Below are 53,873 nucleotides of genomic sequence, written 5' to 3'. Positions count from 1 at the left end.
CGGACGCTTCTTCTGTGAAGGCACGACAGCCATCCTGTCCGGCGGAGGGATAAGAAATCCGCCGGACACCGACCTCCCCCAACTCCGACACACCGAAACTAAGCTGCGACGACCTACTAGTGCCGCGCCCGGCAATGTTTGCCCCATGAGGAGCGGTGGTCGGTGCGTGCGATCGCAAGGCGACCGGAAGTCCTTGTAGCGGAGCTACCAGGGCTTCTGGCCAACGCAGCGAGTGCGCGTGCCGACCACCGCGACGGGGCAAAGCTTGCCGGGCGCGGCACTGGCTTCAACTGCGGCTGCTACCCGCGAAACGTCTCCAGCAGCCGCAGCCACACCTCGCTGATGGTCGGGTACGAGGGGACGGCGTGCCAGAGGCGCGCGATGGGGACTTCCGCCGCCACGGCGACGGTGGCCGAGTGCAGGAGTTCGCCGACACCCGGGCCGACGAAGGTGACGCCGAGGAGAATCTCCCGGTCCAGGTCGACGATCATGCGGGCGCGACCCCGGTAGCCGGAGGCATAGAGGCTCGCGCCGGCGACCGAGCCGAGGTCGTAGTCGACGGCCCGGACCCGGAGGCCGGCGTGTTCGGCTTCGGCGAGGGTGAGGCCGACCGAGGCGGCCTCCGGGTCGGTGAAGACGACCTGGGGGACGGCGGCGTGGTCGGCGGTGGCCGCGTGGGCGCCCCAGCGGTCGGTCTCCAGCATCGCGACGCCCTGGGCGCGGGCGGCGATCGCCGCACCCGCGATCCGGGCCTGGTACTTGCCCTGGTGGGTGAGGAGGGCGCGGTGGTTGACGTCTCCGACCGCGTAGAGCCAGTCGCTGCCTTCCACCCGGCAGCTGTCGTCCACGGTCAGCCAGCCGCCGGGCTTCTGGCCCACCCTCTCCAGGCCGAGGTCGTCGGTACGGGGGGCGCGTCCAGTGGCGAAGAGGATCTCGTCGGCCTCGATCCGGTCGCCGTCGTCCAGCTCCACGGTGACCGGCCCGTCGTGGCCGGCCCGGTGGACGGCGGTGGCGGAGACGCCGTACCGGATGTCCGCGCCGCCCTCGGTGAGTGCCTCGGCGACCAGTTCGCCGGCGAAGGGTTCCATCTTGGGCAGCAGTCCGCCGCCCCGGATGAGCAGCGTCACCCGGGCGCCCAGTCCCTGCCACGCGGTGGCCATCTCGACGCCGACGACTCCGCCGCCGACGACGACGAGCCGGCCGGGCACACTCTTCGCGCTGGTCGCCTCGCGGCTGGTCCACGGGCGGGCCTCAGCAATTCCGGGCAGGTCGGGGACGACGGCGCGGCTTCCGGTGCAGACGGCCACGGCGTGGCGGGCGGTCAGGGTACGGACCGTCCCGTCCGGCGCGGTGACGGAGACCCGCTTCTCGCCGGTCAGCCGCCCCTGGCCGCGGTAGACGTCGGCACCGACGCTCTCCAGCCACTCCACCTGCCCGTCGTCCTTCCAGTGGGAGGTGAACCCGTCGCGGTTGGCGAGGACGGCGTCGGCGTCCAGGGGGCCCTGCACGGCGGCTTCGAGCCCCGGCACCCTGCGGGCTTCGGCACGGGCGACGACCGGGCGCAGCAGGGCCTTGCTGGGCATGCAGGCCCAGTACGAGCACTCGCCGCCGACGAGTTCGGTCTCCACGACGGCGGCGCTCAGGCCCGCCGCTCTGATCCGGTCGGCCACGTTCTCGCCCACCGGTCCCGCTCCGATGACCACGACGTCGTACTCGGCACTGCCCGTAGCTTCGTTCATGGTCACAGTCTGGCCGGGCATGTGCCGGACGGCCACAGGGCAGGCGGAATAGTGCACGGATGGTCACGGTTGTGCGGGACAGGTCCGAACCGGCACAGGAAGAGGTAGCAGAGAATGAGCACCGTAGAGCTCACCAAGGAAAACTTCGACCAGGTCGTGAGCGACAACGAGTTCGTCCTGATCGACTTCTGGGCTTCCTGGTGCGGTCCTTGCCGCCAGTTCGCCCCGGTCTACGACTCCGCGTCCGAGCGGCACCCCGATCTGGTCTTCGCCAAGGTCGATACCGAGGCGCAGCAGGAGCTGGCTGCGGCCTTCGAGATCCGGTCGATTCCCACGCTCATGATCGTCCGTGACAACGTGGCCGTGTTCGCGCAGCCGGGCGCGCTGCCGGAGGCCGCGTTGGAGGACGTCATCGGGCAGGCGCGGAACCTCGACATGGATGAGGTGCGCAAGTCGGTGGAGGAGCAGAAGAAGCAGGGGCAGGGGCAGGAACAGGCGTAGCGGTCCTCGTCCGGCCCACCCTCCGCGGCTCTCCCGTCGGGGCCCCGGCCCCGGAGTGCGTCAAGCACTCGGACCGGGGCTCCGCACGTGCCGCCGGGCCTCGCGCGTGCTTGCAGGGGCACGGCGGACCGGGCGGGCGGGTCTCTCTACGGTGGGGGCCTCAGCCCTCGGCCGGGTCGTCTCCCGGGGCCGTGTCGCGGTCCGCCACGCGTACCGAGAGGCCGTAGTCGATTTCGGAACCGTCGATCAGCAGTGCCTCCACCGTCCGCGTGACCGGGTCGATGTCCGCCTCGATGCCGTCTCCGGCGTAGCGGGGGTATCCGGACGCGCCGGTCGCGCCGGTGGCCTCCACGATCCCGGACCGGATGGCGTCGCCGGGCTTCGGCGGATCGTTCCCCTCGTCGTCCCCCTTCTTCACCGGCCCCGGCTTGTCGGCACCGGAGGTGTCGGCGTACTCGGGTACCAGCAGGATCTCGTAGCTCTGCGGATGGCTCATGGGCCGACGCTAAGGGCTGTCCGGTGGTCGCCGGTGGACCGGCGCGCGCCGTCAGGTCGAGTCGCGGGGCACCGCGACGGCCCGGAGCAGTTCGTGGTGCTCCGGTTCGCCGCCGGGGTTCTGGACCAGCCTGTCGATGAGTTCCGCGAGCGGCTGCCCGGTGGCGAGCGCCATCCGTACGGTGCTCAGCCGGGGGCGGAGCAGTTTTCCGAGCATGAGGTCGTCGGCGCCGATCACGGCGGCCTCCGCGGGGACCGAGATCCCGGCGTCCTGGAAGGCCCGCATCAGCAGCATCGCGTATTCGTCGTTGTAGGAGAAGACGGAGTCCAGGCCGAGGGTCCGCCATCGGGCGGCCAGGTCGGCGGCGTCCCCCTCCTCGTACGCCAGGGCGAGCTCCTCGGTCCGCGCTCCGGCCGGTCCGGCGGCCCTGCGTACGCCTTCGAGGCGCGGGTTCGCGAAGGGGGCCGCCGCCTTCTCCTTGGGCATGACCACGCCGATCCGGCGGTAGCCCCGCTCCAGCAGGTGGGATGCCGCGCGGCTGCCGACCTCGCGTTGGTCGAGCACCAGACCGTGCGCTCCCTCCACCGGGTGCGGACCGAGGGTGATGACGGCTTTGGCGCCGGAGCGGTGGAGGACGGCGATGCCGTAGGCGGTGAGTGCCAGCCCGGCCGGTGCGACGACGGCCACGGGGCGGAGTTCCGCCCAGGCCCGTGCGGCTTCGTCTGCGCCGAGACCGGCGCTGCCGTAGTGGACGACGGTGTAGTCGAGTCCGCGCAGGCCCGCCTGGAGTTCCTGCAGGAAGTGGCGGTAGAGGGGGCCCTCGGGGAGGTGCCCGGTGGGCAGCAGCACCATCCGGGTGTGTCCTGCGCGCAGGCTCCTCGCCGCGGCGTGCGGCACGTAGCCGAGGTCCCGGGCGGCTTCCCGCACCCGGCGACGGGTGGGTTCGCTGATCCGCATGGTGGGGTTGTTGTTGAGTACGTACGACACGGTGGCCCGGGAGACGCCCGCCAGCCGCGCCACGTCGGCGCTCGTGGGGACGGGAGATTCCGAGGGCTGCTTGGGTAACTGGCTCATGGCGACGGGCAGTCTTGCAGACGTGCCGGAGTGGGTCGTGTCCCGGGGCACCCCCAAACGCTCCGGCCGCGCGCGGGGGCGTTCCGGCACAGGCCGCCGGCGGCTGCCCTTGCTCCGCGCGCGCCCCACGTACGCGCCCACGCGCTGTCTCTCGCGAGCCGCCGGTCATGGGCAGCGACCGGTGCGGAGTCATCGAAGTGACTGTCTTACGGTGTGTTGATGACATATCAGAACAGCACTCCCGAGACCGAATATCCTTACGCCTTCCCCGGCCGCCTCGGCCCTTCCTCGACCGTCGAGGCAGATCCGCGCGAGGTGGGTGCGGTCCGTACCTCGTACGCACCCGACCGGGACGGCGACCCCGATCCGGGAGAGATCGTCTGGACCTGGGTGCCGTTCGAGGAGAACGACGGCCGGGGCAAGGACCGGCCGGTACTCGTCGTGGCGCGGGAAGAGACCGGCACCTTTCTCGTGGTCCAGCTCTCCAGCAGGCAGCACGACCTGGACCGCGAATGGGTGGCGCTCGGGGCAGGACCGTGGGACAGCTCGGGCCGCCCCTCGTGGGTCGACCTGGACCGGATACTGAGGGTGCACGAGGACGGAATGCGGCGCGAGGCCTGCGCCCTGGACTTCGAACGGTTCCAGCGCGTGGCGGAGCGACTGCGGGAACTGTACGGCTGGAGCTGAGCACGCTCCGCCCCTGCCCGGCTTCCCGCGGGCTTACGCCGGCGGGGAAGCCGGGGCCGGTGGCGCTACCCCGCGAAGCGGTCGGCGAACGCCGCGCGGGCGGCGGGGCCTGGTTCGCAGGGCCGGGTTTGGGGGCCGGGGTTTGGGGGCCGGCTCGCCGCCTCCCCCCGTTCACACGAAAGCCCTCGAGAGGCGCTGCGGTGTGCGCGGTGGTGCGCGCAGGACTCGGGGACGCGCAGGACTCGGGGGCGCGCAGCAGGGTCGCGCGGAGCGCGAGGGAGGCACCCCTTCCTGCGCCCGTGCGCCGTTCGCGGCCTCGCGCCCGGATTCGGGCCGCGGCACGGCTGCGCGTGGCGACCCGGCGGAGGCCACCGCCACCGGGCCCGGCCGTGCTGCTCGGTCCCGGCGAGCGCGGCAGCCGCCAAACTCCCCGCCAGGAACTCGTGCCCTCGGACGTGCGGTGCCGGCCCACGCGGACATCGGCCCCGATGTCGCCCGCCTTGGCGCGCATCCGTGCGCTCCCGAGCGCTCCCCCAAGCGGTGGAAGGCGCACCTGTTCGACGTCCGACGAGTTCAGCGCGATGCCTTTTCTCCGGGCCGGGGCGCCCTTGTGCGATCGCCCGGCAGGGGTTTGGGTGGAGGGGAGGCATCGGAAGAGGAGGCACGTATGCCCCCGAACGCGACCACCGGAAACGGCACCGTCACGCCCGGATCGCCCCTCGGCGAGAGCGAGGCGACGGATTTACTGCAGGCCATCTGCTTCAAGACCGGACCGCCCCGCACGGTCGGGGTGGAACTCGAATGGCTCATCCACGACGCCGTACGTCCTGACCTGCGGGTCACGCCCGAGCGGCTGGACGCGGCCTTCGCCGAGGTACGGGCGCTGAGGCTCGACTCGCTGCTGACCTTCGAACCAGGAGGGCAGCTGGAACTCAGTTCGCGGCCCGCCGGATCGCTGATGGCGTGCGTCGACGTGGTCGCCGCCGACCTGGCGGCCGTACGCGGCACCCTGGGCCGGTCGGGCCTGACCCCCACGGGGCTGGGCGTCGATCCGTGGCGGTCGCCCCGGCGGTGGCTCCAGGAGCCGCGTTACGACGCGATGGAGGCGGCCCTGGACCGCTCGGGTACGGCAGGCCGGGCCATGATGTGCACCTCCGCGTCGGTGCAGGTCTGCCTGGACGCGGGCGAGGAGGAGCCGGGTCCGCTCGGTCACGGCCGCCGCTGGCAGCTCGCGCATCTGCTGGGCGCCGTACTGGTGGCGGCGTTCGCCAACTCGCCCTTCCAGCAGCGGGCACGGACCGGTTGGCGGTCCACCCGGCAGGGGCTGTGGGCCGCGCTCGACCCGGAGCGCACGCTGGCCCCTCCGCAGCACCTTCCGCCACGCGAGGCGTGGGCCACGCACGTACTGGACACCAGCGTCATGTGCATCCGCACCGACACGGGCCCCTGGGAGGTGCCGGCCGGGCTCACCTTCCGCCAGTGGATCCGGGGCGGTGGCTCCCGACCGCCCACCCGGGCGGACCTGGAGTACCACATGACCACCTGTTTTCCGCCCGCACGGCCGCGCGGACACCTGGAACTGCGCATGATCGACGCCCAGTCGGGGGCGGACGGCTGGCTGGTGCCGCTCGCCGTCGCCACCGCGCTCTTCGACGATCCGGAAGCGGCGGAGACGGTGTACCGCACCGTGAAACCGCTGGCCGAGACGGCGGGAGCGAACGCGGCGCCGCGCAATCCGCTGTGGCGTGCGGCGGCCCGCGACGGGCTGACCGATCCCGAACTGCGGGCCGCGGCCTCCGTCTGTTTCGAGGCGGCGCTCGGCGCGCTCCCCCGGATCGGCGCGACCACCGCGGTGCTGGACACCGTGGCGGACTTCACCGAGCGGTACGTCGCCCGCGGGCGATGTCCCGCCGACGACCTGCCCGACCTCCTCTCCCCCTCGACGGCCGCCGCGTGGGCCGAGGCGTCGGCGGCCGGCACCCGGACGACCTCCTCCGGAAAGGGCTCCTCCGCATGATCAGCGTGTCCGACAGCAATTTCCACCTCGCGCCGGAGTCCGACGCCGAGGATCTCCGCAGCCGGGCCCTCGCCGCCCTGCTCGCCGCCAGGGTCCGCACCTCAGTACTGACGGACAGCGTCGACGAAGGGGAACTCACCGCCCAGCATTCACCGTTGATGTCCCCGCTGGTCTGGGACCTCGCCCACATCGGCAATCAGGAGGAGCAGTGGCTCCTGCGTGCCGTGGGCGGCCGGGAGGCGATCCGGCCGGAGATCGACAACCTCTACGACGCCTTCGAGCACCCTCGGGCCGCCCGTCCGTCCCTGCCGCTACTGGCCCCCGCCGAGGCCCGTGGTTACGCCTCGGACGTTCGCGGCCGGGTGCTGGAGATCTTGGAGCGCGCCCCACTGCACGGCGGGGGGCGCCCGCTGGAGCGCGCCGGATTCGCCTTCGGCATGATCGCTCAGCACGAACAGCAGCACGACGAAATCATGCTGATCACCCATCAGCTGCGTACCGGCCCGGCGGCGCTCACCGCTCCCGAGCCGCCCCGGGCGGAGGACTCGGTACGTCTTGCGCCCGAAGTCCTGGTGCCCGGCGGGCCGTTCACCATGGGCACGTCCACCGAGCCCTGGGCCCTGGACAACGAACGCCCGGCGCACCGCCGGGAGGTGGCCGCCTTCTTCCTGGACACCACCCCGGTCACCTGCGGGGCGTACCAGCGGTTCATCGGGGACGGCGGATACACGCAGGAGCGCTGGTGGCATCCGGCGGGCTGGGCGATGGTCCGCGCCCACGAGCTCACCGCGCCACTGTTCTGGCACCACGAGGGCGGGCAGTGGCTGCGGCGCCGGTTCGGGACGACCGAGCCCGTACCGGACGACGAGCCGGTGTTGCACGTCAGCTGGTACGAGGCCGACGCCTACGCCCGCTGGGCCGGTCGGCGGCTGCCGACCGAGGAAGAGTGGGAGAAGGCGGCCCGCCACGACGCGGCGGCCGGGCGCTCGCTGCGCTACCCCTGGGGCGACTCCGATCCCACGCCGGAACGGGCCAACCTCGGCCAGCGCCATCTGCGGCCCGCCGCCGTCGGCGCCTATCCCGCCGGGCAGTCACCCACCGGGGTACGGCAGTTGATCGGTGACGTGTGGGAGTGGACGGCCAGCGACTTCCTGCCGTATCCGGGGTTCGTCGCCTTTCCGTACCGCGAGTACTCGGAGGTCTTCTTCGGTCCGGAGCACAAGGTGCTGCGGGGCGGTTCGTTCGCGGTGGATGCGGTCGCCTGCCGGGGGACGTTCCGTAACTGGGACCTGCCGGTGCGGCGTCAGATCTTCTCCGGTTTTCGCACCGCCAGGGATGCCTGATGTGCCGTCATCTCGCGTATCTGGGACCCGCGATGCCGTTGGGCGAGGTCCTGCTGGCGCCGGAGTTCTCCCTCGTACGGCAGTCGTGGGCGCCGCGCCGGCAGCGCAACGGCACGGTCAACGCCGACGGGTTCGGCGTGGGCTGGTACGCCCCCGGGGACCCCGCGCCCGCGCGTTACCGGCGGGCCGTCCCGGTCTGGGGCGACGAGACCTTCGGGGAGCTCGCGCGGGTCGTCCGCGCCGGGGCGTTCCTCGCGGCCGTTCGGGACGCCACGGAGTCGGGCGCGGACGGGGAGGCCGCTGCGGCGCCGTTCAAGGCGGGTCCGCTGCTGTTCAGCCACAACGGCGCCGTGCTCGGATGGCCGGACTCCCTGGCGCGGCTCGCGTCCGCGCTGCCCGCGTCCGTCCTGCTGTCCCTGGACGCCCGCAGCGACTCGGCGCTGCTGTGGGCGATGATCCGGCACCGCGCCGGGGAGGGGGACGACCTCCCGCAGGCCGTCGCCGACACCGTCCTGGGGGTGGCCCGGTCCGCTCCGGGATCACGTCTCAATCTGCTGCTCACGGACGGGAGGACCGTCGTGGCGACCGCCTGGGGCGACAGCCTCTGGTACCTGCACCAGCCCGGCCTCCGCACCGTGGTGGCCTCGGAGCCGTACGACGACGATCCGGCCTGGCACGAGGTGCCGGACCGCACCCTGCTGGTGGCGACCGTCGACGATGTCCTGTCCACCCCGCTCAAGGAGACCCCCCGTTGAGTCCCTTTCTGCTGACCCGCACCCTGCCGGTGGACGCCACGGAGGCCGCACTCCGCGCCGACGTGCTCGCCGGCCTGTCCCGACGCCCCAAGACGCTGCCGCCGAAGTGGTTCTACGACGCGCGGGGCAGCGAGTTGTTCGAGGAGATCACTCGGCTCCCCGAGTACTACCCGACCCGTGCGGAGCGGGAGGTCCTGGTGGCGCACGCGGCGGACATCGCCGCCGCCTCGGGTGCCCGGACCCTGATCGAACTGGGCTCGGGTTCCTCGGAGAAGACCAGGCATCTGCTCGACGCCCTCCCCCTGCTGCACAGTTACGTCCCCGTGGACGTGAGCGAGAGCGCGCTGACCGGGGCCGCAGAGGCCCTGCTCGCCGAGCGGCCGGAGCTGAACGTGCACGCGCTCATCGCCGACTTCACCGGCGGACTGGCCCTGCCGGGCACCCCGGGCCCCCGGCTGGTGGCGTTCCTCGGCGGCACGATCGGCAATCTGCTCCCCGAGGAGCGGGCGGCCTTCCTGCGCTCGGTCCGCTCGATCCTCTCCCCCGGCGACGCGTTGCTGCTCGGGACGGACCTGGTGAAGGAGCCGGACACACTGGTCGCGGCGTACGACGACACGGCCGGGGTCACCGCGGCGTTCAACAAGAACGTCCTGGAGGTCGTCAACCGCGTGCTCGACGCCGACTTCGACCTCGCGTTGTTCGACCACGTCGCGCGCTGGGACGCGGAGGCCGAGTGGATCGAGATGCGGTTGCGGGCCCGCTCGGCGCTCACGGTGAAGATCCATGAGCTGGATCTCGTGGTCTCCTTCGAGGAGGGCGAGGAGCTCCGTACGGAGGTGTCGGCGAAGTTCCGCCGGGAGCGGGTGCGCGACGAGCTGGGCGCGGCGGGGATGCGGCTCGATCAGTGGTGGACGGACACGGCGGGCAGGTTCGCGGTGTCACTGGCCACGGCCGTCTGAGCGAGGCGGGCGAGCGTCCTGCGGTCGCCCGCCTCGTCCGCCCGGAGCGGTGGCAGGAGGGTGACCTCGGCGGTCATCCCGGCGGCCCGCACCACCCTCCAGAGCGAGGTGTGGAGCGGGTCGTCACCGACGAACGCGACCGCGCGGGCCGGGGAGCGGGCGCGGTCGCGGCCGTCGGCCCCGGCGAGGTGGTAGGAGATGCGGGCGGGCCGCACGGTGGCACCCGCGTCGAGGGCCGCCTGGAAGACCGCGTTGCGGAAGGTGCCCGACGGCCCGCCACCGCACCGGGTGGAGCCCTCCGGGAAGGCCACCACCCGGTCACCGGTGCGCAGCGCGTCGGCGAGGGCGCCCACCGATGCCGGGAGGGCCCGCAGGCTCTCCCGATCGATGAAGAGGGTGCCGCCCCGCGCGGCGAGGGTGCCGAGCAACGGCCACTGCCGTATCTCGGACTTTCCGAGCATCCGCGAGGGGAGGGCGGCCGCGAGGAGTGGTACGTCGAGCCAGGAGATGTGGTTGGCGACGACCAGTTCTCCGCCGCCCCTTGCATCCGGATCACCGGTGACCCGCGCGCGTACCCCGAAGGTGGTCAGGACGCCCCGGGACCAGCGGCGGACCAGCCGGTCGCGGGCCCGTTGAGTGAGCGCCGCCGCGAGGGGTGTGCACGCGGCGCCGCCCATCGCGAGCAGACAGCCCGCCACCAGCCGTGCCACCGCGGGCAGCACGGGGCGCACCGCTCCGTGGTGGCCGGCGCAGGCCTGCGGTGTGCAGGGGGAGACGGGGAACCAGGCGTTCACCGCAGAGGTGCCATGGAGAGGAAGTGCCGCAGGTAGCGGGGGTCGGTGCGGCGCATGGAGAGCAGTACGAAGAGGTCGGCGCAGTCGAAGTCCGGGTCGTGGGCGGGCGATCCGCACACCCAGGCACCGAGGCGGAGGTAGCCGCGGAGCAGCGGTGGCAGGTCGGCGCGGGCGCCGGCGGCCGGCCGGGGGCCGGTGGCGCCGGCCGTGCCGGACCAGAGGCGGTGCGGGGTGACCCGGTACTCCTCGGGGGCGAGGTGCTTGGTGCGTACGGTCTCCCAGCTGCGGGCTGCCTGGATGCCGCCGTCGCCCAGGGGGAGCGAGCAGCAGCCGGCCAGCCAGTTGTGGCCGGTGCGCTCCATGTAGCGGGCGAGGCCGGCCCAGATGAGGGCGATGACGGCGCCGTCGCGGTGGGCGGGGTGGACGCAGGAGCGGCCCACCTCGACGAGGTCGTCGCGCAGGGGTGCGAGCCGGGTGAGGTCGAACTCGCTCTCCGAGTAGAGGCGGCCGGCCGCGCGGGCGCGCTCGGGGGGCAGTACCCGGTAGGTGGCGACGACGTCGCCGGTGGCGGTCTCCCTCACCAGCAGGTGGTCGCAGAAGGCGTCGAACTCGTCGCCGTCGAGGCCGGGTTCGGGCCCGTCGAGCCTGGCGCCGAGTTCACCGGCGAACACCCGGTACCGCAGGCGCTGGGCGGCGCGTACGTCCTCCGGGCCGGCGGCGAGCGAGAGGCGGTAGGCGGGGGGCCGCGACTGGCCCGAGGGGGCGGCGGGCCGGGCGGGGGCCGGCACGGCAGAGACGGGGCGTACCGGTGGGGCGACGGGCAGCACGGTCATGGCAGTCTCCGGGGACGGATCAGCAAGGGCGGCCGTCGGACCGTCGCGCGGTGGCGAAGGTCCGGCCCCCTACTTCTTCCGTGGCCGGCTGGATTCGACGTGACCGCCACGGAGAGCCTGGATGTGCGACGGCTGAATCCCGGGGTGCGTGGCGCACCCACCTTTCCCGGCCCCGCCTGCCCTCGGTCCCGCCTGCCCTCGGTCCCGCTTTCCCACGGGCCCCCGCCCGTCCCTCCGTCCCCGGCCGGAGGGATGTGTCCGTCAGCTGCCCGCCAGGAGGGAACTGATGCGCTCCGAGGCGGTCTTCGCCACTTCCTCCGGGTCCCGGCCTTCCAGCACCGCGGTCATGTACGGCTTGATGGGGTTCGTCTCCTCCACCTCCGCCCACTGCGCGGAGTTGGGGGTGGCCCGTCCCTGTGCCGCTCCTTCCGCCATCGCGGCGGTGCCTTCCTGGCTCCCGATGGCGCTCGCCAGCTTCGGCTTGTTGGGGACGTAGCTCATGGCGAGGGCGAGTTCCCGCTGCCACTTCTCGCCCGCCAGCGCCTTGACCACGTCGATGCCGGCGCTGCGGTGGGCGGCCTTCTCCGGGACGATCAGGTCGGAGCCGCCGGTGAACACGGCGCCGGGCTTCTTCGTGGTCTTGCCGGGTATGGGGAAGTAGCCGAGTTTCCCCTTGAGTTCGGGGTTGGCCTGCTCGATGAGTGCGGCGCTGCCCGGCGTGGAGATGATCTGGGCGACGTCACCGCGGGCGAATACGTCGGTCTGCGGCGGGTTCTCCTCGTCGGCGTCCTTCGGGCCGGCTCCGAGGGCCTGGAGTTTCTTGTAGAACGCCATACCGCGGAGCGCTTCGGGGCTGTCCAGAGCGCCGGTCCACTCGCCGTCGTCCCCCTCGGCGAGTTCGCCGCCCTCGTCCCAGATGAACCCGGCGAGGACGTACCAGTTCTGGCCCGCGAGGTAGATGCCCTGGTTCCCGTCCGCGTCCAGGGTCTCGGTGTCGGCGATCCACTGCTCGCGGTTCTTCGGCGGGGTGTCGATCCCCGCCTGCGCGAAGAGGTCCTTGTTGTAGATGACCACCCGGTTGGCCGCGTACCAGGGGATCCCGTACTGCACTCCGTTGATACTGCCCGGTTCGGCGAGCCCCGGCAGCCAGTCCTCGCTGCCGAGGTCGCGCATGGACTCCAGGGTGAGATCGCGCAGACCGCCGCTCTCCGCGTACTGGGCCACCTGTGTGTTGCCGACCTCGATGACGTCCGGGGAGTCGCCGCCCTTGAGGGCGGACAGCACCTTGGGACCGATCCCGCCCCACTCCTGGAACTTGAACTCCAGTTCGACAGAGTGGTGCTCGGCCTCGTACGCCGTAGTGAACCTGTCCAGGAACTCGGGGGAGGCGCTCCCCTTCATCAGCCAGACCGTCACGGTCGTGTCCCCCGCGGCGGAGGGGGAGAGATAGCCGCACCCTCCGAGAGCGAGGGACGAGACGAGTGCGATGGCTCCGGCGAGAATCCGGTTCTTCACGAGCGTCACCTTCTGCGAAACAGCACGACGGAAACATGACCCGGTGTGGGGGGACGCGGGCGGTGCTCGCACGGGTGTGTGGTCTGGATTTTGGTATGGACCATTGAGCAGGTCAAGGCCGGCCCGGCGCCCCGGCGTGGCACGCCGTTCCCTCGCGCACCGCCCAGGAGTGAGGCACGGTGGAGACACGAAGGGAGACATACGATGTCCAATCACACCTATCGGGTCACCGAGATCGTAGGAACCTCCGAGGAGGGCATCGACGCGGCGATCCGCAACGGCATCGCCCGAGCGTCGGAAACGTTGCACAATCTCGACTGGTTCGAGATCAAGGAAGCGCGCGGACACATCGAGGAGGGCCGGATCGGGCACTACCAGGTGACCCTCAAGGTCGGATTCCGGCTCGACGGATCGTCCTGAGTCCTGAGACCTCACTCCCCCCGGTCCTCAGTCGTCAGTCCGCAGTCCCCAGGCGCCAGTCCTCAGTCCGCAGCCCCATGTGGCCCGACCCGGTGCCCGGGCCGCACGGCGCGACCGGGAAGCGGGGCCCCGCATGCTCCGCACCCGCGGCCCCGACCGCCCGGAGTTGTCTCAGGTGCGTCCCTGGCGCTCCTGCGCGTCCTTGAGCGCCTCTGACGAGTCGGCCCACCGGGCCCTCACCACGGTGAAACCGGCCGCCTCCGCGTCGTCACAGACCAGTTCGTCGTCGTCCACCAGCATCCGGATCTCACGCCCCCGGCCCAGCCGCTCCAGCACCTCCAGTTTGGTGCGGCGGGCGGGCCGACGGTCGTCGTTGCGCCGCATGTGCAGCGGCCCGTCGGGGAGGCCGTGCCCGGAGATCCAGTCGAGGGTGTCCCGGCGGCAGCGTTCCGGTCGGCCCGTCAGGTAGACGACCTCGCACTCCTCGGTGCTCCGCATCGCGAGGCTGATCCCCTCGGCGAGCGGCGGGTCGTCGACGGCGGCGGCGAAGAACGCGGACCAGTCCCGGCGGGGGCCTTCGAGGAAGTGCTGCCGGTGGCCGCTGTCCGAGAGCGTGCCGTCCAGGTCGAATACGGCAAGGGGCCTGGCGTCGTCGGTCATCCCTCCACAGTAGGGCCTCCCGACCGGTTCGGTCCGGGCCGGCCCGCGCAGTGCCTCCCGCCCGACCGGCCGCCGCACCGCCCCGCCGGTACGGGTCCGCCCGCGCGATTTCCAGCCGGTACGGGCCCGCCGGGTGCCGTCGAGGCCTGTCGCCCGGTTTCCAGGGCATACGCCGATGGCCGGGCCGCACTCGCCGCCCGAATACGAGCGCACGAGCACGAACATGTGGGGGTTCCATGCCGACTGCCCTGCCGGCGAGACAGGCCGGAGCGGACGACGAGCGGCGCGCGGGCGTGTCCCGCCCGGGCCGCTCCCCTGCCCTGACCAGCGGTACCGGTCGCGCCGCCCTGCGCGTGGGCGCGCTGACGGTGTGCCAGGCCGGGTTGATGACGGGCTTCGGCCTGCTGATCACCGGGCCGGCCCGGGACTGGTGGCCGCTGACCGTCGAGGACGAGGTGAACGAGGGCTTCGAGCGCATACGCACGCACGCGCGCACCTCCGCCTCGCTCATCGGCTCCAGCGCGGGCAACACCTCCACGGTGGTCGGCATCACCCTGCTGGTCTGTCTGGGGCTCATCCTCATCCCCCGGCTGCCGAGGTGGCGTGAGGCCGTCTTCCTCTCGGTCGCCGTGTCCCTGCAGTCGCTGGTCTTCCTGGTCATCACGGAATCGGTCGACCGCACCCGTCCGGACGTGGACCGCCTGGACGCCTCACCGCCGACCTCCAGTTACACCTCCGGCCACACCGGGGCCGCCACCGCGCTCTACGGCGGACTCGCGGTCCTGGTTCTGTCCCGGGTGCGCGGCCCCTGGCGGAAGATCCTCGGCGCCGTGTTCCTGCTGATCCCGCTGCTGGTCGGGGTCGCCCGGCTCTACCGGGGCATGCACCACCCCACCGACGTGGCGGGCGGGCTGCTGAACGGCAGCCTCTCCCTGCTGATCGTGGGCCGCGCGGTCCTCGCGGACGACTACGCGGCGGCCCCCGTGCCCGCGAACGCCGCCAAGATCGCCGTGGCCGCGACGGAGGCCCGCGTCGACCAGCCGAAGAGCGGTCGCACCACGGTCATCGTCAACCCCACGGTCACCGGCCCCGCGGTGCGGGACACCCTGCGGCTCGTACTCGCCCAGCACGGGCGCGGCGCGCCGGTGTTCGTGGAGACGACGGCGGACGATCCGGGCGCCGGACAGGCGGCCGAGGCCGTCCGGGAGGGCTCCGACCTGGTCGTGGTCTGTGGCGGCGACGGCACCGTCCGTACCGTGGCCGACGCCCTCGCGGGTACGGGAGTCACGCTGGCGGTCGTCCCCTGCGGCACCGGCAATCTGCTGGCCCGCCACCTCGGTCTGCCGCTCGACCCCGCGAAGGCCCTGCACGCGGCCCTGAGCGGTACCCCGCAACGCCTCGACCTGGGTCGGCTGGAAGGCGACGGCGTCCCCGCGACCCACTTCACGGCCATGTCCGGGGCGGGTCTGGACGCGGCGATGCTGGAGCACACCTCGGACCGTGCCAAGTCGACGGTGGGCTGGCCCGCCTACGTGGCCGCCGGTCTGCGCGAACTGCGGACCCCCCGCACGCGGGTGACGATCTCGCTGGACGGCGGCCCGGTCCTGCACCGGAGCGTGCGCATGGTGCTGCTCGCCAACATCGGCACCGTGCAGGGCGGCGCCGCCCTCGTGCCCGACGCCCGCCCCGACGACGGCCTGCTGGATCTCGCCCTCTACGACCCGCACGGTCCCGGCGGCTGGCTGCGCGCCGTCGGGGTGCTGCTGCGCCGTTCCCCGGGCTCGGGCCGCCCCCGCACCGGAGAGGCGGGTCCCGTCGAGTTCTTCACCTTCCGCCGCGCCGAGCTGCGCTTCGCGTCGCCGCTGGACCGCGAGATGGACGGCGACCCGGTGGGCGCGGGTCACCTGCTCACCGCCGAGGTCGTGCCCGGGGCGCTGACCGTACTGGTTCCCTCCGGGGGCGCGTGATGGGTACCGCGACCCGGGTCCCGCAGACCCGCGACATGACGGGCGACGAACTCTCCGCCGACGAGGCGCTCGCCACCCTGCGCCGCTACGGCGGATGGCCGCTGGTCCGTGACTCCTTCGTCCGCTTCCGCTACTCGGACGGGTTCAGCCACTCCCGGGCCCTCGCCCTGCAGACGGTGCTCGCGGTGATACCGCTGGCCATCGCCTTCGTCGGGCTCTCCGCCGAGATGCACACCGACGACATCGGCAGGGTGGCCGAATTGACGATCCACCGGATCAGCGCCGGCCCCAGCGCCGATGTCGTCGACGAGGCGCTCGACCAGAGCCGCAACCAGACGGGCATCGGCGCCCGTCTCGCGCTCTGGCTCGGACTCGCCTTCTCCCTGGTCAACGTCACCACGGCGATGTGCCAGGTGGAGAGGGGCGCCAACCGGATCTACGGCGTCGAGCGCGACCGGGTCTTCCACCAGAAGTACCTGCGCGGGCTGGTCATGTCCCTCAGCGCGGGCATCCCGCTCGGTATCGGTTCGCTGCTGATGGTGGCCGGCGGGGACCTCGTCGCCGCCGTGACCTCCGTCTACCACCTGGGCGACGGCGCCCGGACCGCCTGGGACCTGCTGCGATGGCCGCTCGGGCTGCTGCTCGCCCTGATCTCCGCCAGTGCGATCTTCCGCCGGGCACCCCGGCGCAAGCAACCCGGTTACACCTGGCTGGCGTTCGGGGCGGCCGTCTACCTGGTGCTGTGGACCGCGCTGACCTGGCTGCTCAGCAAGTACCTCGCGTTCAGCGGGTCCTTCGACACCGTCTACGGTCCCCTCAGCGCCTTCATGTCGCTGCTGCTCTGGGCCTACCTGACCTCGATCGCCCTCTTCCTCGGGCTCTCCTTCGCCGCACAGCTCGAAGCCGAGCGGGCGCGGCTGCCCGGCCCGATCCAGCCCGACCCGGGAGCATGAGAGCCGGGCCCGCCACGAACCCGGCCGGCCCGCTCCGAATCCGACCGACCCGCTTCGAACCCGACCGACCCGGGAGCACGCATGCCCGTACGCACCACAGCCCGCCGTCTACGTGACCACCGCCGCGCCGACCGGAGATTCGGGGCCCGGCTGCTCGGGGCGGCCGCGGTCGCCGCGGTGGCCGCGGTGCCCTTCGCCCTGCTGCTCGTACTCGTGGAAGGGCAGTGGCAGCCGCTGCGCCGGCTCGACGCGTCGGCGGCCCTGCGACTGCACCGGACGGCCCTCGACCACGCTGCCTGGACCAGCACCCTGCGTTTCCTCTCCGACTGGGTGTGGGACCCGACCACCATGCGGACGCTGGTGGCACTGCTGACGGCCTGGCTGCTGTGGCGGCGGGCCTGGCGGCTCGCCTCGTGGGCCGCGGTCACAGCGGTCGCCGGCGGTCTGATCGGACTGCTCGTCAAGACCGTGGTGGAGCGCACCAGGCCGTCGCTGGAGGATCCGGTGGCGCAGGCTCCCGGCTTCTCCTTCCCGTCGGGGCACGCGATGACCGCGACCACCTCCTGTGCGGTCCTGCTGCTGGTCCTGCTGCCGATGGTGCCGCGCGCCTGGCGCCCGGTGTGCTGGGGCGTGGCGGTCCTGTCGGTGGTGGGGGTGGGCTTCACCCGGGTCGCGCTCGGCGTCCACTGGTTCAGTGACGTGGTCGGCGGCTGGCTGCTCGGGGCTGCGGTGGTCGCGCTCACCGGCTGGGCCTTCGAGGCGTGGCGTACCGATGTGGGGCGCCGGCGCACCGAGGTGGGCGAGGGACTGGAACCCGAGCTGACCGGCGCCGAACCGGAGCGCCAGGACGTCTGACGCCCGGCCCGTACCGCGGGAAGCCCGCCACCGGAGGTCTCGGTGGCGGGCTTCCCGCGGTACGGGCGGTGTTTCTCCGGCGCGGTACGGGCCGTCAGTCGGGCCAGGTACCCGTCAGTCGCCGTACGGTGACGGCTCCGCCGCGGCTCACCGCGGCTCGGACGGTGGAGAAGATCGCTCCTTGCAGGGCTGCCGCGGCGAGGATCTCCGGCCATCCCCGGTCACGGTCCATCGGGCTGGGGGCGTCGTCCTGGCGGGCGACCGTCTTCCAGACCTGCCGGAAGACAGCTCCCGCCAGGAGACCCCCGGCCATCCCGACCGCGAGGCCCACGGGCTTGTAGACGGCGGCGGAGGTCTTCATCCGCGCCGCCGGTGACGTGCGACGGCGACCACCGCGACGGCGGCCACTCCCCCGGCCACCAACAGCTTCTCCCTGCCCCGCGCCGCGTGGGCGACACGGTCCGCGCCCCGGCGCACGGGCTCGGGCGCGTGCTCCTGGAACTTCTCCCCCAGGGTCCGGACGGCCGCGCCGACCTGCTGCTGGGCCTGCGACGCCTTGTCCAGCACGGCGTCCGGGGTCTTCTCCCGGGCCTGCGCGCGCACCTCGGCGGCCTTCTCCAGGGCCTGCGTCCGGATCTCTCCGGCCTTCTCCGCGGACCGGTCCTTCGCCTCTCCGGCCTTCTCCGCGGCCCGGTCCTTCACTTCGCCGGCCTTCTCCTGCGCGCGCGCCGTCGCGTCCGACGTCTTCTCCCGTGCCTGGGAGGTCAGTTCGCCGGCCTTGGCGCGTGCGGTGCCCTCGGCCGCCGCCGCCGCTCCCTCGACCGTCCGGCCGAGTTCGTCGCGCGCCGCCAGCGCGTGCGCCCGGAGGTCCTCCGGCGTCGGTACGGAACCGTCCTCACGGGCGGTCTGGTCGTCCGTCATCGCTCAGCCCTCTCCTTCTCGTCCGTGCCGCCCGGGTGGTCGTCCACCCGGGCGGCACGGGATCATCGGCATGCTCCCCGCGTGCCCCGAGGTCGGCGGGCAATGCCTCGACCGGAAGGGCAAACCCTTAGAATGCGACTATTTGTCCCTTCGTGTTCGGAGTCCGCACCGATGTCCACCCCCCACGATCCGTACGTCCGGGTGCGCGGCGCCCGCGAGCACAACCTCCGCGACGTCGACGTGGACATCCCCCGCGACACGCTGACCGTGTTCACCGGGGTGTCCGGGTCCGGCAAGTCGTCGCTGGCTTTCGGCACGATCTACGCGGAGGCGCAGCGGCGGTACTTCGAGTCGGTGGCCCCGTACGCCCGCAGGCTGATCCATCAGGTCGGCGCTCCCGCGGTCGGCGAGATCACCGGGCTGCCGCCGGCCGTCTCGCTGGAGCAGCGGCGCTCCTCGGCGGGCGAGCGGTCCTCGGTGGGCACGGTGACCACGCTCTCCAACTCGCTGCGGATGCTGTTCTCCCGGGCCGGCGACTATCCGGAGGGGGCCGAGCGCCTCGACTCCGACTCCTTCTCGCCCAACACCGCGGCGGGGGCCTGCCCCGAGTGCCACGGCCTCGGCCGGATTCACCGCACGTCGGAAGAACTACTGGTCCCGGACGCCTCGTTGACGATCCGTGAGGGGGCGATCGCGGCCTGGCCGGGTGCGTGGCAGGGCAAGAACCTGCGGGACGTGCTCGACGCCCTCGGGTACGACGTCGACCGGCCGTGGAGCGAACTTTCGGTGAAGGACCGGGAGTGGATCCTCTTCACCGACGACGAGCCGGTGGTGACGGTCCATCCGGTGCGGGACGCGGGGCGCATCCAACGCCCCTACCAGGGCACGTACATGAGTGCCCGGCGCTATGTGATGCACACGTTCGCGGATTCCCGGAGCCGGACTCTGCGGGCACGGGCGGAGCGGTTCCTGACGAGCGTTCCGTGTCCGGTGTGCGGGGGTGGGCGGTTGCGGCCGGAGGCGATGGCGGTGACCTTCGCCGGGCAGACCATCGCGGAGTTGGCCGCGCTGCCGCTGGCGGGCCTGTCCGAGGTGCTGCGGGCGTCGGGCGGCGACGCGACGGCGCGGGTGATGACGACGGATCTGCTGGCCCGCATCGGTACGGTCACCGAGCTGGGTCTCGGCTACCTCAGCCTCGACCGGACCGCCCCGACGCTCTCCTCCGGAGAACTCCAACGGCTGCGGCTGGCCACGCAGTTGCGGTCCGGTCTCTTCGGTGTGGTGTACGTGCTGGACGAGCCGTCGGCAGGTCTGCACCCGGCCGACACCGCGTCCCTGCTCGCGGTGCTCGGCAGGCTGAAGGAGGCCGGCAACACGGTCTTCGTGGTGGAGCACCAGCTGGACGTGGTGCGGCAGGCCGACTGGCTGGTGGACGTGGGGCCGCTGGCCGGGGAGCACGGTGGCCGGGTGCTGCACAGCGGTCCGCCGGCCGGGCTCGCGGAGGTGGCGGAGTCGGCGACCCGGCGCTTCCTCTTCGGCGGGGCGGCGCCCTTCGCCCGTCCGCCGCGTACGCCCTCCGGCGAACTGCGTCTCCACGGGGTGCGGCGCCACAACGTGCGGGGCGTCGACGTGGCGTTTCCGCTCGGGGTCTTCACCGCCGTCACGGGCGTCTCGGGTTCGGGCAAGTCGACGCTGGTCGGACAGGTGCTGGCCGGGGTGCTCGCCGACCGCCTGGCCTCGCCGGTCGCGGATCTGCCGGACGGGCCCGACGCACGGGAACGGGACTGCGTGTCCGCGCGGGGGCTGGAGGCGGTGGACCGGCTCGTGCAGGTGGACCAGAAGCCGATCGGGCGTACCCCGCGCTCAAATCTGGCCACGTACACGGGTCTCTTCGACGTCGTGCGCAGGCTCTTCGCGGAGACGGACACGGCGCGGGAGCGCGGCTACCGGGCGGGACGCTTCTCGTTCAACGTGGCGGGCGGCCGGTGCGAGACCTGCCAGGGCGAGGGGTTCGTCTCGGTGGAGCTGCTCTTCCTGCCGAGTACGTACGCGCCCTGCCCCGACTGTCACGGAGCGCGCTACAACCCGCCGACGCTGGAGGTCACCCTGCGCGGGCTCTCCATCGCCGAGGTGCTGGACCTGACGGTGGAGTCGGCGGCCGTGTTCTTCGCGGGGGTCCCGGCCGCCGGACGGAGCCTGCGGACCCTGAACGAGGTGGGGCTCGGCTATCTGCGCCTCGGGCAGCCCGCCACCGAGCTTTCGGGCGGCGAGGCGCAGCGGATCAAGCTGGCGGCGGAGCTGCAGCGGGTCCGGCGGGGGCACACCCTGTACGTGCTCGACGAGCCGACCACGGGGCTGCACCCGGCCGATGTGGAGGTGCTGATGCGCCAGCTCCACGGGCTGGTGGACGCGGGCGGCACGGTGGTGGTCGTGGAGCACGACATGGCGGTGGTGGCCGGCGCGGACCATGTGATCGACATGGGGCCGGGCGGTGGTGAGGAGGGCGGGCGGATCGTGGCGGCGGGCACCCCTGCCGAGGTCGCGCGGGCGGCGGCCAGCCGGACGGCCCCGTTCCTCGCCCGGGCACTGCGTACGGGCTGACGGGCGGCCAGGGCCGGGAGAGAGCCCGGGAGGGGTGGAGCGGCCCCCTTGAGCCGCTCCACCCCTCCCGGAGGGTCCCGCCGTCGCCCACGGTGCGGCGGCGGGACGGTCGGGGGAAGGGGGGTGGGATCAGCGCCGCACCTTGCGGGTGGCGCGCAGCCACTCCTTGTTCATGGCGGCGATCGACGGGAGCGGGATGCCCTTCGGGCAGGCGGTGGCACATTCGCCGGCCAGGGTGCAGCCGCCGAAGCCCTCCTCGTCCATGGTGGCGACCATGTCGAGCACCCGGGTCTCCCGTTCGGGCGCGCCCTGCGGCAGCACGTTGAGGTGGTTGATCTTGGCGGAGGTGAAGAGCATCGCCGAGCCGTTGGGGCAGGCGGCGACGCAGGCGCCGCAGCCGATGCACTCGGCGTGTTCAAAGGCGAAGTCGGCGTCCGGCTTGGGCACGGGGGTGGCGTGCGCGTCGGGCGCCGTACCGGTCGGGGCGGAGATGTAGCCGCCGGACTGGATGATGCGGTCGAAGGCCGAGCGGTCGACCACCAGGTCCTTGATGACCGGGAAGGCGGAGGCGCGCCAGGGCTCGATGTCGATGGTGTCGCCGTCGTCGAAGGACCGCATGTGCAGTTGGCAGGTGGTGGTGCGCTCGGGGCCGTGCGCGTCGCCGTTGATGACGAGGCTGCACGCGCCGCAGATGCCTTCGCGGCAGTCGTGGTCGAAGGCGACCGGCTCGTCGCCGGCGAGGATGAGTTCCTCGTTGAGGGTGTCGAGCATTTCGAGGAACGACATGTCCTGCGAGATGCCGTCGACCTCGTAGGTGGCCATGGCGCCGGGGGCCTCGGCGTCTCGCTGGCGCCAGATGCGCAGGGTGAGCTTCATGCGTAGCTCCGCTGGGTGGGGTGTACGTACTCGAACACGAGGTCTTCCTTGTGCAGGACGGGGGCCTCGCCGGTGGCGGTGAACTCCCAGGCGGCGGCGTAGGAGAACTCCTCGTCCCGGCGGGCGGCCTCGCCGTCCGGGGTCTGCGACTCCTCGCGGAAGTGGCCGCCGCAGGACTCGGTGCGGTGGAGGGCGTCGAGGCACATCAGCTCGGCGAGCTCCAGGTAGTCGACGATCCGGTTGGCCTTCTCCAGTGACTGGTTGAACTGCTCCCCGGTGCCGGGAACCTTGACGCGGCGCCAGAACTCCTCGCGGATCAGCGGGAGTCGGGACAGGGCGGTGCGCAGCCCCTCCTCGGTGCGGGCCATCCCGCAGTGCTCCCACATGAGTTCGCCGATCTCGCGGTGGAAGGAGTCGGGGGTGCGGTCGCCGTCGACGGCGAGCAGCAGGTTGATCCGGTCCTCGGTCTCGGCCACCGTCTCCACGACCGCCGGGTGGTCCGCGCCGACGGCGGTGGTGTGCGGGTTGCGGGCGAGGTAGTCGTTGATGGTGGAGGGCAGGACGAAGTAGCCGTCGGCCAGTCCCTGCATCAGCGCGGAGGCACCGAGGCGGTTGGCGCCGTGGTCGGAGAAGTTGGCCTCGCCGATCGCGAAGAGGCCGGGGATCGTGGTCTGGAGGTCGTAGTCGACCCAGAGGCCGCCCATCGTGTAGTGCACGGCGGGGTAGATCCGCATGGGGGTCTCGTACGGGTCCTCGGCGGTGATCCGGGCGTACATGTCGAAGAGGTTGCCGTACTTCTCCTCGACCTTGGCGCGTCCCATCCGGGCGATGGCGTCGGCGAAGTCGAGGTAGACGCCCTGGCCGCCGGGGCCGACCCCGCGGCCCTCGTCGCAGACGTTCTTCGCGGCGCGGGAGGCGATGTCGCGGGGTACGAGGTTGCCGAAGGCGGGGTAGATCCGCTCCAGGTAGTAGTCCCGCTCGTCCTCCGGGATCGTGTTGGCCGGGCGGTCGTCGCCCTTGGCCTTCGGCACCCAGATCCGGCCGTCGTTGCGGAGGGACTCGCTCATCAGGGTGAGCTTTCCCTGGTGGTCGCCGGTGCGCGGGATGCAGGTGGGGTGGATCTGGGTGAAGCAGGGGTTCGCGAAGTGGGCGCCGCGACGGTGGGCCCGCCAGATCGCGGTGGCGTTGGAGTTCATCGCATTGGTGGAGAGGTAGAAGACGTTGCCGTAGCCGCCGCTGGCGAGGACGACCGCGTCGGCGAAGTAGGTGTCGATCCGCCCGGTGACCAGGTCGCGGGCGACGATGCCCCGGGCCCTCCCGCCGACCACGATCAGGTCGAGCATCTCGGTGCGCGCGTGGAGTTCCACGTTGCCCGCGGCGATCTGCCGGGACAGCGCCTGGTAGGCGCCGAGCAGGAGTTGCTGTCCGGTCTGGCCACGGGCGTAGAAGGTGCGGGAGACCTGTACTCCGCCGAAGGAGCGGTTGTCGAGGAGGCCGCCGTACTCGCGGGCGAACGGGACGCCTTGCGCGACGCACTGGTCGATGATCTCGACGGAGATCTGCGCGAGCCGGTGCACATTGGACTCGCGGGCGCGGAAGTCGCCGCCCTTGACGGTGTCGTAGAAGAGCCGGTGGACGGAGTCGCCGTCGTTGCGGTAGTTCTTCGCGGCGTTGATGCCGCCCTGCGCGGCGACCGAGTGGGCGCGGCGCGGGGAGTCCTGGAAGCAGAACTGGACGACGTGGTAGCCCTGTTCGGCGAGGGTGGCGCCGGCCGAGCCGCCGGCCAGGCCGGTGCCGACGACGATCACCGTGTGCTTGCGGCGGTTCGCCGGGTTGACGAGCTTGGCTTCAAAGCGGCGGGTGTCCCAGCGTTCGGCGACGGGGCCCCCGGGGGCCTTGGTGTCGACGACGGGCTCGCCCGTCCGGTACTGCGTGTAGTCGCTCATGTCAGCTCACGACTCCGGTCATGACGGCGATGGGTACGGATACGAATCCCGCGGTGAGCACCACCGCGAACACGACGGCCAGGGTCTTGAGGATCCTGTCGCGCGCGGCGCTGCCGACTCCCAGGGTCTGAGCGGCGCTCCAGAACCCGTGCTGGACGTGGAGGCCCATGGCCAGCATCGCGACGATGTAGATGACGTTGCCGTACCAGGTGGAGAAGGTGTCCACGACGTTCTGGTAGGGGTGCCCGGCCTGGAAACCGCCGCTGTGCACCGTGCCCGTGGTCAGGTCGAGGATGTGCCACACGATGAAGAGCGCCAGGATGGTGCCGCCCCAGCGCATGGTCCGGGTGGCGTAGCTCGCCCGGCGCCTCTTGTGTGCGTAGCCGACGGGGCGCGCCCGGATGTCGCGCCGGCTGAGCTGGTAGGCGGAGACGGCGTGCAGCACGACCGCGGCGACCAGCACCAGGCGGACGATCCAGAGTGCCCACTCGTGGTGGAGGAAGGGCTCCCCGAGGGTGCGCAGCCAGTGCGCGTAGTGGTCGAACTCGCCGGGCCCGAAGAAGATCTTCAGGTTTCCCAGCATGTGGACGGCCAGGTAGCCGAGCATGATCAGGCCGCTCACTGCCATGATCGTTTTCTTGCCGACGGTCGAGTTCCAGAGCGTACGCGTCATGGACGGCCGTCGTTCCGCCCGCGTTGCCAATGCCATGGGCACGACGGTAGGGCCGGAGGTCCCCATCGGTCCAAGAGATGGATACGCTCATCTCCATAGGTGATGCCTATGCAATGGGTTTAACCTGCCCTTATGCACTTCCAGCAGCTCGCATATTTCGTGGCCGTCGCCGAGGCCAGGCACTTCACCCGGGCCGCCGAGGCGGTGCACGTCTCCCAGCCCTCGCTCTCCCAGCAGATCCGGGCCCTGGAGAAGGAGCTGGGCGCGGAGCTGTTCAGCCGGGCCCGGGGGAACATCACGCTGACCGACGCGGGCGAGACCCTGCTGCCGCTGGCCCGCCGCATCCTCGCGGACGCGGAGAGCGCGCGCCGCGAGGTGCAGGAGCTGGTACTGCTGCGGCGCGGGCGCATCCGCCTGGGAGCCACTCCGAGCATCTGCACCGGCCTGCTGCCCGACGTACTGCGGGCGTACCACGACCGGCATCCGGGGATCGAACTGCTCCTGGAGGAGGGCGGTTCGCACGACCTGGTGCGCCAACTGGCACGGGGGGCACTCGACCTCGCGCTGCTGGTACTCCCCCTGCCGGCCGGGTCACCCGCGTTGACCACGGTGGAACTGCTGCACGAGGACCTGGTGGTGGTGTCGGCGGCGGACTCGCCGGCGCCCGGCCGGGGCAGGTCCGTGCGGATCGCCGATCTCCAGGGCGTGCCGCTGGTGATGTTCCGCCACGGCTACGACCTGCGCGAGCTCACCGTCGCCGCGTGCCGGGCGGAGGGCTTCGAGCCCTCGTTCACGGTGGAGGGCGGCGAGATGGACGCGGTGCTCGGTTTTGTACGGGCGGGGCTCGGCATGGCCGTGGTGCCGCGCATGGTCGCGGGCCGGGCCGGCCAGGGACTCCGGATGACACCGCTGGCCCCGCCCGGTCTGCGGCGGACCATCGCGCTGGCCCACCGCACGGACGTGGCGCCGCCCCGCGCGGCCCGGGAACTCCAGCGGATGCTGCTGGAGGCGGACCCGGGAAGCCTCCTCACCGGGTCCGCCGGGCGGAGCTGAGGGGGCGGCCCCGCGCCCCGCTCACACCGCTTCGGTCGGCAGCCCTCTCACACCGCGTCGGCGAGCACCAGCGCGTGGATGCGGTCCGGGGCGCCGGGCCGGGCGTAGTACCAGCCCTGGCCGGTGTCGCATCCCAGCTCCCGCAGCTGTTCGGCCTGGGCCGCCGTCTCCACCCCCTCCACGGTCACTGCCAGGTCCAGGCTGTGCGCCAGGGTGACGATCCCCTCCACGATCTTCAGGTCGACGGGGTCGGCGGGGTGCCGCTGCATGCCCCGGGTGAAGGACCGGTCGAGCTTGAGCACGCTGACCGGCAGGCGGCGCAGGTTGGCGAGGTTGGAGTAGCCGGTGCCGAAGTCGTCGAGGGCGATGTCGACGCCCATCTCGGCGAGCTGGCGCAGCGGCTTGAGCAGTCCGTCGTCCGCGCCGATCAGGGCGGACTCGGTGAGCTCCAGGCAGAGCGCTCCGGGCTCCAGGCCGGACCTCTCCAGCACGTCCACGGTCTCGGCGACGAGGCGGGGGTGATGGAGCTGGGCGGGCGAGAGATTGACGTTGATGCGGAGCGGGCCGCCGTCGGTGTGCCGCTCCTGCCAGTGGTTGGCCTGGCGCACGGATTCCTCCAGCACCCAGCGGCCGAGCGGCACGATGAGGCCGGTGTGCTCCGCGAGCGGGATGAACTGGTCCGGGCCGAGGACGCCGTGCTGGGGGTGGCACCAGCGGACGAGGGCCTCCGCACCGTGCACGCTGCCGTCGCCGAGGTGGACCAGCGGCTGGTACTCGATGAAGAACTCGCCCCGCTCCAGGGCCGCGGGGAGCGCAGTGGTGAGCCCGTGCCGGGTGATGGCCCGCGCGTCGGCCTCCTCGTCGGCGAGCTCGAAACGGTTGCCGCCGGCGGCTTTGGCGCGGTACATCGTGATGTCCGCGCTGCGCAGCACCTCGGCGGCGCTGCGGATGCCGGAGGGGCCTTCCACGACCCCGATGGAGCCGCGTACCGTCAGCTCCCGCCCCTCGATACGGATGGGGGTGGAGAGCACGTTCAGAATGCGGCAGGCGAGGTCGCCCACCTCTCGCGCGGTGTTCGGGCCGGTGGTCAGCGCCACGAACTCGTCACCGCCGAGGCGGGCCACCATCTCCCCCTGCGCCGTCGCGCAGCTCTGCAGCCGGTCCGCGACCTCGACGAGCAGACGGTCGCCCGCCGCGTGACCGAGGCTGTCGTTGATGGCCTTGAAGCCGTCCAGGTCGAGGTAGCAGAGTCCGAAGCGGGTGCCCCCCTTGGCCGCGACCGTCTTCTCCAGCCGCTCGAAGAAGAGAGTCCGGTTGGGCAGTCCGGTGAGCGCGTCGTGGGTCGCCTCGTAACGCAGCCTCAGGTTCAGCAGCCTGCGTTCGGTGGTGTCCTCCATGAGCGCGAGCTGGTACTCCGGCAGGCCCTCGGAGTCGCGCAGCAGCGACACGGTGAGGTTGGTCCACAGGACCGTGCCGTCGTTGCGGAAGTAGGGCTTCTCCACGCGGTAGTGGTCACGTTCGCCCCGGACCAGGTCGTGGTAGTACCGCCAGACGTGCGGGGTGTCCTCCGGGTGGGCCCAGTCCGTCAGCTTGCGGCTGCGGACGTGGCTGTCGAGACCGCCGAACATCCGGGTGAGGGTGTCGTTGATCTCCAGTACGTTGCCGTCGAGGTCGGCGATCGCGATGCCGATGGCCGCCTCCGCGAAGACCGCCTGGAAACGGGCCTGCGTCTCGTGCAGCACCTGCTCGGCATGCGAGCGGGCGGTCAGCGCGGACCGGGCGATGGCCTCCTGTTCACCCAGGGTCCGTTCGCGCAGCGCGGCGCTGTACCCCCCGGCCAGCGCGTGCTGGATGCGGGCGCTGCGGGCCCGGCCGTCCTCGGTCGAGAGGCCGGCCGGGCCGTTCCCGCCGCAGTAGAGCACCAGGTACGAGTCGATGACGCCGAGGGTGGCGCTGAGCGCGTCGGGGTCGGTGCAGTGGGCGGCGACGAGGGCGCTGCCCACCTGCTGGGCGGGCGCCGCGTCGAACGGGCGGGCGTGCAGGGTCTCGTTCAGCACGCGCGCCAGGGGCAGCAGATGCTGTTCGAACTCGGGACGGGTCAGCGAGGTGGCCGTGGACGGGAAGATGGCCCGGCTCCAGATCGTGGCGAAGCGCCGGAGCCGGTCCTCGGGACCGTCCGGTTCCTCGTCCGGCGCTCCGGACTTCTGGGTGGGGATGCTCACGCCTTGCGCCCCACACCGGCGTAGCCCGAGAAGGCGAACGGGTCTTCCGGCTCGTCGGCCGTCTCCGGGTCCGGCCGCCAGTCGGGCATCGGGACCAGCCCAGGGTCCACGAGTTCGTAACCCTCGAAGAAGCGTGCCAGCTCCGCGGGCGAGCGCATGATGAGCGGATTGCGGATGCTGCTGTACACGTCCACGGCACCGCCCGCCTCCTCGCGGGTGACCGGGATGCCGTCGTACGCGGCGTGGGTGAGCACGAGCAGGCTGCCCGGGGCGAGCGCGTCGCGCAGCTCCGCGACGGCGGCGTACGGGTCGTCGGAATCCTCCACGAAGTGGAGTACGGCCACCAGCAGGAGCGCCACCGGCCTGCCGAGGTCGAGCAGTTCGCCGATCTCCGTGTTCCTCAGGATCTCCTGCGGACGGCGCAGGTCGGCCGTGACCACGGCGGTGCGGCTGTCCCCGTCGAGAACCGCACGGCTGTGCGCCACCGCGACCGGGTCGTGGTCGACGTAGGCGATGCGCGCGGCGGGGTCGGCCGCGTGGGCGATCTCGTGGACGTTGCCGAAGGTCGGGATGCCCGACCCGATGTCCAGGAACTGGGTGACGCCCGCGGCCACCGCGTAGCGCACCGCCCTGCGCATGAACGCGCGGTTGGCCTGCATGATCTTCGGGAGACCAGGCATGAACTCCATCGCCCTGCGGGCCGCTTCCCGGTCCACCTCGAAATTGTGCGAGCCGCCCAGATAGAAGTCGTACATGCGGGACACGCTCGGCACCGATATGTCTATGCCTTGCGGTGCCCAGGCGGGACGCTCCATCGATGTCTCCAACAAGTCGCCACGACGATCCGGCCATGTTCATGGTCAGTGTTGAGCTGAGGCTACTGACCGACCGCCAAGAGAGCGAGTGGAAACGGAAATTCGCGGTCCGTTATTGGTCACACCCTGGTGACAGGTGTGACCACCGTGCGTATCCGCAGGTGGACGCGGAGCGACGGGTGTTCCCACCGGGTTACCGGGCGACGATCCGGAACTGGCCAACTCGCCAACGCTGTTGAATCGGACATCTCCAGGCCCTTCATATCACATATCCATCCGTACCCTTCCCCGGGCATCCCCTCATCCCTCTCACGACATCACCGACCTTTATCGAAAGGCGAGTTGTCCGCCGTCGACGGATACCGACCCGGCGGTAACCGGGAACGGCGAACCCGCGGCGACCGAGCCGTATTTCAGGCCACACCGAATGGCCGACACGGGCCGGAGGGTGGCCTTACCGGCCCGGCTCCACCCCGCCGCGGCGCCGAACACGGCGCACGGGAGCGCGGGTCGGCCCTCACCGTCCGTCAGGCGGCACTCACCGAAAACAGTCCGTGCGGTCCGGGCCGCGCACCCGCGTCGGCACCCGCCCGCCGACGACAGAGCACGCTTCCCCCCTTCCGTACGTGAAAATCGCCGATTGTCCCACCATCAGGCGAATCACCCGAGTGCGTCGTATGCATCCCGCCGAACAGGACCATGATCCGGGGCGTGCACGGATCACGTATCGGACGGCTCACCGCGGCCACCGCGCTCCTCTGGCTGATGTCGGCTCCCGCCCCGGCGGTCGCGGACGCCTGCGCGGTCGCCGTCATCGGGCAGGACGGCGGAACGACCGCGGTCGCGGTGGCGGGGAGCGGCTTATGCACGCCTCCCCCGACGCCGCCACCCTCTCCGTCGCCCGAACCCCCACCCCCACCCCCGCCCCCTTCCCCGTCTCCCACTCCACCGCCGCCCCCGCCGCCGGAGCCGTCGCCCCCGCCGCCGCCCCCGAAGCCCCGGCCGCCGGCGCCACGCGCACTCCCGTCCCCCACTCCCCGGCCGGCGCCCCCGCCCCCCGTGCCGGCCCCGCCGCGCCCACCCGCGCCGAGTCCGTCGCCGCCCCCCTCACCCACCCCGTCCGCGCGCCCCACGGCCCATGTGGTCGCGATGCCGGCCTATCGCAGGCCCCGGCGCCAAGTCCACGACAGCGGAACCTCGTTGGTGACGCTGTCCCTGATGATCACGGCTCCCGCGGTGTTCGCCGTCGCGGTGCTCCGGCCTCGCTCGTCCCGCTGACCCGACGGAGGACACCTTGTCGGAATGGATCGCCCTCTCCATCGCTATGGCATCGGTCTGTGCCGTCGTACTCACCATCGCCGTCCTCAACAACCGCCGCGTGGGCGAGGACGACGACCCGTCCGAAACGCCCGACGTCATCGAGTACATGACGATGATGATCGGCGTGGTCTACGCCATCGTGCTCGGTCTCGCCATCGCGGGCGTCTGGGAGGGCCGCAGCTCCGCCCAGGAGTCCGTACGCCTGGAGGCCCAGGCCCTCCACGAGGTGCACGCGCGGTCGTCCGTCTATCCGGCGGAGGTCCGCAACCGCATCCGCGCCGACGTCGACACCTACGTCTCCTACGTGGTGAACGACGAATGGCGGTACATGGAGAACCACGGCTCCCTCACCGACCGCGGCACCCGGCTCATCGACACGATCCGAGCGGACGTCACCACGTACGTCCCGCGGAACGACCACGAGGGCCAGGCCTACCAGCCGCTCGTGGACCAGGTCGCCGCCGCCGACGACGCGCGCAGCGCGCGGGGGCAGAACGCCGGGGCCACGATGCCGGGGGTGGTGTGGTTCGGCCTCATCATCGGAGCCCTGGTGACCGTGGGCCTGATCTTCACGCTGCAGATCCGCAGAACCTTCCGCGAGTTGCTCCTAGCGGGCCTCTTCAGCGTACTGATCGCCTTCCTCCTCTTCCTGATCTGGGACTTCGACGCCCCCTTCGGGCGGGGCATCTCGGCGACCGCGGCCCCCTTCCTCGACCTCTTCCCGCACGCGGTGCGCTGAGGAGGACGCCGGAAGGACGCGGCCCCCGGGCGATGAACCGCCCGGGGGCCGCGCTGCCCCATTCGCCTTACTCCGATCGCGCACCATGGGGCGCGCTCCTAGCGTGTCGGACATCGAGACGTATTCCCTCATGCTTCACGCGTCGCGGAAACCGGTTCCGCGGATACGCCTCGGTCCCCGGAGGCTCACATGCGCGCGATACGTGTCGCACCCCTCGCCCTGTCCGGCGCCACCGCCCTCCTGCTCGCTTCTCCCGCCGCCCATGCCGCACCGGACGGGGGGAGCACGTCGCCGTTCACCCCCACCGTCACTCCCTCGGTCATCGCGCCCGGCGGCCAGGTCACGCTGGGCAGCGGCGGGTGTTCGGGCGGGACGACCGTCACCTCGGGAGTCTTCGACACCGCCCTCATCTCCGCCGGGAGCACCACGGCCGTCGCCACGGTGGACCGGGACGCCCAGCGCGGTGCGATCTACGCGGTGACGTTCAAATGCGGCTCCAGCGGCGACGCGAAGAACGTCGGTCTCACCATCACGGGCGGCACCGCCACGAGCGCGTCCACCGCCCCCGCCGTCGCCCCCGCCAAACCTGTCGCCCCCCTCACCCCCGTGATCGGCACCGCCACCGCTCTCGCGACGGCGAAAGCCTCGTCGCCCGCCCCGGCGGGCGTCCAGGGCGGTCTCGGCGGGAGCGTCGGGTCGCTCGACCGCGCAGAACTCGCCGCGGGCGCGACGCTCGTCCTGGTGGCTGCCGGCGCCACCGTCGTCTTCGTGCGCCGTCGCGCCACACCGACCGGCACCGGCCGTCACTGACCGGTGACGGCCCCGGGGCGTACCGCGAACGTCGGTCGCCCCGGGTCCTGACTCAGGACTCGGGGCGACGGGCCTATCGGTCCGGGCTGCAAGGACGACCCCCTAGACGGCCGCATTGCTCGTCCGACGACGGCGGACGACGAAGACAGCACCGCCGACGGCCGCGGCCGCCACCAGCGCGCCGCCGATCCGCGTCTCCGTCGAACCGGGTCCCATGGAGCCGCCGAGGCCGCCCTGAGCCCCACGGCCGTCGAGCACGGTGAACCGCGCCGTCGCCACGGCGTCGTTGCCGTTGTTGCTGCCGTTGCCGAAGCCGTTGCCGTCGTTGTTGTTGCCGCCGCCGTTGTTGTTCCCGTTGCCGCTGTTGTTGCCGTTCCCGTTGCCACTGCCACTGCCACTGTTGTTGCTGTTGTTGCTGTTGTTGCAACGCACCGACAGGTTGTAGTGCCCGGGGGTGGTGTCGTAACGGATGCGCGCGGTGGCGTACCCGGTGCGGCCCGCCGAAAGCTCCACCGTCGGGAAGGCGTTCGACCAGACCCGCCCGCCGCGGTTGCACCCCTGAGCGCTGATCTGCAGCGTGGCGCCCTGATGGACCGCGCGCGGGTTGACGGTGACGTTCACCGGGACGGACGGGGTCGGGCCGCCGCCGGCGGCGGCCAGCGAGGGGGCGAGTCCCACCGCCGCGAATGCCGTCGCGGTGACCGCGAGGGCGCGTGTAACACGCATCGTGTGAACCTCCAGCGGGACGCGCCCCGGAAGCCTCTCCTCCGGGATCGATCGAACGCGTCCCATGACGAACCCTCACCAGAACCGCGGCGAGTCGCATGTCGGCGCCGCCGCTCCCGGCACGGCGACACGCCGAACCGCGCGGGGCACTGCCTGACGGAGCCGCAGGTCACGAACCGTCAGAACTTTTATGTGGTCATTACTCCGACAGGCAGGGCGACTGACCCCCGAGGACCGCGCGCCACCCGTTCGCTCCGCTCCGATCGCCGTCGCGTCCTCTAGCCCCTAGCGTGCCGAGCGTGGCGACGAAAGGGAGAACCATGGGCCGGGACAACTGGAAGATCCAGCGGACCAGACACACTCCCTGGGGGGCGGTCGCCCTGGTCATGCTCACGGGGATCGCACTGATGAGGAACGGCGTCGACGTGCCGGACGGGCCGCCGCAGCCCGTCGCCGCCGCCCGCATCGACAGCGTGCGGGACGTGGAGGACACCCCCCTGGCGAGGGAGCCGGTGCAGATGCTGCCGTACGCCCCCGCCGCCCGCGTCTCGATCCCCGCGATCAAGGTGGACGCTCCGATCGTGGACGTGGGCCTCGACCAGGACGGCTGGATCGCCGCACCCGACCCGCAGGACAAGAATCTGGCGGGCTGGTACCAGAACGGCATCGCCCCCGGGCAACGGGGCACGTCGGTGGTCGTGGGCCATGTGGACAACATGTCGGGACCCGCCGTCTTCTACGGGCTCGGCGCCCTCACCAAGGGCGAGCACGTGGAGGTGACCCGTTACGACGGCAGGGTCGCGGTCTTCGAGATCTACGGCGTGGAGGTGTTCTCCAAGGCCGACTTCCCCGGCCCCCGGGTGTACGGGGACACCGGCTACGCCGAACTGCGGGTCATCACCTGCGGCGGCGGCTACTCGAAGGCCGGCGGGTACGACGGCAACGTGGTCGTCTTCGCGCGCCTGACGGAGACCCGCTGACCGTGGACCGGCGCGCCGGAACGCACCGGGCCCCGGCCGGGAAGCACCGGGCGGAGACGTCTCCGCCCGGTCCGCGCGCCAGGTGCCGGTGTTCAGGTGCGGTACGGCACCGTGAGCCGGTAACCCCGGTCGATCAGACGGGGCAGGTACCGGGGCAACGCCTCGACGGTCTGCGAGCGGTCGCCCCCGGCGTCGTGGGAGAGCACGACCACTCCCGGCGCCGCCCCGTCCAGCACGCGGCCGACGATCGCGTCGGTACCGGGCGTCTCCCAGTCCAGCGTGTCCACCGTCCAGGCCATCGGTTCCATGTTCAGCTCCGCGCCGATCTCGAAGGTGTTGCGGTTCCACGCCCCGTACGGCGCCCGGAACCAGAGCGGGGCGTCCCCGGCCGTCCGCTGGAGCACCTCGCTGGTCCGCTCGATCTCGTCCCTCGCCTCCGTCCGGGTCAGGCCGGTCATCAGGGGATGCGTCCACGTGTGGTTGCCGATCACGTGGCCGTCCTCGGCGATGGCCCGCACCAGATCGCGGTTGTCGTTCGCCATCTCGCCGCAGAGGAAGAACATGGCGTGCACCTGATGCCGCCGCAGGGTGGCCAGGATCTGCGGCGTGTAGAGCGGATCGGGGCCGTCGTCGAAGGTGAGCACCATCGCACGTCCGAGGTCCGGCAGCTCCTCGAAGGGCCGGGTGCGTACGGGCGGCCGCGCGGGCCGGCGGCGGGGCGCGGCCTCGGCGGCCTGGCCGACCATGGGCCGGAGCCGGTAGGCGGAGGGTCTGCGGGGTACCGCGGCGGGAGGACCGGCCGCCACCGGGGTTCGCGGGCCGGCGGCCGGCCCGGCGGGGGCTCGGGCCGGTTCCGCCGCGATCAGGCGCGCGGCGGCAGCCGCACCGAGCCCGGCGGCGATTTTCAGCAGCACCCGACGCCCTGGCGGCTTCTTTTCATATTTCATGACCAACTGCTCGCACGAAGATCTTTTATCCAGATCGTGCGACACGGAGACCCGGCAAGGTGTACCCGAGGGAAGGACGGCACCTGTGCCGACCGGCCCAATAGCGCGCCGCGACCCCGTTCGGCACCGCGTACGTGAACGGCTAGCCTTCCTGCCGTGACTGAGCAACAGCGACACCAGTTCGAACGTGGCACTGATGGTCCCAAAGTGATCGTCGCGGGCATCGACGGCTCCGAATCCTCCATGCGGGCGGCCGCCTACGCCGCCGGGCTCGCGCGCAGGCAGAACGCCACGCTGGCGCTGATCTACGTCCAGCCCCTGATGGCCACCGGAGCGGCGCTCGGGGCGCCGGTGGCCGGAACCACCGGGGACGTGGCGGAAGGGCTGATCAGTGAGATCAGGACCTCCACCGAGCGGATGAAGGACACCTGGGACGTGCGCTGGGAGTTCCACACCTTCCGCGGTGACCCGTTCAACGGGCTGGTCAGCGCCGCGGACGAGCTGAAGGCGGACGCCGTGGTGGTCGGCGCCTCCGAGTCGGCCGGGCACCGGATCGTCGGCTCGGTGGCGGTGCGGCTGGTGAAGGCGGGTCGCTGGCCGGTGACGGTGGTGCCGTAAGCGCGATCCCCGGTGGCCACCGCAGGGCCCGCAAGGTCTGCAAGGTCCGCAGGGTCCGCAGCCGAGACCACCGACCGTTCACCGCACCGCTCGCCGCTCCGTGCGACCGCTCGTCGCACGCTCCCGCCCGCGGCCTGTTCCTCCGCCCGCCGATGCGTTCCTATACGCCAGGCGGCAACGAGGCCGCCGCGACCTGCGGGAAGGGACGTTCCACGATGTCCACGGCCACCACCGACGAGCGCGCCATCGCGCAGCTGCTGCGGGAACACGGCCCCGCGCTCTTCCAGTTCCTCCAGGGACTGACCTTCGGCGACCGCCAGCGGGCCGAGGATCTGGTGCAGGAGACACTGGTGCGCGCGTGGCAGCACCCCGAGGCGTTCGCCGCGCCGTACGAGTCCATGCGGCCGTGGCTCTTCACCGTGGCCCGGCGCCTCGCCATCGACGCGCGCCGGTCCCGGCAGGCGAGGCCCGCCGAGGTGAGCGACTCCGTGCTGGAGTGCGCCTCCGCCCCGACGGACACCGCCGACTCGGCGGTCCGCTCCCTCGACGTGCGCGCGGCGGTGCGCGGGCTGAGCCCCGAACACCGTGCGGTGCTGGTGGAGATCTACTTCCACGGGCTCAGCGTCGGGGAGACGGCCGAGGTGCTCGGCATACCACCGGGCACCGTCAAGTCGCGTTCCTACTACGCCCTCCGGCTGCTCCAGCGCGATCTGCCCGGCTACTCCAGCAGGTCCTGCTCGGTCAGCAGGGCGAGGAAGCCGGGAGCCTGCAGCACCTCCGTGTAGGCGGTGGCGCACCCGTCGCAGAGGAGCAGATGGCGTGAGACCTCGCGGGCTTCCCGCTCGGTCAGCGCGTCGAGTACGTAGGCGCCGAGCAGGAGCCTCACGTGCGGGTGTTCGGCCGGACCGGCGGTCATCGCAACCTCGTATCTGCTCAACGACTCCACTCCCCTCTGCCCACGTGGATCATCCGCCGGCGGTTCAACGGACCGCGCGGGAGGCGGCGGCGCACGGTCAGGAACCGTGGACCCCGGCGCGGTATTTGGGGAGCCGCAGAGTGACCTTCATGCCCGCTCCGACGCCGGTCTCGATGACGAGCCCGTAGTCGTCGCCGTACACCTGGCGCAGCCGCTCGTCGACGTTGAGCAGACCGATGCCGGTCGAGGCGCCGCCCTCCCCGCGCAGGATCTGCCGCAGCCGTTCGGGATCCATGCCGGTGCCGTCGTCCTCGATGACGACCTCGGCCTCGGAGCCGGCGTCCAGCGCGGAGATGGTGATCCGGCTGCGGGTGACGGCCCCTTCGAGCCCGTGCTTGACGGCGTTCTCGACGAGCGGCTGGAGGCAGAGGAAGGGCAGGGCGACGGGCAGCACCTCGGGGGCCACTTGCAGGGTGACCGCCAGCCGCTCGCCGAACCTGGCTCGTACGAGCGCCAAGTACTGGTCGATGGAGTGCAGTTCGTCGGCAAGGGTGGTGAAGTCGCCGTGGCGACGGAAGGAGTAGCGCGTGAAGTCGGCAAACTCCAGAAGGAGTTCGCGGGCCTGCTCGGGGTCGGTGCGGACGAACGACGCGATGGCTGCAAGCGAGTTGAAGATGAAGTGAGGGGAGATCTGGGCGCGCAGCGCCTTGATCTCCGCTTCGATCAACTGGGTTCGTGAGCGGTCGAGTTCGGCGAGTTCCAGCTGTACGCAGACCCAGCGGGCCACCTCGCCGGCCGCGCGCGCCAGCACCGCCGACTCGCGCGGTGCGTGGGCGACGAGCACCCCGAGCACCCGGTGGTCGACGGTGAGGGGTACGGCCACCGCCCAACGCAGCGGGCAGTCGAGGTCGCCGCAGTCGGTGGTGAAGGCTGTGTCGCGGCCGTTCTCCAGCAAATCCTTGACCTGCTCCATCACGTCCGGTCCGTGGTGGTGCCCTGCGCCGTCCCAGACGAGTACCCGTTCCCGGTCGGTGAGGCAGAGCGCGTCGGTACCGAGCAGGGAGCGCAGCCTGCGGGCTGAGCGCCGGGCGCTGTCCTCGGTCAGTCCGGCCCGCAGCGGGGGTGCGGCCAGCGACGCGGTGTGCAGGGTCTCGAAGGTCGCGTGCTCGACCGGGGTCCCGACGTCGCTGGGCCGCACGGGGCGGGCGGTGCGGCGGCCGAGCAGGAAGGCCGCTCCGGTCAGCAGGGCGACAGTCACGGCGAGCACGGCGATCTGGGCCCCGGTCACCGTTCCCTCCCGGTCGTCAGGGCTTCCGGCAGGTGGAAGCGGGTCATCGCCGCGTTGGTGCCCGGGGGCACCCGCCCCGGGGTGGCGAGCGAGACGACGACCATCGCGAGGAAGCCGACCGGCACCGACCACACGGCGGGCCAGGCCAGCAGCGCGTGGGACCAGCCAGGCGGCCGTACGGCCCCGCTCACCGTGATCGCCACGGCGAGGAGGGCCGAGCCGCCGCCGAGCAGCAGTCCGGCGATGGCTCCCGGCGGGGTGAGCCGGCGCCACCAGATGCCGAGCACCAGAAGGGGGCAGAAGGACGAGGCGGAGACGGCGAAGGCCATCGCCACCGCGTCGGCCACCGGCACCCTGCTGACGAGCAGCGACCCGGCCAGGGGCACGGCGATGGCGAGGACGGTGGCGGGCCGGAAGTAGCGCACGCCGCGCTGCGGCAGGACGTCCTGGGTGATGACCCCGGCCACGGCGACGGTCAGGCCGGAGGCGGTGGAGAGGAACGCGGCGAACGCTCCCCCGGCGATCAGCGCGCCCAGCAGGTCGCCGCCGAGCCCGCCGATGACCCGCGCGGGCAGCAGCAGGACGGCGGCGTCGGCGTCGCCGCCGTGCCGCAGTTCGGGGGCGTAGAGGCGGCCGAGCGCCCCGTAGACGGGTGGCAGCAGGTAGAAGAGTCCGACCAGGGCGAGGACGGCGACGGTGGTGCGGCGCGCGTCGCGTCCGTTGGGGCTGGTGTAGAAGCGGACGACGACGTGCGGGAGCCCCATGGTGCCGAGGAAGGTGGCGACGATCAGCCCGTACGTCGCATAGAGCGGGTGGTCGGCCCGGAAGACGGAGTGCTGTCCGCCGAAGGTGACGGCCGGTGCGCCGTCGCCCCGCCAGGCGAGTACCAGGAAGAGGGCGGGGACCAGGAGTGCGGTCAGCTTCAGCCAGTACTGGAAGACCTGGACGAAGGTGATCGACCGCATCCCGCCCGCCGCGACCGCGACCACCACGACCGAGGCGACGAGCACGTCCCCGAGCCAGCCCGGGGCCCCGGTGAGGATCTGGAGGGTGAGCCCGGCTCCCTGGAGCTGGGGGACGAGGTAGAGCCAGCCCGCTCCGACGACGAACACGCTGACCAGCCGGCGCACCGGGCGCGATTCGAGGCGGCCCTCGGCGAAGTCGGGCAGGGTGTACGCCCCCGAGCGGCGCAGCGGGGCCGCGACGAAGAAGAGGAGCACCAGGTAGCCGGCGGTGTAGCCGACCGGGTACCAGAGCATGTCGGGGCCGTGCACGAGCACCAGTCCGGCGATGCCGAGGAAGGAGGCGGCGGAGAGGTATTCACCGCTGATCGCCGCCGCGTTGAGGCGGGGGCGGACGGTGCGGGAGGCGACGTAGAAGTCGGAGGTGGTGCGGGAGATCCGCAGGCCGAATCCGCCGACGAGCACCGTGGCGAGGACGACGAGGGCGACCGCCGCCCACGACGCCGTGTGGTCCGGCGCGTTCACCGTTCGAGGTGCCCTTCTCGGGGACGGGCGGGGAGGTGGGACGGGAGGTCTGCGGGGTTCCTCACGGGGCGGGGCGGCCTTCCACGAGCCGGGCGAAGTCCCGTTCGTTGCGTTCGGCCCGGCGTACGTACCACCAGGCGAGGAGGGTGATCGGCGGGTAGGCGGCGAATCCGAGGGCGGCCCAGACGACAGCGCCGCTGCGCAGGGTGGTGAAGACGAGCGGGAGGGTGCCGGCGACGAGCGCGAGGGCGGCGAAGGCGGTGAGCCCGGCGCGGAGCTGGCTGCGCATCAACGAGCGTACGTACGCTCCGCCGAGGGCGGTCTGTTCGTCGATCTCGGACTGGGTGCGGTGGCGCGGCAGCGGACGCACCCTCCGGGGCACTCCCGTCACGACCTCGCGCCGGGGCGTGGGCTCTGCGGACATGAGCTGGGAGTTTAGGCGCACGGGGTACGGCTGGGAAGGGGCTCGGCCGCCGCCCCGGTCAGGGCTGACACGGCACCGGTCAGCGGCTTCCCTGGCGCATCAGCAGATCGCGCAGTGCGCGGCTGTGGCGGCGGCTCACGGCGAGTTCGGCACCCCCGATGCGGACGCTCATGGCGCCCGCGTCCAGGCGGAGTTCGTCGATGCGGGCGAGGGCGACGAGGTGACGGCGGTGGATGCGGACGAAGCCGCGGGAGCGCCAGCGTTCCTCCAGTGTTGTGAGCGGAATCCGCACGAGGTGGCTGCCGGTGTCGGTGTGCAGGCGGGCGTAGTCGCCCTGGGCCTCGGCGTACGCGATGTCCTCGACGGGCACGAACCGGATCACTCCGCCCAGCTCGACCTGCACCGGGTCTCCGCCGGCGTCGTGCACCGGCGCGGTGCGCTCCCCGACCTGTTCGGCGACGCGGCGTACGGCCTCGGCGAGGCGCTCGCGGCGCACCGGCTTGAGCACGTAGTCGACGGCCTTGAGATCGAAGGCGTGCACGGCGAAGCCCTCGTGGGCGGTGACGAAGACGATGAGCGGGGGCGCGGCGAAGCCGCCCAGCAGCTGGGCGACGTCGAGGCCGGTGAGGCCGGCCATGTGGATGTCCAGGAAGACGACGTCGATGGCGTCGGGGTGGTCCGGTCCCGCGTCGACGGCGGCGCCGATGCGGCGCAGCGCCTCGGTGGCGCCGGTGGCGCCTTCGGCACGGTGGATGCGGGGGTCGGCGCGCAGGAGGTAGAGGAGTTCCTCCAGGGCCGGTTCTTCGTCGTCGACGGCGAGTACGCGCAGCATGAGGCCGGAGTGTAGGCGGTGTCCGGCGGCCCGTTCACTTCAGGAAGCGTGACGTCCTGCGGTCGGCGAGCGGCTTCCCGCCGGTCTGGCAGGTGGGACAGTACTGGAGCGCGGAGTCGCTGAACGACACTTCCAGGATGATGTCCCCGCAGACCGGACAGGGCTCCCCCGCCCGTCCGTGGACCCGCATGCCGCCGCGTTTCTCGGACTTGAGCCTGCCGGCGGCGACCCCGCTGGTGCGCGCTACGGCTTCCTCCAGGGTGGTCCGCAGTGCCGTGTGCAGGTGGTTGATGTCGTCGTCGTCGAGGTCGGTGGTGCGCTTGAACGGGGACATCTTCGCGGCGTGCAGGATCTCGTCGCTGTAGGCGTTGCCAATGCCCGCGATCAGCGACTGGTCGCGGAGCGCGCCCTTGATCTGGCGGCGCTCCCCGGCGAGCAGGGCGGCGAAGGCGTCCCGGTCGAAGTCCGGGGCCAGCGGGTCGGGGCCGAGGCGGGCGATGCCGGGAACGTCCATCGGGTCGTGCACCAGGTACACGGCGAGCCGCTTCTTGCTGCCCATCTCGGTCAGGTCAAACCCCTCGCCGTCGGCGAGGACGGTACGCAGGGCGAGTGGCCCCTTGCCGGGCCCCGGCGGTTTGGCGGGGAAGGACTCCCGCCACTGCAGCCAGCCGGCCCGGGACAGATGGGTGACGAGGTGGAGGGGGCCGGCGCCGATGTCGAGGAACTTGCCGTGCCGGTCCACCGAGGTGACGGTCGTGCCCTCCAGCGCGGTGGGAGGTGGGTCGTACGTCTTGAGCACGTTGACGGAGAGCGGGAGGACGCGTGCGATCTCCTTGCCTACCAGATGATCGCCGAGGAAGACCCGCAGGGCTTCGACTTCCGGCAGCTCGGGCATGTGTCCAGCCTGCCGCAGCCTCCGCCCGGTCGGCCACCGCTGGCCGGGCCGTCGTCCGCCCGGCGCGCCTGCGGGGAGGTTCGGCCGAGCCGGTAGACCCGGGTCGCGGTCCCGGCGAAGACGGCCGCGCGTTCGTCCCCGGAGAGGCCGGCGGTGAGGGTGTGCGCGGCCCGGAGCACCTCCTCGTACGAAGCGGCGAGCCGGCACACCGGCCAGTCCGAGCCGAACATCAGCCGTCGGGGTCCGAAGCCGTCGAGCAGGACGTCGGCGTACGGGCGCAGGTCGTCCACGGTCCAGTGGCGCGGGTCCGCCTCGGTGACGAGGCCGGAGAGTTTGCAGACCGTGTTGGGGAGTGCGGCCAGCGCGCGCAGGTCGTCGGCCCAGGGCCGGAGCCGTCCCCGGGCGACGGGTGGCTTCCCCGCGTGGTCGAGTACGAAGGTGAGTCCGGGCAGCAGTGCGGCGGCGGCCGTCGCGGCGGGCAGCTGGTGGGGCCGGACGATCAGGTCGTAGGCGAGCCCGGCGTCGGCGACGGCGGCCAGGCCCCGCAGCACGTCGGGGCGGAGCAGCCAGCGCGGGTCGCTCTCGCCCTGGACCTGGTGGCGGATTCCGGTGAGCAGGTCGCCGCCGGGCAGGGCCCGGAGGGCGGCGAGGGTGTCCGCGACGTCCGGGGCGGTGAGGTCGGTCCAGCCGACGACCCCGGCGACGAGGTCGCTGCCCCGGGCGAGGGCCAGGAACTCCGGTGTCTCCTCGGCGACGGAGACGGTCTGTACGAGAACGGTGGCACCCACGCCCGCGGCCCGTGCCTCGGGTTCCAGATCGGCCAGGGTGAAGCTGCGCCGGATGGGGGCGAGCTCCTCGCCGGTGATCCACTCCTGGTCGCGCACGGAGAGGTCCCAGACGTGGTGGTGGGCGTCGACTGTCGTCGCGGGCGGGGTCATGTCACCGCTCGCCGGGGTTCCGCGCTCCGGTGGGCGCACCGGGGGCCGGGAGGAGGCCTTCGGAGCGCAGGTCGTCCCAGAGCGCGGGGGGCGGCGGGGTGCGCAGCAGGGCGGCGGCGTCCCGCACCTCGGCCGGCGAGCGGGTGCCGACCAGCACGGTGGCGACCGCCGGGTGGGCGAGGGAGTGGTGCAGGGCGGCAGCGCGCAGCGGAACGCCGTGGGCCTCGGTGACGGCCTTCATCCGCAGGGCGCGCTCCAGCAGCTCGGCGGGGGCGGTCGCGTAGTCGTACGGGGCGCCGGGGCGCGGATCAGCGAGCAGGCCCGAGTTGAAGACCCCGCCGACGACGACGCTGCGCCCCCGGGCCCGGGCCTCGGGGAGCAGCTCGTCCAGTGCGCTGCCGTCGAGGAGGGTGTGGCGCCCGGCGCAGAGCACGACGTCGACGTCGGTGTCCCGCAGGAAACGGGTGAGCAGGGCGGTCTGGTTCATTCCGGCGCCGATCGCGCCGACGACGCCTTCGCCGCGCAGCCGTTCCAGGGCCGGGTACGCCTCGCCGAAGGCGGCTTCGGCGTGGTCGTCCGGATCGTGGAGATAGACCACGTCGACGCGGTCGAGGCCGAGGCGCGCCAGGCTGTCCTCGATGGATTTGCGCACCCCGTCCGCGCTGAAGTCCCAGCGGCGGCGGTGCGTCACCGGCACCGCGAACCCGTCGTCGAGACCGTCCGCTGCGGGCGTCCCTCCGGCGGCCAGCGGGTCGAGTATCCGGCCGACCTTGGTGGAGAGGGTGTACGAGGCGCGGGGCCGGGACCGCAGTGCGGCGCCGAGCCGCCGCTCGGAGAGGCCGAGGCCGTAGTGCGGGGCGGTGTCGAAGTGCCGGATGCCCTCGTCCCACGCGGCGTCCACCGCGAGGGCCGCCTGACCGGGGTCGACGGCACGGAAGAGATTGCCGATGGCCGCTGCGCCGAAGGACAGCTCGGTGACTTCGACGGCGGTACGTCCGAGTGTGCTGGTCCGCATGGCGTGCCGCCCTCGCTGAATGATCGCTCTACCGTACAGAGCGAATATTCATCGGATCACTGAGGCAAGTCAACCGAGCAGGCACCGCTCAGCTCCTCTCTTCACCCGCCATCAGTCCGATCGCTCCCTCACTCCCGCCCGATCGCGTACGCGCGAGGACGCTCCGCTCTCTCGAGCCGCGAGTTCCTGGAGCTCTGCCAGCTCGTCCGTCATCGCCGCCGCGAGCAGCTCCAGGTCCGGCAGCGCCCGGCCGTCGGCGACCAGGCCGACCTGCACCCGCCCGCCGTACGTGGAGAGCGCCACGGCCAGCGACTGGCCCCGGGCCAGCGGGGCCATCGGATAGAGGGAGCGCAGCGGGCAGCCGCCGAGCGACAGTTCGGCGCGGGGCAGCGGGACGCTGGTGACCAGGAGGTCGAAGAGCATCCGGGCCGCGTTACCGGCGAGGGGAGCGCCGAAGCGGTGGGCCAGCGGCGGGAGCCGGTCGGCCAGTACGGCGACGGCTCCCGCCCCCTTCAGCGGGCCCGCCGCCTTGTTGCGCTCCATCGCGACGCGTACGGCCAGCAGCCGGCGGCGGGCGTCCGGCTCGGAGACGGGGAGCCCGAGGAGGTAGGCGGAGAGCCGGTTGCCGTTCTGGGCGGCCCCGCCCGGACGCCGGCGCGAGACGGGTACCAGGGCCCGGGGATCGCCGGGCAGCTCCTCGCCGCGGCCGGTCATCCACCGCCTCAGCGCCCCGGCGACGACGGCGAGCAGCACGTCGTTGGCCGTACCGCCTTCTGCCCTGCGGACGCGCTGTACGGCCTCCGCGTCCAGGTCCGCGGTGACGAGCCGCCGGGTGCCGCTGGAGCCTGCCGCCAGGGCGCCGGAGCCGCCCGGCGCCAGCCGGCTCGCGCGCACCACCGACGCCCCCACCCCCAGTGCCCGGCCGACCTCTTCGAGGCGGCCGCGCGCGAGGCCGGCGACCTCCCGGGGGCCGGGCATCCAGGAGCGCGGCGGGACGGGGGTACGCCGCACGGCCGTCGCCCGGCGGGAGGCGACGGCCGCGATCTCGTCGAAGATGCCCGCGCCGATCGCGACGGCGCGCATGCCGTCGGCCAGCGCATGGTGCAGTTTCACGAGCACGGCGAACGGGTCGTCACCCGACCCGCCCTCCAGCAGGTACATCTCCCAGGGCGGCAGTCCCCGGGCGATCGGGCGTTCCATCAGATCGCCCGCGAGCGAGGTCGCCGCCGCCATGAAGTCGCCCGCAGGCAGCACGCGTCGGTGCACGTGGTGCCGGACGTCGAAGTCCTTGTCGGTGGACCAGGCCGCGCCACCGAGGGGCAGCAGGACGTCCCGTACCCGCATCCGGAGCCGCGGGACGGCCGCCGCGCGCTCCCGGAGCAGTTCCAGCACGTCCTGTCGCGGGCCGCCGGGCACCGGGGAGAAGACCGCGAGCGCGCCCAGGTGCATCGGGTGGGCCTCGGACTCCAGGTGCCAGAAGGCCAGGTCGAGAGGGGCGAGCAGTTCGGTACCCATGGGGGTCCTCATGTCATCGGGGGAAGATCCGGACCGCCGTACGACCCCAGTCAAACCAGGTGATCGATTACGGTCAAGAACGGACATGTTACGTTCCGCTACGGTGCGGCAGGGGGCGGACTCTGTTCACGGACCAGCAAAGAATCCGGCCCCGCCCGTCAGCGCCCGTCAGCGCCCGTCAGCGGCGAGACTCGCGTTCGGGTCGGCCCGCCCCACCGGACCGCTCGGACCCGTCGGACCGTTCGGACCCGTCGGACCGTTCGGACCGTTCGGACCGTTCGGGGATGAGGAACTCCCCCCAGACGCATTTGCCGCCGCCCCGGGACTCCACCCCCCAGACGTCGGCGAGACGGTCCACGAGCATCAACCCGCGGCCCGAGACGCCCGCGTCCCCCGCGTCGCGACGGCGCGGCAGCGCACTGGAGCGGTCCTCCACGTCCACCCGCAGCCGGCGCTCGCCTCCGGCGAGGATCCGGATGGTGACGATGGCTCCGCCGTCCGTGTGCATCAGGGCGTTGGTGATCAGCTCGTCGGCGGCGAGTTCGATTTCGTCCGCACGCTCCTTGGCTCCCCAGGCGCGGACCGCGGCTCTGATCATGTGCCGGGCCGAACTCAACGCCTCGGGGTCGTTCTGGGCGACGTGCTGCCGGAGCCGCCCGCCGGGCTGCGGCGTGGGCGTCGTGTCGCGCCGTAGCAGCAGGACCGCCACGTCGTCCTCGCCGCCGTACTGGTCGACCGCCTCGCAGAGCTGGTCGGCCAGCCGCCGGATGTCCTGCGGGCCGTTGCGCACCATGTCGGTCAGCAGTCGCATTCCGGCGTCGAAGTCGGTGTCGGGCAGCTCCACCAACCCGTCCGTGTAGAACACCAGCGTCTGCCCGGGGTCGAGTTCGACGGTGCTCACCGGATAGTCGAGCCCGCCGAACTCGGCCGAGAGCCCGAGCGGGAGGCCGCCTTCGACGTACAGCTTGTGGCAGCTGCCGTCGGGGTCCCGCACCAGGGGCTCCATGTGCCCGGCCCGGACCATCTGCATCACGCCGGTGGTCAGGTCCACCTCGGCGTAGTTGCAGGTGGCGAAGCGGTCGGTGTCCAGTTCGCGCAGGAAGACGGAGGCGCGGGCCATGACCGTCGCGGGGCTGTGCCCTTCGGCGGCGTAGGCGCGCAGCACGATCCGGAGCTGCCCCATCACGGCCGCGGCGTGGGTGTCGTGCCCCTGGACGTCCCCGATGACGGCGCCCACCCGGCCGCCGGGGAGCGGGATGACGTCGTACCAGTCACCGCCGATGTCGCGCCCCATCCGGGCGGAGCGGTACCGGACGGCGACCTGCGCACCCGGCACCTCCGGGATGCGGCGCGGCAGCATCGCCTGCTGGAGCCCCTCGGCGAGGTCGTGCTCCTGCTCGTAGAGCATCGCGCGCTGGAGACTCTGCGCGATGGAACTGCCCAGGGCGACCAGGAGGTTGCGCTCGTCGGGGGCGAAGCCCGACCGGTCGTCGTACAGCAGGCCGAGCGCGCCGATGGGGCGGGCCTGGGCGATCAGCGGCAGGTACGCGGCGGAGGTGACGCCGAGATGGCTGATCCGCGACCAGAGCTCGGGGTAGGAGAGGGCGAAGTCGTCGGGCGTCCCGATGAACCGGGGAGTCAGCGTCCGCAGGACCTCGCTCATCGGATACCGCTCGTCCACCTTCGTGTACCGGGTGCCCGGCACGTACGCCCCCTCGGGCCCGTCCGCCACCAGGTGGATGCGCCCGGCCTCCAGAAGGCCCATGACGATGCTGGCCGCCCCCAGGTGGGCCAGTCCGCGCGAGTTCTTGAGGACGTCGATGACGTCCTGCACGGTACGGGCGTGGGCGAGCGCCGCGGACGTGGCCTGCACCAGATTGGTCCGCCGACGCCGTTCCTCGGCGAGCTCCTGCCGTGCGGCGGAGTCCGCCAGCTCCTGGGAGGCGTCCCGGACGATGCCGAGGATGCGGCGGGGCCGTCCTTCGGCGTCGCGGCGGATGAAGCCCTGGGTGTGGGTCCAGCGCAGCGAGCCGTCGCGGAGCCGGCAGCGGAAGTAGGCGCCGTAGCTCTCCCGTCCCGTCTTCAGCGCTTGCGTGACCATGGCGTCCAGCCGGGCGCCCTCTTCCTCCGGCACCCGCAGCGCGAGATTGGCCGGCTGGTCGTCGTACTCCTCGGCCCGCAGGTCGAACACGTCGAGTGCGGGCTGGTCCATGTGCATGAGGCCGCTGTCCAGATCCCAGTCGAAGCTGCCCATACGGTTCAGGGCGAGGCTGAGGTCCGGGTGGGCGGGCCAGTCTTCCGGGAGTGACAGGGCACCCGCTACCCGATCATCCATGTCGGCCACTTTGCCACCATTTGTCAGAATCTTCGAGCGGTTCGCCGGGCGGCAGGCGAAGAGAGGTGCGGCGCGCGATCTCCTCGGATCACTCGTCGCACCTAAGGGCTGGCCCGCAATGCGTGGTGGATCAGTGCGCGGCGTCGGATGCGGTGCATCGCAAGGCGGAGGGGCGTCCGCATACTGGACGTATGCGGACGTTCCGACAACGCGGCGAGGTGCCGTTGCTGTCGTCGCGCACCCGCCAGGAATTACGGGACAGCCCTTAAGAGGGCCTGTACGGGGTTGGCTCGCGGCGCCGCGGAAGGTCACGCCGTACGGGGGTCGCCGGTGTGGTCCCGGACCGCGGGGTCCGCACCGTCGGTGAAATCGGGCAGACCCGAGTACGTGTCCGTGGTGAAGTCCGGCAGGTCCGCCGCCCCCTCGGCGTCCCGGGTGAAGTCGGGGAGGGCGGACGGTCCGGAGTCCGGGTCACCGGTGAAGTCGGGCAGCCCTTCGACGGACTCTTCGCCCGTGAAGTCGGGCAGACCGGACGCGGACTCGTCGCCGGTCTCGTCGCCGGTGAAGTCGGGGAGGCCATCGGCGGACGCGTCACCCGTGAAGTCCGGCAGCCCCTGCGACCCGTCCTCCGCATCCGGGGCACCGGGAGCGGCCGCGCCGTCCGGGCCGTCCTCGGGGGCACCGGAATCCGCAGCGCCTTCCGCCTCCTGCGGCGACAGGTCCGAGACGGCGGGAGAGAAGGGGAAGAAGGTGTCACCCGGGTCTGCCGCGGGCGGGGCTGCCGGGTTCGTGTCCTCGGCGCTCTCGCCGCTCGGTCGCTCGATCCACGTCCCCTCGACGAGATCGGCGATGACCAGGCTCTCCAGCACCCGCGCGCTGGGCCGGACGTCGAGCACGCGCTCGGGCGCGTACCCGGCCCAGCGCTCGCCCCGGTCGGCGACCCGTCCGGTGAGGGGCGCCGCGGGGGCGAGCGGATTGCCGGAGGCGCACCGCACGCGGGGCAGCCCGCGGCTGTCGACCATCACCGCGGTGCCGGACTGGAGCACGGTCTGGAAACTCGTGGGGGCACCCGCCGCGAAGCCGTGGTCGGTGACCCGTACGTCGGCCCGCAGCACCACCGGGGTGAGCGCGCGCAGGTATCCGGGGATCTGCACCGCCTCGATGTCCGCCACCCGCGCGAAGGCCCGGGCCCGGCCGGAGTCCTCGGTCAGCAGGTCGGCCTGCGCGCCCACGTCGCAACTGGGCGTGTTCCGGACGCCTCCGTACAGCCCCGCCGCGTCACCGCTGACGGTGTGGACGGCCGGAGCGCCGGCCGGGGCGCCGCCCGCCGGAAGCGGCTGCACCTCCTCGCCGCCGGGGACCACTCCCGCCGTGGACCGGGTGAAGGGCGCCGGCCCCCGGGCGCCGGCCGGCTGGAGCACCACCTCGTGCCCGACGGTCGTCGCGGCGGGCCGGCCCGCCCCGTCGCGGGGTGCGCCGGAACATCCGGCCGCAGAGAGGGCCGCCACGGAGACCACGGCGGACAGGGCATACGGAAGTCGTCGGGACGAGCGCACGGTGCTCTCCTGTCAGTACTAACGGGTGGTCGGTCCACTCATGTCTGACGCACCCGCGCACCGGCCGCAAGCCGGGATACGGCCGCCCGGCGCAGCCTTGAACACGTTCAACCGAGGTATTAGCCTCGGTTGCGGACGACCGCGTCGTCCCCGTAGTCACGGCCCGACGCGTACGCACCGGAAGGACGGCCAGCATGCACACCTTCACCTACCAGGAGACCGGCGCCACCCGCGCGGGCCCACTGCCGCGCGGGTACGACCATCTGCGCCACCGCGCCAGGGTCGGCCGGGGCCGGGCCGCATTCGAGGCGGCCGGTGCGGCGGTGACCGAGTGGCGCATGCACCGTGCGGCGGGAACCCTCGTCGACGCCTCCGCCGACCGCGCCGAGGCGGGCGTGGCCGTCGAAGTGACGCTGCGCGTGGGGCCGTTGCGTTTCACGGCTCCGTGCGAAGTGGTGTGGGCCGACTACACGCCGGAGCGCATCGGCTTCGCGTACGGAACACTCGACGGCCATCCGGAGAGGGGCGAGGAGTCCTTCGTGGTCGAACTCGCGGACGACGGGACCGTCTGGTTCGCCGTCACGGCGTTCTCCCGGCCCGCTCTCTGGTACACCCGCCTGGCCGGACCGCTCGTCAGGGTGTTCCAGCGGAGCTACGTCCGGCGCCTGGGACGGACGCTGCGCCGTATCGCCGCGGAGGGCTGAGCGGGCGAGCTCCTCTCGAGCGCCGCGTCGGTCACGCGGTGCCGGGCCGGACTGACCGATACTGACGCCGGTGGACTGGTTCACCGCGGAAAACTACGGGCTGAGCAGGCTGATCTTCCAGCGGGCTCTCGCCGCCGTCTATCTCACCGCGTTCCTCACCGCGGCCCTCCAGTTCCGCGCGCTCATCGGCGAGCGGGGCATGCTGCCGGTGCCCGAACTGCTGCGGCGCACCGAGTGGACCGCCGCCCCCGGCCTCTTCCGGCTCCACTACTCCGACCGCTTCTTCGCGGCCGTCGCGTGGTCGGGCTGCGCGGTCTCCGCCGCGCTCCTGGCCGGAGCGGACGGGCTGGTGCCGCTGTGGGGTGCTCTGCTCCTCTGGGCGCTGCCCTGGGTCCTGTACCTCTCGATCGTGCAGGTCGGCCAGGTCTGGTACGGATTCGGCTGGGAGTCGCTGTTGCTGGAGACCGGCTTTCTGGCGATCTTCCTCGGCAACGACGGGACCGCGCCTCCGGTCCTGGTGCTCTGGCTGATCCGATGGCTGCTGTTCCGGGTCGAGTTCGGGGCCGGGCTCATCAAGATGCGCGGGGACGACTGCTGGCGCCGGCTGACCTGCCTGGACTTCCACCATGAGACGCAGCCGATGCCGGGTCCGCTCAGCTGGTTCTTCCACCATCTGCCGGCGCGTGTGCACCGGGTGGAGGTCGCCGCCAACCATGTCACCCAACTCCTGGTCCCTTTCCTCCTCTTCACCCCTCAGCCGGTGGCGAGCGGAGCGGCGGCCGTCATGGTCGTCACCCAGCTGTGGCTGATCCTCTCCGGCAACTTCGCCTGGCTGAACTGGCTGACGGTCACCCTCGCGCTGTCGGCCGTCGACTGGTCCCGGGTCGCGGGCCCTTCCCGGCCCCTTCCCGACGCCCCGCTCTGGTACGAGATCGTGGTCTGCGCGGTCACCGTCCTTCTGCTGGTGCTCGGTTACCGGCCGGCCCGCAATCTGCTCTCCCGCCACCAGGTGATGAACCGCTCCTACGACCCGCTCCATCTGGTCAACACCTACGGCGCGTTCGGCAGCATCAGCAGGGTGCGGCTCGAAGTCGTCATCGAGGGTACGGACGACATGGTGATCCACCCGGGCACGCGCTGGCGGGAGTACGGCTTCCGGGGGAAACCCGGAGACCCGGGGCGGCTTCCCCGCCAGTTCGCCCCGTACCATCTGCGCCTCGACTGGATGATGTGGTTCGCCGCACTCTCTCCCGCGTACGCCCGTTCCTGGTTCGGCCCGCTCACGGAGCGGCTGCTGCGCGGCGACCGGGACACTCTGCGGCTGCTGGGCCACAACCCCTTCCCGAGTGGGCCGCCGGCGCAGGTGCGCGCCTCGGTGTACCGGTACCGCTTCACCGACGCCGCCGAGCTGCGGAGCACCGGCCGGTGGTGGCACCGCACCTACGTGCGGGAGTTCATGCGGCCGGTGGCCCGTCCGGTGCCGCTCCGGCCGCCGGACGACTCCGGGTGAGCTCCCCGGACGTGCGAGAGCCCGGTCCCACCCGAGGGGTGGGCCGGGCTCTCGCACGGCGGGCGACCGGAGGTCAGTCGATGCCGGGCAGGATGTGCGGCTCGGCGAGGTCGTCCTCGTATCCGGCCAGCCGGATGGGGGCCGACCTGGCCCAGACCTCGATGTTCCGGAGCTTCTCGGGCCTACGGGTCCGTGGGCCGGTCCGTTCGGCAGGTCGCTTCTCGTCGGTCGTCAGTTCAGGTGTCACCGCGCACTCCTTCGCGTCGCGCAACCCCCGGCAGTCGGGGTACCGCGGCTTCTCCACCGGGGACCGCCGCAGGCAGGGGCAAGGGCATGGGCATTCGGTCGCGGTGGCGCCGGTACGAGCGGGACGACGGTCTGGTTGCAGACCTGTCCCGGGACGATCGAGGAAGGTTTGTGGATCCCTCGGTGTCGTCCGTTCGCCCCAGCGTAACCAAATGAGCGCCATCCCGCTCGACGGAACGTGTGCCTTGGGTCACTTTCGGCCAGACATATCCGCTCAGCGGGGCAGCCCAGGAGGTTCCTGGGACGGCCGGGGCGGGTGGGGTCACCGGGAAGACGGGACGGCCGCACCCCGGCAGGGGCGCGGCCGTCCTGTGTCCTCCTGCGGGCGCCGATGTCCTTCCGGGCGCCCGGTGCGTCACCAGCCGGCGGGGGCGTAGTCCTTGAGGAAGCAGCCGTAGAGCTCCTCGCCCGCCTCGCCGCGCACGATGGGGTCGTAGACCCGGGCGGCGCCGTCCACCAGGTCGAGGGGAGCGTGGAAGCCCTCCTCGGCCAGGCGCATCTTGTCCGGGTGCGGGCGCTCGTCGGTGATCCAGCCGGTGTCCACGGCCGTCATCAGGATGCGGTCCTTCTCGAACATCTCCTGGGCGCTGGTGCGCGTCAGCATGTTCAGCGCGGCCTTGGCCATGTTGGTGTGCGGGTGTCCCGCTCCCTTGTAGCCGCGGCCGAAGACACCCTCCATGGCGGAGACGTTCACCACGTAGGCCCGGCCCGCGGCCGCTGCCATCGCCGGACGCAGGCGGCTGATCAGGATGAACGGCGCGGTGGAGTTGCAGAGCTGCACTTCCAGGAGTTCGATCGGCTCGACCTCCTCCACCGTCTGGATCCAGCTGTTGGTGTGGTGCAGGTCGGGTACGAGCCCGCCCGCGTCGATGGCCGTGCCGGCCGCGATGCGCTCCGGCGAGGCGGACCCGGTGACCAGCGCCAGACCCGTGACGTCGTCGGCGGTCAGCCCCTCCTTGCGAGCGGCGGGCAGCGCGGCCACCCGGTCGACGCTGCCGCTGCCGAAGGTACCGATGACCTCCGCCGGGGGCAGCACCCCCGCGGGGAGCGGCGCCGACTCGGCGGCGACCAGCTCGCTGTACGCCTCCGGGGAGCGGCGAACCGTCTGGGCCGCGTTGTTGATCAGGATGTCCAGCGGCCCCTCGGCGGCGACGGAGTCGGCCAGCGCGACGACCTGGGCCGGGTCGCGGAGGTCGATGCCGACGATCTTCAGCCGGTGGATCCACTCGTCGCTGTCCGGCATCGCCTTGAAGCGGCGGATCGCGTCGTTGGGGAAGCGGGTCGTGATCGTGGTGTGCGCACCGTCGCGCAGCAGCCGCAGCGCGATGTACATGCCGATCTTCGCCCGGCCGCCGGTGAGCAGCGCGCGGCGGCCCGTCAGGTCGGTACGGGCGTCGCGCCGGGCCCGGTTCTCCCGGGCGCAGTCCTGGCAGAGCTGGTGGTAGAAGGCGTCCACCTCGGTGTAGCGGGTCTTGCAGATGTAACAGGAACGCGGCCGCTGGAGGATGCCCGCGATCTCCGCGGTGGCCGAGGAGGAGGGCAGCACGCCCTGCGTCTCGTCGTCGATCCGCTCGGCGGAGCCGGTGGCGGTCGCCTCGGTGACCGACTTGTCGTGGGCCGTCTTCGCGGCGCGGCGCTCCTGGCGGCGGCGCTGCTTCACGGTCCGGTAGATCCCGGCGGTGGCCCGTCGCACCCTGATGGCGTCCGGGTGGTCGACGTCGATCGTGTCGAGCTCGTCCAGCACGCTCAGGCAGACGGCCAGCCGTTCCGGAGCGATACCGGGACCGAAGTCCTCGATCCCGGGCGCGAGTCCCTGGCTTTCCTCTGTCACCGTCATGCTGCTTCCTCTGTCGTCCTGACCCGCGGGCCACTGGTCGTCGCGGGCCCAAACACCCGGTCAAGTCTGCCATGCGCGCGCGCCTCCTCCATCCGGGTGCACAGGACTCCGCCTGCGCCGGGCGCGGGCGGAGTCCGGGGCCGTGACGCGGCCCACTCGCCGGCCTCCTCGCGATGCCGACGGGATCTCCGCAAAACTTTTTTTGGATCGGCATGCATGAGTCCTCGATCCCCGGGCAGACGCCGGACCGACAGCTACGGCAACAGGGAGGGCGACACCATGACGGCGATGTCAATGCGAACCACCGGAGCCGACGCCGCGACGGCGTCGTGGCACGACCGGGCGGGAACGCGGACAACTGCCGGTGTCGGTACGGGGGCCGAGCAGGGCGAGCTGCCCTGGATCGAGGACGCCGGGAAGGTGGCCCCGCAGGACGCGCGGGCTCTGTCGAAGATCTTCTTCGACCGCCTCCAGACGATGGAGGAAGGCACCCGCGAGCACCAGTACGCACGCAACACCCTGATCGAGATGAATCTCTCACTGGTGCGGTTCGCGGCTTCGCGCTTCCGCAACCGGGGCGGGGACGACACCGAGGACATCATCCAGGTCGGCACGATCGGCCTGATCAAGGCGATCGACCGGTTCGACCTCTCGCGCGAGGTGGAGTTCGCCACGTTCGCGGTGCCCTACATCGTGGGTGAGATCAAGCGGTTCTTCCGTGACACCACCTGGTCGGTGCACGTGCCGCGCCGGCTCCAGGAGCTCCGGGTCGAACTGGCCAAGGCGAAGGAGCAGCTCTCCTCGCAGCTGGACCGTGACCCCACGGTGAAGGAGCTCTCGGCCCACCTCGACCTCTCCGAAGAGGAGATCATCGAAGGGCTCGTCGCCGCCAACGGGTACTCCGCCGGCTCGCTCGACACCCCGTCCTCCGACAGCGACGACGGCCAGGACCAGCGCGCCTACGCCGAGATGCTGGGCGAGCGGGACCCCGCCATGGAGACGGTCGAGAACCTGCACACCCTCGCGCCGCTGCTGGAGCAGCTGGACGACCGCGAGCGCCGCATCGTGCAGATGCGGTTCGGGCAGGAGATGACGCAGGCGCAGATCGGTGCCGAGCTGGGCGTTTCCCAGATGCACGTGTCGCGGCTGCTGAGCCGGATCGTGGCGCGGCTGCGGGCCGGAATGTCCGTCGAGGAGTAGTCAGAAATTCCCGCCGGAGGTACTCCGGCGGTGCTTGCCCGTGACCCACGCCCGGCGCTCCGGCGTCGCGCGTGGGTCATTTATGCTTTCAGGCGCGGCGTGGGGAAACCCGCGCCTTTGTGACGAGGGGGTGGAGAGTGACCGAGCTGCCCACGAGGGGCTTGCCGGTCCGTCAGGCGGGACCCGCCGTGGTTCCCGCTCAGCAGGCGACGGCTGTTCCGGCCGCCGACGGTTCCGTTTGGGGCATGGACGCGGTGATCCTTCTGGTGGAGGACGACGCCGGGGACGCCCTCCTGGTCG

49 protein-coding genes and 1 pseudogene (1 of these 50 only partly in view) are annotated in these 53,873 nt (G+C 72.1%); 21 read left to right on the top strand and 29 right to left on the bottom strand.

The features are described from left to right. Positions 1–299: 299 nt before the first annotated feature. Positions 300–1,739: a dihydrolipoyl dehydrogenase family protein gene (locus ACFYPN_RS28595; protein WP_389302165.1), complete on the bottom strand. Its 1,440-nt coding sequence runs from the start codon at positions 1,737–1,739 to the stop codon at positions 300–302. A gap of 114 nt (positions 1,740–1,853) precedes the next feature. On the opposite strand from ACFYPN_RS28595, the gene trxA reads away from it, so the two are divergent. Next, positions 1,854–2,240, top strand: a complete 387-nt coding sequence (gene trxA / locus ACFYPN_RS28590) for a thioredoxin (RefSeq protein WP_389302162.1) — start codon at positions 1,854–1,856, stop codon at positions 2,238–2,240. A gap of 160 nt (positions 2,241–2,400) precedes the next feature. On the opposite strand, the gene ACFYPN_RS28585 is transcribed toward trxA, so the two are convergent. Both ACFYPN_RS28585 and ACFYPN_RS28580 read right to left on the bottom strand, forming a co-directional pair. Then, a complete protein-coding gene (locus tag ACFYPN_RS28585) occupies positions 2,401–2,736 on the bottom strand; it encodes a hypothetical protein (RefSeq protein ID WP_358765817.1) in 336 nt (111 codons plus the stop codon). A 51-nt stretch (positions 2,737–2,787) separates the two neighbouring features. Further along, positions 2,788–3,810, bottom strand: coding sequence for a LacI family DNA-binding transcriptional regulator (locus ACFYPN_RS28580; protein WP_358765819.1), 1,023 nt, complete (start codon positions 3,808–3,810; stop codon positions 2,788–2,790). A 219-nt stretch (positions 3,811–4,029) separates the two neighbouring features. Between ACFYPN_RS28580 and ACFYPN_RS28575 the strand changes: the two genes are divergently transcribed. The 5 genes from ACFYPN_RS28575 (at position 4,030) to egtD (ending at position 9,571) form a co-directional block, all read left to right on the top strand. Beyond that, positions 4,030–4,497 carry a type II toxin-antitoxin system PemK/MazF family toxin gene (locus ACFYPN_RS28575; RefSeq protein ID WP_389302158.1) on the top strand — a complete coding sequence of 156 codons (468 nt, stop codon included), beginning with the start codon at positions 4,030–4,032 and terminating at the stop codon, positions 4,495–4,497. 667 nt (positions 4,498–5,164) lie between these two features. Further along, a complete protein-coding gene (gene egtA / locus ACFYPN_RS28570; RefSeq protein WP_389302155.1) occupies positions 5,165–6,514 on the top strand; it encodes an ergothioneine biosynthesis glutamate--cysteine ligase EgtA in 1,350 nt (449 codons plus the stop codon). Beyond that, positions 6,511–7,857: an ergothioneine biosynthesis protein EgtB gene (gene egtB, locus ACFYPN_RS28565; protein ID WP_389302152.1), complete on the top strand. Its 1,347-nt coding sequence runs from the start codon at positions 6,511–6,513 to the stop codon at positions 7,855–7,857. The genes egtA and egtB overlap by 4 nt, the downstream gene beginning before the upstream one ends. Next, complete coding sequence (gene egtC, locus ACFYPN_RS28560) at positions 7,857–8,612, top strand: ergothioneine biosynthesis protein EgtC (protein WP_389302148.1); 756 nt, start codon at positions 7,857–7,859, stop codon at positions 8,610–8,612. The genes egtB and egtC overlap by 1 nt, the downstream gene beginning before the upstream one ends. Next, the gene (egtD, locus tag ACFYPN_RS28555; RefSeq protein WP_389302145.1) at positions 8,609–9,571 is read left to right on the top strand and encodes an L-histidine N(alpha)-methyltransferase; all 963 of its coding nucleotides are present in this window, start codon (positions 8,609–8,611) and stop codon (positions 9,569–9,571) included. The genes egtC and egtD overlap by 4 nt, the downstream gene beginning before the upstream one ends. Here the strand turns inward: egtD and ACFYPN_RS28550 are convergent. From ACFYPN_RS28550 to ACFYPN_RS28540, 3 genes are all read right to left on the bottom strand, one after another. Beyond that, a complete protein-coding gene (locus ACFYPN_RS28550; RefSeq protein ID WP_389302143.1) occupies positions 9,514–10,365 on the bottom strand; it encodes a lysophospholipid acyltransferase family protein in 852 nt (283 codons plus the stop codon). The genes egtD and ACFYPN_RS28550 overlap by 58 nt on opposite strands. Further along, positions 10,362–11,198 (bottom strand): GNAT family N-acyltransferase, encoded by an 837-nt coding sequence (locus tag ACFYPN_RS28545; RefSeq protein ID WP_358765828.1) that lies wholly within the window; start codon positions 11,196–11,198, stop codon positions 10,362–10,364. Before ACFYPN_RS28545 ends, ACFYPN_RS28550 begins: the two co-directional genes overlap by 4 nt. Before the next feature lie 261 nt (positions 11,199–11,459). Continuing rightward, positions 11,460–12,713 (bottom strand): extracellular solute-binding protein, encoded by a 1,254-nt coding sequence (locus ACFYPN_RS28540; protein WP_358765830.1) that lies wholly within the window; start codon positions 12,711–12,713, stop codon positions 11,460–11,462. A gap of 204 nt (positions 12,714–12,917) precedes the next feature. Here ACFYPN_RS28540 and ACFYPN_RS28535 point away from each other — a divergent pair, with 204 nt between their 5' ends. Next, positions 12,918–13,133, top strand: a complete 216-nt coding sequence (locus ACFYPN_RS28535; RefSeq protein WP_358765832.1) for a dodecin — start codon at positions 12,918–12,920, stop codon at positions 13,131–13,133. Between the two features lie 171 nt (positions 13,134–13,304). Here ACFYPN_RS28535 and ACFYPN_RS28530 read toward each other — a convergent pair whose 3' ends face one another. Further along, the gene (locus ACFYPN_RS28530; protein WP_389302139.1) at positions 13,305–13,793 is read right to left on the bottom strand and encodes a hypothetical protein; all 489 of its coding nucleotides are present in this window, start codon (positions 13,791–13,793) and stop codon (positions 13,305–13,307) included. Between the two features lie 236 nt (positions 13,794–14,029). On the opposite strand from ACFYPN_RS28530, the gene ACFYPN_RS28525 reads away from it, so the two are divergent. From ACFYPN_RS28525 to ACFYPN_RS28515, 3 genes are all read left to right on the top strand, one after another. Next, a complete protein-coding gene (locus ACFYPN_RS28525; protein ID WP_358765836.1) occupies positions 14,030–15,760 on the top strand; it encodes a diacylglycerol kinase family protein in 1,731 nt (576 codons plus the stop codon). Then, positions 15,760–16,713, top strand: coding sequence for a YihY/virulence factor BrkB family protein (locus ACFYPN_RS28520; protein WP_358765838.1), 954 nt, complete (start codon positions 15,760–15,762; stop codon positions 16,711–16,713). Before ACFYPN_RS28525 ends, ACFYPN_RS28520 begins: the two co-directional genes overlap by 1 nt. Before the next feature lie 81 nt (positions 16,714–16,794). Then, positions 16,795–17,568, top strand: a complete 774-nt coding sequence (locus ACFYPN_RS28515) for a phosphatase PAP2 family protein (protein ID WP_389302135.1) — start codon at positions 16,795–16,797, stop codon at positions 17,566–17,568. A gap of 94 nt (positions 17,569–17,662) precedes the next feature. Here the strand turns inward: ACFYPN_RS28515 and ACFYPN_RS28510 are convergent, their stop codons facing one another. Beyond that, a complete protein-coding gene (locus ACFYPN_RS28510) occupies positions 17,663–17,929 on the bottom strand; it encodes a DUF4235 domain-containing protein (RefSeq protein WP_358765868.1) in 267 nt (88 codons plus the stop codon). Next, complete coding sequence (locus tag ACFYPN_RS28505) at positions 17,926–18,489, bottom strand: hypothetical protein (protein ID WP_389302132.1); 564 nt, start codon at positions 18,487–18,489, stop codon at positions 17,926–17,928. The genes ACFYPN_RS28510 and ACFYPN_RS28505 overlap by 4 nt, the downstream gene beginning before the upstream one ends. Before the next feature lie 171 nt (positions 18,490–18,660). Between ACFYPN_RS28505 and ACFYPN_RS28500 the strand changes: the two genes are divergently transcribed. Further along, the gene (locus ACFYPN_RS28500) at positions 18,661–21,090 is read left to right on the top strand and encodes an ABC transporter (protein ID WP_389302129.1); all 2,430 of its coding nucleotides are present in this window, start codon (positions 18,661–18,663) and stop codon (positions 21,088–21,090) included. Between the two features lie 129 nt (positions 21,091–21,219). Here ACFYPN_RS28500 and ACFYPN_RS28495 read toward each other — a convergent pair whose 3' ends face one another. The 3 genes from ACFYPN_RS28495 to ACFYPN_RS28485 are packed head-to-tail and all read right to left on the bottom strand — an operon-like array spanning position 21,220 to position 24,621. Further along, positions 21,220–21,966, bottom strand: a complete 747-nt coding sequence (locus ACFYPN_RS28495; RefSeq protein WP_389302126.1) for a succinate dehydrogenase/fumarate reductase iron-sulfur subunit — start codon at positions 21,964–21,966, stop codon at positions 21,220–21,222. Beyond that, a complete protein-coding gene (locus ACFYPN_RS28490; RefSeq protein ID WP_358765875.1) occupies positions 21,963–23,912 on the bottom strand; it encodes a fumarate reductase/succinate dehydrogenase flavoprotein subunit in 1,950 nt (649 codons plus the stop codon). The genes ACFYPN_RS28495 and ACFYPN_RS28490 overlap by 4 nt, the downstream gene beginning before the upstream one ends. Position 23,913: 1 nt before the next feature. Continuing rightward, complete coding sequence (locus ACFYPN_RS28485; RefSeq protein ID WP_389302123.1) at positions 23,914–24,621, bottom strand: succinate dehydrogenase; 708 nt, start codon at positions 24,619–24,621, stop codon at positions 23,914–23,916. Between the two features lie 96 nt (positions 24,622–24,717). On the opposite strand from ACFYPN_RS28485, the gene ACFYPN_RS28480 reads away from it, so the two are divergent. Continuing rightward, positions 24,718–25,638 (top strand): LysR substrate-binding domain-containing protein, encoded by a 921-nt coding sequence (locus ACFYPN_RS28480; RefSeq protein ID WP_358765879.1) that lies wholly within the window; start codon positions 24,718–24,720, stop codon positions 25,636–25,638. Between the two features lie 47 nt (positions 25,639–25,685). Here ACFYPN_RS28480 and ACFYPN_RS28475 read toward each other — a convergent pair whose 3' ends face one another. Both ACFYPN_RS28475 and ACFYPN_RS28470 read right to left on the bottom strand, forming a co-directional pair. After that, positions 25,686–27,860, bottom strand: coding sequence for a putative bifunctional diguanylate cyclase/phosphodiesterase (locus tag ACFYPN_RS28475; RefSeq protein ID WP_389302120.1), 2,175 nt, complete (start codon positions 27,858–27,860; stop codon positions 25,686–25,688). After that, a complete protein-coding gene (locus tag ACFYPN_RS28470; RefSeq protein WP_389302117.1) occupies positions 27,857–28,675 on the bottom strand; it encodes an SAM-dependent methyltransferase in 819 nt (272 codons plus the stop codon). The genes ACFYPN_RS28475 and ACFYPN_RS28470 overlap by 4 nt, the downstream gene beginning before the upstream one ends. Positions 28,676–29,969: 1,294 nt before the next feature. Between ACFYPN_RS28470 and ACFYPN_RS28465 the strand changes: the two genes are divergently transcribed. Both ACFYPN_RS28465 and ACFYPN_RS28460 read left to right on the top strand, forming a co-directional pair. Next, positions 29,970–30,734 carry a hypothetical protein gene (locus ACFYPN_RS28465; protein ID WP_389302115.1) on the top strand — a complete coding sequence of 255 codons (765 nt, stop codon included), beginning with the start codon at positions 29,970–29,972 and terminating at the stop codon, positions 30,732–30,734. Between the two features lie 189 nt (positions 30,735–30,923). Continuing rightward, a complete protein-coding gene (locus ACFYPN_RS28460; RefSeq protein ID WP_358765887.1) occupies positions 30,924–31,544 on the top strand; it encodes a hypothetical protein in 621 nt (206 codons plus the stop codon). Between the two features lie 102 nt (positions 31,545–31,646). Here ACFYPN_RS28460 and ACFYPN_RS28455 read toward each other — a convergent pair whose 3' ends face one another. Beyond that, positions 31,647–32,270 carry a hypothetical protein gene (locus ACFYPN_RS28455; protein ID WP_389302113.1) on the bottom strand — a complete coding sequence of 208 codons (624 nt, stop codon included), beginning with the start codon at positions 32,268–32,270 and terminating at the stop codon, positions 31,647–31,649. Between the two features lie 320 nt (positions 32,271–32,590). Between ACFYPN_RS28455 and ACFYPN_RS28450 the strand changes: the two genes are divergently transcribed. Further along, positions 32,591–33,250 carry a class F sortase gene (locus ACFYPN_RS28450; RefSeq protein ID WP_358765893.1) on the top strand — a complete coding sequence of 220 codons (660 nt, stop codon included), beginning with the start codon at positions 32,591–32,593 and terminating at the stop codon, positions 33,248–33,250. 92 nt (positions 33,251–33,342) lie between these two features. Here ACFYPN_RS28450 and ACFYPN_RS28445 read toward each other — a convergent pair whose 3' ends face one another. After that, positions 33,343–34,197, bottom strand: coding sequence for a polysaccharide deacetylase family protein (locus tag ACFYPN_RS28445; RefSeq protein ID WP_389302110.1), 855 nt, complete (start codon positions 34,195–34,197; stop codon positions 33,343–33,345). A 156-nt stretch (positions 34,198–34,353) separates the two neighbouring features. Here ACFYPN_RS28445 and ACFYPN_RS28440 point away from each other — a divergent pair, with 156 nt between their 5' ends. Further along, complete coding sequence (locus tag ACFYPN_RS28440; protein WP_358764585.1) at positions 34,354–34,815, top strand: universal stress protein; 462 nt, start codon at positions 34,354–34,356, stop codon at positions 34,813–34,815. A 215-nt stretch (positions 34,816–35,030) separates the two neighbouring features. Next, positions 35,031–35,600, top strand: a complete 570-nt coding sequence (locus tag ACFYPN_RS28435; RefSeq protein ID WP_358764586.1) for a sigma-70 family RNA polymerase sigma factor — start codon at positions 35,031–35,033, stop codon at positions 35,598–35,600. Here ACFYPN_RS28435 and ACFYPN_RS28430 read toward each other — a convergent pair. From ACFYPN_RS28430 to ACFYPN_RS28380, 11 genes and pseudogenes are all read right to left on the bottom strand, one after another. Then, positions 35,534–35,731, bottom strand: a complete 198-nt coding sequence (locus tag ACFYPN_RS28430) for a zf-HC2 domain-containing protein (protein ID WP_358764640.1) — start codon at positions 35,729–35,731, stop codon at positions 35,534–35,536. The two genes, ACFYPN_RS28435 and ACFYPN_RS28430, sit on opposite strands and share 67 nt — an antisense overlap. A gap of 97 nt (positions 35,732–35,828) precedes the next feature. Next, positions 35,829–37,019 (bottom strand): sensor histidine kinase, encoded by a 1,191-nt coding sequence (locus ACFYPN_RS28425; RefSeq protein ID WP_389302107.1) that lies wholly within the window; start codon positions 37,017–37,019, stop codon positions 35,829–35,831. Beyond that, entirely contained in the window at positions 37,016–38,506 is a 1,491-nt protein-coding gene (locus ACFYPN_RS28420; protein WP_358764589.1) for a cation acetate symporter, read from the bottom strand. Before ACFYPN_RS28420 ends, ACFYPN_RS28425 begins: the two co-directional genes overlap by 4 nt. Before the next feature lie 61 nt (positions 38,507–38,567). Beyond that, positions 38,568–38,930, bottom strand: coding sequence for a hypothetical protein (locus ACFYPN_RS28415; RefSeq protein WP_358764591.1), 363 nt, complete (start codon positions 38,928–38,930; stop codon positions 38,568–38,570). A 79-nt stretch (positions 38,931–39,009) separates the two neighbouring features. Next, the gene (locus ACFYPN_RS28410) at positions 39,010–39,762 is read right to left on the bottom strand and encodes a LytTR family DNA-binding domain-containing protein (protein ID WP_358764593.1); all 753 of its coding nucleotides are present in this window, start codon (positions 39,760–39,762) and stop codon (positions 39,010–39,012) included. A 34-nt stretch (positions 39,763–39,796) separates the two neighbouring features. Further along, positions 39,797–40,657 carry an Fpg/Nei family DNA glycosylase gene (locus ACFYPN_RS28405; protein WP_389302102.1) on the bottom strand — a complete coding sequence of 287 codons (861 nt, stop codon included), beginning with the start codon at positions 40,655–40,657 and terminating at the stop codon, positions 39,797–39,799. 86 nt (positions 40,658–40,743) lie between these two features. Further along, positions 40,744–41,595 (bottom strand): annotated as a pseudogene (locus tag ACFYPN_RS28400) (amidohydrolase family protein); the annotation flags it as partial. 1 nt (position 41,596) lies between these two features. Next, the gene (locus tag ACFYPN_RS28395) at positions 41,597–42,610 is read right to left on the bottom strand and encodes an aldo/keto reductase (protein ID WP_358764599.1); all 1,014 of its coding nucleotides are present in this window, start codon (positions 42,608–42,610) and stop codon (positions 41,597–41,599) included. 111 nt (positions 42,611–42,721) lie between these two features. Next, positions 42,722–44,125 carry a wax ester/triacylglycerol synthase family O-acyltransferase gene (locus ACFYPN_RS28390; RefSeq protein WP_389302099.1) on the bottom strand — a complete coding sequence of 468 codons (1,404 nt, stop codon included), beginning with the start codon at positions 44,123–44,125 and terminating at the stop codon, positions 42,722–42,724. A 178-nt stretch (positions 44,126–44,303) separates the two neighbouring features. Beyond that, positions 44,304–46,460: a SpoIIE family protein phosphatase gene (locus ACFYPN_RS28385; protein ID WP_358764603.1), complete on the bottom strand. Its 2,157-nt coding sequence runs from the start codon at positions 46,458–46,460 to the stop codon at positions 44,304–44,306. A gap of 308 nt (positions 46,461–46,768) precedes the next feature. After that, positions 46,769–48,016 carry a DUF6777 domain-containing protein gene (locus ACFYPN_RS28380; RefSeq protein ID WP_389302096.1) on the bottom strand — a complete coding sequence of 416 codons (1,248 nt, stop codon included), beginning with the start codon at positions 48,014–48,016 and terminating at the stop codon, positions 46,769–46,771. 194 nt (positions 48,017–48,210) lie between these two features. Between ACFYPN_RS28380 and ACFYPN_RS28375 the strand changes: the two genes are divergently transcribed. Beyond that, a complete protein-coding gene (locus ACFYPN_RS28375) occupies positions 48,211–48,720 on the top strand; it encodes a DUF1990 family protein (RefSeq protein ID WP_389302093.1) in 510 nt (169 codons plus the stop codon). Between the two features lie 70 nt (positions 48,721–48,790). Then, complete coding sequence (locus ACFYPN_RS28370; protein WP_389302091.1) at positions 48,791–50,230, top strand: lipase maturation factor family protein; 1,440 nt, start codon at positions 48,791–48,793, stop codon at positions 50,228–50,230. 73 nt (positions 50,231–50,303) lie between these two features. On the opposite strand, the gene ACFYPN_RS28365 is transcribed toward ACFYPN_RS28370, so the two are convergent. Both ACFYPN_RS28365 and ACFYPN_RS28360 read right to left on the bottom strand, forming a co-directional pair. Continuing rightward, entirely contained in the window at positions 50,304–50,477 is a 174-nt protein-coding gene (locus ACFYPN_RS28365; protein WP_358764611.1) for a hypothetical protein, read from the bottom strand. A gap of 414 nt (positions 50,478–50,891) precedes the next feature. Beyond that, positions 50,892–52,373: an SDR family NAD(P)-dependent oxidoreductase gene (locus tag ACFYPN_RS28360; protein ID WP_389302088.1), complete on the bottom strand. Its 1,482-nt coding sequence runs from the start codon at positions 52,371–52,373 to the stop codon at positions 50,892–50,894. A gap of 279 nt (positions 52,374–52,652) precedes the next feature. On the opposite strand from ACFYPN_RS28360, the gene ACFYPN_RS28355 reads away from it, so the two are divergent. Both ACFYPN_RS28355 and ACFYPN_RS28350 read left to right on the top strand, forming a co-directional pair. After that, positions 52,653–53,573, top strand: a complete 921-nt coding sequence (locus tag ACFYPN_RS28355) for an RNA polymerase sigma factor SigF (protein ID WP_358764615.1) — start codon at positions 52,653–52,655, stop codon at positions 53,571–53,573. A 188-nt stretch (positions 53,574–53,761) separates the two neighbouring features. Then, positions 53,762–53,873, top strand: the start of a protein-coding gene (locus ACFYPN_RS28350) for a SpoIIE family protein phosphatase (RefSeq protein ID WP_358764642.1). It continues 1,112 nt past the right edge of the window; the window shows 112 of its 1,224 coding nt (coding positions 1–112); it begins with the start codon at positions 53,762–53,764; its stop codon lies off the right edge, out of view.

It is taken from the genome of Streptomyces sp. NPDC005576 (assembly GCF_042871745.1).
Lineage (GTDB): Bacteria > Actinomycetota > Actinomycetes > Streptomycetales > Streptomycetaceae > Streptomyces.
This window is presented reverse-complemented; position numbering and strand designations above follow the sequence as displayed.

Excerpts from the sequence above, each read along its gene's own strand:
- ACFYPN_RS28595 (WP_389302165.1), bottom strand. The coding sequence starts at position 1,739 with ATGAACGAAGCTACGGGCAGTGCCGAGTACGACGTCGTGGTCATCGGA.
- trxA (WP_389302162.1), top strand. The coding sequence starts at position 1,854 with ATGAGCACCGTAGAGCTCACCAAGGAAAACTTCGACCAGGTCGTGAGC.
- ACFYPN_RS28585 (WP_358765817.1), bottom strand. The coding sequence starts at position 2,736 with ATGAGCCATCCGCAGAGCTACGAGATCCTGCTGGTACCCGAGTACGCC.
- ACFYPN_RS28580 (WP_358765819.1), bottom strand. The coding sequence starts at position 3,810 with ATGAGCCAGTTACCCAAGCAGCCCTCGGAATCTCCCGTCCCCACGAGC.
- ACFYPN_RS28575 (WP_389302158.1), top strand. The coding sequence starts at position 4,030 with ATGACATATCAGAACAGCACTCCCGAGACCGAATATCCTTACGCCTTC.
- egtA (WP_389302155.1), top strand. The coding sequence starts at position 5,165 with ATGCCCCCGAACGCGACCACCGGAAACGGCACCGTCACGCCCGGATCG.
- egtB (WP_389302152.1), top strand. The coding sequence starts at position 6,511 with ATGATCAGCGTGTCCGACAGCAATTTCCACCTCGCGCCGGAGTCCGAC.
- egtC (WP_389302148.1), top strand. The coding sequence starts at position 7,857 with ATGTGCCGTCATCTCGCGTATCTGGGACCCGCGATGCCGTTGGGCGAG.
- ACFYPN_RS28545 (WP_358765828.1), bottom strand. The coding sequence starts at position 11,198 with ATGACCGTGCTGCCCGTCGCCCCACCGGTACGCCCCGTCTCTGCCGTG.
- ACFYPN_RS28535 (WP_358765832.1), top strand. The coding sequence starts at position 12,918 with ATGTCCAATCACACCTATCGGGTCACCGAGATCGTAGGAACCTCCGAG.
- ACFYPN_RS28530 (WP_389302139.1), bottom strand. The coding sequence starts at position 13,793 with ATGACCGACGACGCCAGGCCCCTTGCCGTATTCGACCTGGACGGCACG.
- ACFYPN_RS28525 (WP_358765836.1), top strand. The coding sequence starts at position 14,030 with ATGCCGACTGCCCTGCCGGCGAGACAGGCCGGAGCGGACGACGAGCGG.
- ACFYPN_RS28520 (WP_358765838.1), top strand. The coding sequence starts at position 15,760 with ATGGGTACCGCGACCCGGGTCCCGCAGACCCGCGACATGACGGGCGAC.
- ACFYPN_RS28515 (WP_389302135.1), top strand. The coding sequence starts at position 16,795 with ATGCCCGTACGCACCACAGCCCGCCGTCTACGTGACCACCGCCGCGCC.
- ACFYPN_RS28510 (WP_358765868.1), bottom strand. The coding sequence starts at position 17,929 with ATGAAGACCTCCGCCGCCGTCTACAAGCCCGTGGGCCTCGCGGTCGGG.
- ACFYPN_RS28505 (WP_389302132.1), bottom strand. The coding sequence starts at position 18,489 with ATGACGGACGACCAGACCGCCCGTGAGGACGGTTCCGTACCGACGCCG.
- ACFYPN_RS28500 (WP_389302129.1), top strand. The coding sequence starts at position 18,661 with ATGTCCACCCCCCACGATCCGTACGTCCGGGTGCGCGGCGCCCGCGAG.
- ACFYPN_RS28495 (WP_389302126.1), bottom strand. The coding sequence starts at position 21,966 with ATGAAGCTCACCCTGCGCATCTGGCGCCAGCGAGACGCCGAGGCCCCC.
- ACFYPN_RS28490 (WP_358765875.1), bottom strand. The coding sequence starts at position 23,912 with ATGAGCGACTACACGCAGTACCGGACGGGCGAGCCCGTCGTCGACACC.
- ACFYPN_RS28485 (WP_389302123.1), bottom strand. The coding sequence starts at position 24,621 with ATGGCATTGGCAACGCGGGCGGAACGACGGCCGTCCATGACGCGTACG.
- ACFYPN_RS28480 (WP_358765879.1), top strand. The coding sequence starts at position 24,718 with ATGCACTTCCAGCAGCTCGCATATTTCGTGGCCGTCGCCGAGGCCAGG.
- ACFYPN_RS28470 (WP_389302117.1), bottom strand. The coding sequence starts at position 28,675 with ATGGAGCGTCCCGCCTGGGCACCGCAAGGCATAGACATATCGGTGCCG.
- ACFYPN_RS28460 (WP_358765887.1), top strand. The coding sequence starts at position 30,924 with ATGCGCGCGATACGTGTCGCACCCCTCGCCCTGTCCGGCGCCACCGCC.
- ACFYPN_RS28455 (WP_389302113.1), bottom strand. The coding sequence starts at position 32,270 with ATGCGTGTTACACGCGCCCTCGCGGTCACCGCGACGGCATTCGCGGCG.
- ACFYPN_RS28450 (WP_358765893.1), top strand. The coding sequence starts at position 32,591 with ATGGGCCGGGACAACTGGAAGATCCAGCGGACCAGACACACTCCCTGG.
- ACFYPN_RS28445 (WP_389302110.1), bottom strand. The coding sequence starts at position 34,197 with ATGAAATATGAAAAGAAGCCGCCAGGGCGTCGGGTGCTGCTGAAAATC.
- ACFYPN_RS28435 (WP_358764586.1), top strand. The coding sequence starts at position 35,031 with ATGTCCACGGCCACCACCGACGAGCGCGCCATCGCGCAGCTGCTGCGG.
- ACFYPN_RS28430 (WP_358764640.1), bottom strand. The coding sequence starts at position 35,731 with ATGACCGCCGGTCCGGCCGAACACCCGCACGTGAGGCTCCTGCTCGGC.
- ACFYPN_RS28415 (WP_358764591.1), bottom strand. The coding sequence starts at position 38,930 with ATGTCCGCAGAGCCCACGCCCCGGCGCGAGGTCGTGACGGGAGTGCCC.
- ACFYPN_RS28410 (WP_358764593.1), bottom strand. The coding sequence starts at position 39,762 with ATGCTGCGCGTACTCGCCGTCGACGACGAAGAACCGGCCCTGGAGGAA.
- ACFYPN_RS28405 (WP_389302102.1), bottom strand. The coding sequence starts at position 40,657 with ATGCCCGAGCTGCCGGAAGTCGAAGCCCTGCGGGTCTTCCTCGGCGAT.
- ACFYPN_RS28395 (WP_358764599.1), bottom strand. The coding sequence starts at position 42,610 with ATGCGGACCAGCACACTCGGACGTACCGCCGTCGAAGTCACCGAGCTG.
- ACFYPN_RS28390 (WP_389302099.1), bottom strand. The coding sequence starts at position 44,125 with ATGGGTACCGAACTGCTCGCCCCTCTCGACCTGGCCTTCTGGCACCTG.
- ACFYPN_RS28385 (WP_358764603.1), bottom strand. The coding sequence starts at position 46,460 with ATGGATGATCGGGTAGCGGGTGCCCTGTCACTCCCGGAAGACTGGCCC.
- ACFYPN_RS28375 (WP_389302093.1), top strand. The coding sequence starts at position 48,211 with ATGCACACCTTCACCTACCAGGAGACCGGCGCCACCCGCGCGGGCCCA.
- ACFYPN_RS28360 (WP_389302088.1), bottom strand. The coding sequence starts at position 52,373 with ATGACGGTGACAGAGGAAAGCCAGGGACTCGCGCCCGGGATCGAGGAC.
- ACFYPN_RS28355 (WP_358764615.1), top strand. The coding sequence starts at position 52,653 with ATGACGGCGATGTCAATGCGAACCACCGGAGCCGACGCCGCGACGGCG.